This window comes from Cyanobium sp. NIVA-CYA 375 (assembly GCF_056108345.1).
Genome location: NZ_JBSYHW010000004.1, coordinates 51415 through 97297, shown reverse-complemented (window position 1 = coordinate 97297; position 45883 = coordinate 51415). Strand labels below are relative to the sequence as shown.

The window sequence follows — 45883 nt, the reverse complement described above, 5'->3', positions numbered from 1 at the left end:
TATTGATCACCTCCTAGTGAAGCGCTTGTGGTCGCCCGTGCCGACCATGTTTGAGGGTGGGCCAGTGCATCCCAGCCATTTCACCCATGTGGTTGATGTGCTGCAAGCACTCGACTCCACGCTGCTGCCTCCGGATCATCCTGATTGGCTCGACGTGTCCTTCCCGAGCAGGGTGTATCTGTCCCGATCTTCGCTGTCTGATTCGTCCAGGCGTGTGGAGGCAGAGCAGGATTTGGAGAATCTTCTCTCGCTGCATGGCTGGCATGTTCTTCACCCACAAAACCTGCCGCTCAAGGATCAGATCCGCTATCTCATCAATGCCCGCGATGTGGCTGGAACGCTCGGGTCAGCGCTACATACCCTGATGTACCTCGGTCGCTGCAATGACGTCTTAGTTAGCAAGCGTGTCACCATCCTCACCTCTCCAGTTCTGCGCTGCCTGGAAGCCACTTTCCGGGCCCAATTTGAAGCGCAGGCCATTCCCGTCCGGTTTCTCGAATGCATGCAGCCCTGCCCAGGCAAGGCTGGTGCTGCTTTGCGGCCTTGGGATAGTCAATATCGTTTTTCTCTTGACCTCCTCCGCATCGCGGCTGTCCTCACCTCTACCACTCCTCCGTTTCCGGCACCCGTGCTTGCGCAAGACCGTGCTGCAGAGAGCAAACCCTTCATTCCTCGCTCCTGCGATTCCGGTGAAGCCTTGCAGTTGATCAATGTCAACCGCATGCGCTTACTTTTGAGCCGCTAATGGTTAGACGGCCTTTACCAGCCCTTCAGTGCCCCCTGAATCCGCCCCATTGCCTCCATCACGTTTTCCCGGCTGTTGAAGGCCGAGAGGCGGAAGTAGCCCTCGCCGGCGGCGCCGAAGCCGCTGCCGGGGGTGCCCACCACGTGGGCCTGGCCCAGCAGCAGATCGAAGAAGCCCCAGGAATCCACGCCGGCGGGCGTTTTGATCCACACGTAGGGGGCCTGCTCACCGCCGTATACCGCCAGGCCGGCGGCGGTGAGTTCGCGGCTGATGATCGCGGCGTTTTCCATGTAGAAGGCAACCAGAGCCTGCACCTGGGCCTGGCCCTCGGCGGAATACACCGCTTCGGCGCCCCGCTGCACGATATAGCTCACCCCGTTGAACTTGGTGCACTGGCGCCGGTTCCACAGGCCCCAGAGCTCCACGCGCTCGCCATTGGCGGCGGTGCCCATCAAGCCCCGGGGCACCACGGTGAGGGCGCAGCGGGTGCCGGTGAAGCCGGCGTTCTTGGAAAAGGAGCGGAATTCGATCGCGCACTCGCGGGCGCCTTCAATTTCGTAGATCGAGTGGGGTAGCTCGGGGTCCTGGATGAAGGCCTCGTAGGCGGCATCGAACAGGATCAGGGCGCCGTTGGCGCGGGCGTAATCGACCCAGGCCTGCAGTTGCGCCTTGGTGGCCACAGCGCCGGTGGGGTTGTTCGGGAAGCAGAGGTAGATCAGATCCACCTTCTCGGTGGGGATCTCGGCGGTGAAACCGTTCTCGGCGTTGATGGGCAGGTAGGTGAGGCCGCCGTACTGGCCGCCGTCATCGGCGTCGCCGGTGCGCCCCGCCATCACGTTGCTGTCCACATACACCGGATACACCGGGTCGGTCACGGCGATGCGGTTGTCCGGCCCCAGGATGTCGAGGATGTTGGCGCTGTCGCACTTGCTGCCATCGGAGACGAAGATCTCCTCGGCGCTGATCTGGCAGCCGCGGGCCTGGAAATCGTGTTTCGCAATCGCCTCCCGCAGCCAGAGATACCCCTGCTCCGGGCCATAGCCGCGGAAGCCTTCTCGGCTGCCCATCTCATCGATGGCCGCCTTCATGGCGTTGCGGCAGGCTTCTGGCAGGGGCTCGGTCACATCACCGATGCCCAGACGGATGATCGGGGCTGTGGGGTTGGCCTCACTGAAGGCCTTCACCCGCCGGGCGATCTCCGGGAACAGGTAGCCAGCCTTGAGCTTGAGGTAGTTGCCGTTGACTTGGGCCATGGTGCGCGGGTTGGGCCGCCGCCGGGCCCGGTGAGTGATGGGGCGATTGTCCTATGCGGGTTGCTGGCCAGCCTCCAGGGGCGGTTGCACCCAGATGCCCGGGCGAATCTCGAAGCTCGTTTCCACCGGGGCGATCAGTGAGGCCTGCTCCGGTTGGAGCTGCTCCACCAGCTCATGGAAGCCGCGGGAGAGCTTCGGCGCCTTGGAGAGCTTGATTTCATAGACCCGCCGGCGCTGGCCCCGCTCCAGCACCAGGTCGAGTTCGGCGCCGTGGCCGGTGCGCAGGAAATGGGGACGCCAGCGGGGATGGGCGGCGATCAGCTGCTCGATCACGAAACCCTCCCAGCTCTCACCGGCCTGCGGGTGGGCCAGCAGATCGTCGTAGCTCTCGATGCCGAGCAGGTTGTGCAGCAGGCCGCTGTCGCGCAGGTAGAGCTTGGGCGAGCGCACCAGCCTCTTGCTCAGGTTGGCCTCCAGGGGCGGTAGACGCCGCAGCATGAAGGTGTGCTCCAGTGCCGCCAGCAGCTTCTGCAACCGGGCGCTGCTGAGATCAAGCAGGCCCGCTAGCCGGCTGGCATTGAGGGTTTGCCCCTGGAGGTGGGCCAGCAACCGCCACAGCCGCTCCATCAATGGCAGTGGCAGCCCGAGCTCCAGCGCGGCGATGTCGCGGCCCAGGAAGGTGCGGATGAAATCCTCGCGCCAGTCGATGCTGTCGTCGTCTGCACTAGCCAGCAGGCTCTCGGGGAAGCCGCCGCGCAGCCACAGCTGCTGCCAGCGAATGGCGGGGGCTATTTCGCTCAGCAGAAATGGGGTGAGCTCCACCTGGGCGATGCGGCCGGCCAGGCTTTCCTGGCTCTGGTGTAGCAGCGGGCCGGAGGCCGAGCCCAGCAGTAGGAACCGCCCGGGCCGGCGATCCCGGTCGATCTCGACGCGCAGCAGACTGAAAAATTCTGGCAGTAGCTGGATTTCGTCGAGGCACACCAGGTCGTGGCGGTGGGCCTCGAAGAACAGCTCCGGCTCCTGCAGGCGGGCGCGATCGCTCCGGTCCTGCAAGTCGAGCAATACGGCATCACCGCGCTCGGCCAGTAGTTGGCGCGCCAGCGTTGATTTGCCACACTGCCGGGGTCCCAGCAGCAGGGCCGCCGGCGCCCGGTTCAGGGCCTTGCCGAGCGCCAGCTGGGCCTGCCTGGGCAAATAACCGTGCATTTCTGCAGCATAGGTGTCAAATTGCACGGTTATTGCCGGTGTTGCGGGCATGCATACGATTGGGGTCTTGCCTGCCGCCGGCACCTGTGACCGTTGCCACCTCGGCTGATGCGCCGGTCGACTTTGACGCCCTGGTGGATCTGGGCATCAGCAAGCCCGCCCGCTACCTGGGCAATGAGCTGGGGGTGAAGCTGCGCGACTGGGAGGCCGACTGGCAGGCGGTAGGGGTGCGCTGGGCGCTCACCTACCCCGAGGTCTACGAGGTGGGGGCAAGCAACAGCGGCCACATCATTCTCTATTCAATTCTCAACGCCGTTCCCGGCCAGCTGTGCGACCGCAGCTACCTGCCGGCGCCGGATCTGGCCGCCCGCCTGCGCGAGCGCGGCGCGCCCCTGTTTGCGGTTGAGAGCCGGCGGCCCCTGGCCGCCTTCGACATCCTGGGCTTCTCGCTCAGCTACGAACTGGGCGGCACCAACATCCTCGAGATGCTGGAGCTGGCCGCCATCCCGATCCGGGCGGCCGATCGCGGCGACCTGCCCCTGGCTCACCCGGATGCGCCACCGCTGATTTTTGCCGGCGGCCCCACCGCCACCAGCAACCCGGAGCCCTTTGCCGCCTTCTTCGACTTCGTGGCCCTCGGCGATGGCGAGGAGCTGCTGCCGGAGATCGGCCTGGTGGTGGCCGAAGGCCGGGCCGCCGGCCTTAGCCGCCAGGCGCTGCTGAAGGATCTGGCCCAGGTGCCAGGGGTATATGTGCCCAGCCTCTATGGGCCCGGCGCCGATGGGGTGAGCATCGAGCCGCTCGAGCCAGGCGCCCCGGCCCGGATTCAGCGGCGTACCGCCACGCCCATGCCCCACTACGCCATGGGGTTGGTGCCCCATATCGAAACGGTGCATGACCGGCTCACGGTGGAAATTCGGCGCGGCTGCACCCGCGGTTGCCGCTTCTGTCAGCCGGGGATGCTGACTCGCCCTGCCCGCGATGTGGAGCCAGAAGCGGTCATTGAGGCCGTTGAGGAGGGCATGGGCCGCACCGGCTACAGCGATTTCTCGCTGCTGTCCCTGAGCTGCTCGGATTATCTGGCTCTGCCTGCGGTGGGGGTGGAGCTGCGCAACCGCCTGGCTGACAAAAATGTTTCGCTCACCCTGCCCAGCCAGCGGGTGGATCGTTTCGATCAAAACATCGCCCACATCCTGGGCGGTACTCGCAAGGCGGGCCTCACCTTTGCGCCGGAGGCCGGCAGCCAGCGCCTGCGCGACATCGTCAATAAGGGGCTCACCGATGCAGAGCTGCTGGCCGGCGTGCGTACGGCGATGGAGAACGGCTATCGCAAATTGAAGCTCTATTTCATGATCGGCCTGCCGGGGGAAACTGACTCCGACGTGCTCGGCATCGCCCATACCTGCCAGGCCTTGCAACGCCAGTGCTCCGATCTCGGCCGGCTGGAGCTCAACCTGACGATCAGTAATTTCACGCCCAAGCCCCACACGCCTTTCCAGTGGCACAGCGTCAGCACCGATGAATTTCGGCGGCGTCAGGAGCTGTTGCGCCGGGCCCTGCGCCAGCTGCGGGGCCTCAAAACTAATTTCAGCGATGTGCGCCTTTCCGCGGTGGAAGACTTTGTTGGCCGCGGCGACCGCCGCCTCTCAGCGGTGATTGAGGCGGCCTGGCGGGCTGGGGCGGGCTTGGATGCCTGGTTTGAGTCGGCCGAGCGCAGCTACGCCGCCTGGACCGGTGCGATCGAGGCGGCTGGTCTAGGCGGTCGCTACCGCCAGCTGGAGCTAGGCGCCTGGAGCGCGGTGGAGGCGATGGATGCTGCTGACCTGGAGACCTTTTGCGAACAGAGCCTGCCCTGGGACCACATCGATTCCGGCCTGGATAAGCGCTGGCTGGCTGAGGACCTGCAGCGAGCCCTGGCCGCCACTGTGGTGCCCGATTGCTCCTTTGACGGCTGCAGCAGCTGTGGCGTGTGTGGCCCGGAGCTTGGCCACAACGTGGTGATTCCGCCGCCTGCCATTCCGGCAGCCTTTCCCCAGCGGGCCCCTGCCAGCGACCGGGTCGACCGGCTCCGCATTGGCTTTGCCAAAACTGGCTCCCTGGCTTTGATTAGCCATCTAGACACCTTGCGGATGCTGGAGCGGGCCTTGCGCCGCTCCGGCTTGCCGGTGAGTTTCACCGGTGGCTTCCATCCTCTGCCTCGCCTGCAGCTAGCCCTGCCGCTGCCCTTAGGGGTAGAGGGCAGCGGTGAGTGGCTGGATTTGGAGTTCACCGAGCAGGTGGATCCAGGCCTAGTGCGCTCTCGGTTGCAGCCTGAGCTTCCTCCTGGCTTCCAGTTGCTCTCGGCTATTCGGGTTGAGGTGTTTGGCGTCAGCCTTTCCCAAGAGCTGGCTTCTGCCCATTGGCAGTTTGTTTTGCAGCCCCAAGCCGGGGCGCCGCCGACCCCGGAGCAGTGGCAGCAGGCCCGCGCCAGCTTGCTCGCCGCCGAGACGCTGATGTGGAACGACACAGATAAAAAGGGTCGCCCCCGCAGCCGCGATTGCCAGCCGTTTCTGCTCGATTTGCAATGGGCGGAGCCGCATTCGGATGGCTCCTTGCGGTGCACCCTATGGGCTGCGATCGATGCTGCTGGCCGCAGTCTCCGTCCTGAGCAGGTGCAGCACTGGCTCGCTGAACGGCTCGGTCAATCCCTTGCCCTGAGTGGCTTGCGGCGGAAGGCCTTGGTGCTGAAGCCGTGCTAATTTCCTATCAAGGCGAATAGCCGATTGGACTCGGTTTATTGATCGAGTTCCAGCGGTTGCCGGTAGCCAGGTTCGCTGGTTTAACCGCCCCAGGACACCTCTGTCCCAGTCTTCGCCCCACCGCTTTCAGGAAGCTCGATTCTTGAAAGCTGTTTCGCGGCACTCGATGCGCGAAAGATTCAGAACAGCATTTTTTGCAGCATTGCCGCCACAACGATCCGGATTTGCCGGCGTTCTGATCATTTTCTGGGCTTCCAATAGTCCAAGTTTTTTTGGCTTGTTGATGTTTGTCTGGCCTGGCCCCGTAGGGCTTGCACCAGGTTTCAGCCTTCAAGTCCGTCCATATCCATCGTTTTATCCCTGGCCGGGCCCGTCGGGCCCATCCCATTCCCCATGCCCCAGCAGATCGTCATAGCCGAGCAACTGCGAATCGCCGCAGTTCTCAACGACGAACGTGTTGATGAACTGGTTGTAGCCCAAGGCCGCTATCAGATCGGAGACGTCTATCTAGGCACCGTTGAAAATGTGTTGCCTGGCATCGATGCCGCTTTTGTAAATATCGGCGAAAGTGAAAAGAACGGCTTTATTCACGTCACCGATCTGGGCCCCCTGCGGCTGCGCAAGGGAGCTGCCGGCATCACCGAATTGCTGGAGCCGCGCCAGAAGGTGTTGGTGCAGGTGATGAAGGAGCCCACCGGTACCAAGGGCCCCCGCCTCACAGGCAACCTGGCCTTGCCGGGGCGGTTTTTGGTGCTGCAGCCCCACGGCCAGGGAGTAAACATCTCCCGCCGCATCAACGGTGAGAACGAGCGCAACCGGCTGCGGGCCCTCGGTGTGCTGATCAAGCCACCAGGCGCCGGCCTGCTGATCCGCACCGAGGCAGAAGCTGTTAGCGAAGAGCTTTTAATCGACGACCTTGAAGCTCTGCTGCGCCAGTGGGAGGGCATCCAAACCGCCGCCGAAACCGCCAGCCCGCCGGTGCTGCTCAACCGCGACGAAGACTTTGTGCATCGCGTCTTGCGCGATCTCTACAGCCCAGAGCTAGTGCGGGTGGTGGTTGATACCCCGGAAGCGGTTGCCCGGGCCAATGCCTTTCTGGGCTCTGATCACACCACGGTGCTGGTGGAAGCTCACACCGAATCGGCGGAGATTCTCGAGCACTTCAAGGTCAATGCCGCCATTCGCGATGCCTTGAAACCGAGAGTTGATCTGCCTTCCGGCGGCTACGTGATCATCGAGCCCACTGAGGCGCTCACTGTGATTGATGTCAACTCCGGCTCCTTCACCCGCTCGGCCAACTCCCGCGAGACGGTGCTCTGGACCAACTGCGAAGCGGCGGTGGAGATTGGCCGCCAGCTGAAGCTGCGCAACATCGGCGGCGTGGTGATCATCGATTTTATCGATATGGAGTCGCGCCGTGATCAGCTGCAGCTGCTAGAGCATTTCACCCAGGCGATTCGCGACGATGCCGCTCGTCCCCAGATAGCCCAGCTCACTGAGCTTGGCTTGGTGGAGCTCACCCGCAAGCGCCAGGGGCAGAACATCTATGAATTGTTTGGGCGCGCTTGCTCCAGCTGTGGTGGCTTGGGTCATGTGGCCGTGCTTCCAGGCACAGAGACGCTTCAGCCCTTGGCAACTCTTACTGGCCTGGTGCGCTCCGCCGCATCGGCTCGTGCTGAGGTACTGAGCCCCGGTATTCCCGAGGCCGCTACCGGCCGCCGCCGCCGAGGTGGTCGAGGCGGTCGTAACGGCAGCGAGTTCCTGGATGCGCCTGGCGCCCTGGCTGGCGATGGTCTGGAGATCGTCCCGATCGAGCTACCTCCCTCCGTCAGCAGCGCCAGCACGGAGCCGGCCCCCCGCCGCTTTGACCAGGAGCTGGTGGCTGTGGCGATGGATGCGGAACAGGAATTGGTGTTTGGTTGGATGGGCCTCAATCCCGCCCTGCTGCTTGAGCAGCCCCCCAGCAACGACAACGTTGTTGTTCGCGTGGTACGCCCCGGCATGGAGGCGGAAGAAGTGCTGGAGCAAGCCAGGCAGCAGCTTGCCGCTGCCGGTTCCCGTCGTCGCCGCGGACGGGGTGGTCGTGGTGGCAATGCGGTCGCGGCTGAAGGTCAGTACGGCAGTGGAGATATGCCAGCTTCACGCTTAGAGCCTGTGGCTATGCCTGCACCGGTGGAAATCACGCCCCTGCCAGAGCTGAGCGAGCCGGAAACCGTGGTCACGGTGTCGGTGCCGACCACTGCCAGCATTGCTCCGCCTGAGGTCGAGATTCCAGGCCGCCGCGGTCGTACCCGCAGTTCAGCGGCCCAAACCCCTGCTGCCAAAAACACAGCCTCCCAAGCCACAACCTCCCAAGCCGCCACCGCGGTGGCGGTCGCCGAGCCGGAGCTCGATGAGTCAGGCGAGCCGCGCCGTCGCCGCCGTCGCTCCTCGGCCTCCAGCTGAGTGGCTTCGCCGGAGCCGGATCCCTGGCAGGGACGGGATCCGGGCGAGTGCGCCGGCGTTGATGAGGTAGGTCGCGGCTGTCTTTTCGGCCCTGTTTTTGCCGCTGCTGTGGTGCTGCCGGCCACAGCCCTGGCGCCTTTGGCTGACCTGGGGCTCACCGACAGCAAAAAGCTCACTGCCCGGCGTCGGGCTGCCCTGGTACCCGTTATCCAGCGCCTGGCGGCTTCCTGGGCCCTCGGCCAGGCATCAGCAGCCGAAATCGACCGTGGCGGCATCCGGCTGGCAACCGAGCTGGCCATGGCCCGCGCCCTGCAGAAACTGTCGTGTTCGTTTGAGCTACTGCTGGTGGATGGGGTGCTGCCCCTGCGGGGCTGGCACGGCGACCAGTGCACAATCGTGCGCGGCGACAGCCACTGCCTGGCGATTGCGGCAGCCAGCGTGCTGGCCAAACAGGCCCGGGACGCCTTGATCACCGCCCTGGGGGAGCGCTATGCGGGCTATGGGCTGGAGCGTCACGCCGGTTATGGCACGGCCTTGCATCGTGCCGCCCTCCAAAACCTGGGCACAACGCCGCTGCATCGCCACAGTTTTCTGGGGCGGCTGGAGCTCAGTGTTCCGAGCACCAGAGGCGATAGTCGCTGAGTAGCTGCTGCCCCACCCGGCCCTTGATGCCGAGCAGAATCCCTGTCAGCAAGGAGCGGCCGGTTGCCTCCAGCACCCTGGCTGGAATTAGTTTCAATAGTGATGGCTGGCTGACCGCCACGGCCAAGCTGGCTTCCCCTTCCAGTCCGGTGGCGCCCGCCGCCAACCAGGACCCCAGGGTGAGCTGGAAATCATCGACAAGCCCCAACCCCTCCAGTTCACACTCGGTGGCTTCGAGCACCAGCCGGCCAGGCGTCAAGTGGGTGCGCAGATCCACCACAGGCTGAATTTGAAGTTGAAATACCTGTAGATGGGTTACTGCGTAGCGGTAGCGCCCTGGGCCGAGGGGCTCTAGCTGGTTGGGGTCCAGCAGGGCTTTGACGACCCGATCATGATCGTTCAGGTAGGAGGCCAGCCGTTCGGGCTGGTCGCTTACATCAAGTTGCAGTTGCTGACTGGCGCGGAAGGCCAGGGGCATGGCCTGCGAGCCGGCGAGTCATGATCCTATCTGTCACCCCCCGATGGCCTGTCCTCGGTTCCGCAAACGATGCGTTTTGCCTTTCTCGGGCCAGCCGGCACCTACGGCGAGCAGGCAACCCGGCAACTGGCCGAGTTGGAAGGTGTCGCCTGCCCTGAATTGGTGCCTCAGCTAGGCATTCGTGCCGTGGTTCAGGCCCTAGCCCAGGGCAGCTGTGATGCTGCAGTGGTGCCTGTGGAGAATTCAGTGGAGGGGGGGGTGACGGCTTGTTTGGACGCTCTTTGGGAGCATCCGGATCTCAGCGTCGCCCGGGCCCTGGTGCTGCCGATCCGCCATGCCCTGCTTGGCAGCGGCCCAATTACAGGGGTGAGTGAGGTGCTCTCCCACCCCCAGGCCCTGGCCCAGTGCAGCCAGTGGCTGTCTGAGCATCTGCCCCAGGCCCTGCAGCTGCCTACAAGTTCCACCGCCGAAGCCGCCCGCATGGTGGCGGGCAGTCGCTTCCGGGCGGCGATCGCCTCCCAGCAGGCCGGCTCGGAGCATGGCCTGCTGGAGCTGGCCTACCCGATCAATGATGTGGCGGGCAACTGCACCCGCTTCCTGTTGCTGCGGCGGGGACCCCGCTCATCGCAGGGTCCGATGGCGAGCCTTGCCTTCTCCTTGCACTCCAACCAGCCAGGGGCCCTGCTCGAAGCCCTGGGCTGCTTTGCCCAGCGCGGGCTCAACATGGGCCGAATCGAGTCGCGCCCATCAAAGCGGGAGATGGGTGAGTACATCTTTTTTGTTGACTTGGAGCTTCCCGACGGATCTGCCCCTCTAGAGGCAGCTCTGGCGGAGCTAGCGCCCCTTTGCGAGCACCTAGCCCTATTTGGGGCTTACCCGATCACAAATCTCGCTTAGGCGTCATTTAGGCCTGGCTGGGCTTGCGGCCACGAAAGACGCCAAATTGCATCAGTCCGGTGGCGAAGGCCCAACGCATCAGCAGGATCGTGGGGGTTTCGCGCAGGCCTTGCAAAACTGCGGCGGGACCGAGGCCCAGGATGGCGCCGGGCCGGCGTACCCCCTCAAAGATCGATTCGATCCAGGAGGGCAGGGTGGCGCTGGTCCAGTCGCCGGTTTCGATGCTGATGCCGCCGGATTGGTCGCTTGATTCGAGGTGCTTTTGCAGCCCGCTGATACTGGCGAATTCAGGGTGGGCCCACTGTTCAAGCAACTGACGCATCACCCAGCGCTCGCGCCGGTCCATGGCGCCTTCGGCCGGATCGCGCCGGTTCCAGTCAGCTACAGCGAGCAGGCCGCCTGGTTTGAGCACCCGCAACAACTCATCGGCGTAGCGCTGCTTGTCGGGCATATGGGGACAGGCCTCCACACTCCAGACGGCGTCAACGCTGGCGTCGGCAATTTCCAGGGCAAGGGCGTCCATCACCGCAAAGCGGCAGCTGAAGCCGGCTGGAGTTAGGGCTGTGGCCCGATCGATCTGGGCCGGGCTGATGCTGATACCCAAGACGTTCAGTCCGTAGTCCCTCGCCAGGATGCGGGCGCTGCCGCCAATGCCACAGCCCACATCCAACACGGTGGAGCCGGGGGGCAGTTTGTCTAGGCCGCTCCAGCGGGCCAGCTCATGGACGAAGGTCTCCTTGGCAACTCGGAAGTCCTGGTGGCGCGACCTGCCGTTTCCGCTCTGGCGGTAGTAGCCGAGGTGGATATGGTCCCCCCAGAGCCGCTCCAGCAGCTGGTCATTGGTCCAGCGGTCGTAGGCGTCCGCCACGCTTGCTGAGGATTCATAACGCCGGCGCCGTTTCAGCCAGAGGCGCGCTGATAAGGCGACGGCAAGGCAGCCAAGGGCCCCGGCCCCGATGGTGGCGGCCAGGGGCCAACTCAGGACGGTCATGGCAGGGGTTATTGGGGCTGGAAGGTGTCTTTGAGCACGGTGCGAGCCGCCAACTGCCTCCTGGTCTGGTCCAGCAGTTCATATTCCTGGCGTAGGCGCTCGCTGGTGTCAGTGATCTCCAGCAGGGCCTGCTGGTGGTCGGCCACGGGCCCACCTAGGTGGGCTCCGATCCAGAACGACAGCTCCCGGGGCAGGTCGGGTAGGTCGTTGGGCAGGCTGGCCGGTTTGCCAATCAGCTTGCCGGTGAGTTCCACCACATCCCGCAGGGCTTGGCCGACATCGCCCGCCAACGCAGCCAGCTCCGCATGGCTCGTCTCGGGTTCATCTTCAATCCAGCTCACCATTCCGACCCGAAAGGGCGCCTCGCGCACGATGTCGAGTACGCGAAAACGCTGTTGCCCCATGGTCACGATGTTGCTGTGGTCGTCGTCCTGGGTTTGACAGTGCAGGATTTCGGCACAGCAGCCCACATTGGCCATGGTCTGGTTTGTTGGGTCCCAACGCACAATTCCGAAGCGCTGGTCACCGGCCATCACGGTGCGCAGCAGCATCCGGTAACGGGGTTCAAAAATATGTAGAGGTAGTACTTCCTGGGGGAAGAGCACCACGTCGGGCAAGGGAAACAGCGGCAGCTCCCTTACGGCCAGCTCGCCCATGGCTTGAAAAGGAGGTGCACCATTATCCTAGAAAAAATACCCCTGCCTCGCGTTGGCGTGACAGGGGTCGGCAGACAGGATTGCTTGTAATTGTGCTCAGAGCTTGACTTCAATATCAACGCCGCTGGGCAGGTCAAGCTTCATTAGGGCGTCGATCGTCTTTGCCGAAGGGCTGTAGATATCGATGATGCGCCGATGGGTGCGGGTTTCGAAGTGCTCGCGGGAGTCTTTGTCGACGTGGGGCGAGCGCAGCACGCAGTAGATTTTGCGCTTGGTAGGCAATGGAATGGGGCCGATCGCCGTGGCGGCGGTGTGGTCGGCAGTTTCGATGATTTTTTCGCAGGAGAGATCAAGCATCCGGCGATCAAACGCCTTGAGGCGAATGCGGATCTTCTGCTGGGCAATGGCGGTGGACATGTCGGATCAGGCGTCAGGAAGCTCCTGGGCGAAACGCCCTGGTGGCTGGTGGAGCTGGATTGTCGAGGAGCGGCAGGTGGGGTGGAGAGCCAGGAGGTCCCACCCCAAAAACCTACCTCAGGATCAGGCGATGATCTTGGAGACCACGCCAGCACCGATGGTGCGGCCACCTTCGCGAATAGCGAAGCGCATGCCCTGCTCAATGGCCACGGGGCAGATGAGCTCGCCGGTCATCTTGATGCGGTCGCCGGGCATCACCATTTCGACGTTGGCACCGTCGTCAGAGGTGAAGGCGGTGATCTGGCCAGTTACGTCCGTTGTACGGATGTAGAACTGGGGGCGATAGCCAGCAAAGAAGGGGGTGTGGCGGCCGCCTTCTTCCTTCTTGAGCACATACACCTCACCTTCAAATTTGGTGTGGGGCTTGATGGAGTTGGGCTTCACCAGCACCATGCCGCGTTCGATGTCCTCTTTCTGGATACCGCGCAGCAGTAGTCCACAGTTGTCGCCAGCCAAGCCCTCTTCGAGCAGCTTGCGGAACATTTCCACCCCGGTGACAGTGGTCTCGCGGGTATCGCGGATGCCGACGATCTGGACGGTTTCGCCAACCTTGACCTTGCCGCGTTCGATACGGCCAGTTGCCACGGTGCCACGACCGGTGATCGAGAAAACGTCCTCGATTGCCATCAGGAAGGGCTTGTCGACTTCGCGCTCGGGCTCGGGAATCGACTCGTCGACGGCGTCCATTAGGTCGAGAATCTTGTCAACCCACTCATTGGCACCGCGCTCGGCCTTGTTGCCAGCTTGGATAAATTCGAGGGCCTTCAGGGCTGAACCTGCCACCACGGGGATGTCATCGCCAGGGAAGTCGTAGCTGCTGAGCAGCTCGCGCATTTCCAGTTCGACGAGCTCGAGGATTTCCTCGTCGTCGACCATGTCCTTCTTGTTGAGGAACACCACTAGGGCGGGAACACCCACCTGCTTGGCAAGGAGAATGTGTTCCTTGGTCTGGGCCATCGGCCCGTCGGTCGCTGCTACTACCAGGATCGCGCCGTCCATCTGGGCGGCACCGGTGATCATGTTCTTGACGTAGTCAGCGTGGCCGGGGCAGTCCACGTGAGCGTAGTGACGCTTGACGGTCTCGTACTCGACGTGCGCCGTGTTGATAGTGATGCCCCGCTCTTTCTCCTCAGGAGCACCATCGATTTCGTCGTAGGCCTGGGCCTTGGCCATGCCCTGGGACGCCAACACGTTGGTGATGGCAGCCGTGAGGGTGGTTTTGCCGTGGTCAACGTGGCCGATGGTGCCAATGTTGACGTGGGGTTTGTTCCTTTCGAACTTCTCGCGTGCCATGAGTAGAAAGAATCGGGGGGTTAGTGGGTAGAGGAGAGATCAGGAATTGCCCTGATTCTTGGAGATGATGGCCTCAGCCACATTGCGAGGAACTTCCTCGTAATGGCTGAACTCCATCGAGAAAATACCCCGACCCTGGGTCATGGATCGGAGCTGGGTGGCGTAGCCGAACATTTCGGCCAGGGGCACTTTTGTTTGGACCTTGGACTGACCTTTGTCAATGGACTGCCCTTCGACCTGGCCTCGACGGGATGAAAGGTCGCCGATGACCGACCCAAGGTAATCCTCGGGGATCTCGACTTCCACCTTCATCATTGGCTCAAGGAGTACGGGATTGCACTTCTTGACTGCGTCTTTGAAGGCCATGGATCCGGCGATTTTAAACGCCATTTCCGAGGAGTCAACGTCGTGGTACGAACCATCAACCATAGTTGCCCTGACGTCGATCATGGGGAAACCAGCAATCACACCGGATTGGCAGGTCTCCTTCATGCCAGCTTCTGCGGGACCGATGTACTCCTTGGGAACGATGCCACCAATAATTTTATTGACGAATTCGAATCCTGTGCCTGGCTCGCCTGGCTCCATTTCGATCACTACGTGGCCGTATTGACCTTTGCCACCAGTCTGACGAGCATATTTTCCTTCCCCCTTGGAGCTGGTGCGAATGGTTTCGCGATAGGACACCTGCGGAGCGCCGATATTTGCTTGAACATTAAATTCACGCAGCATCCGATCCACCAAGATTTCAAGGTGGAGTTCTCCCATGCCAGCAATAACTGTCTGGCTGGTTTCTGGATCGGTGGAGACCCGGAAAGTGGGGTCTTCTTCTGAAAGTGACTGAAGAGCTTTGGAAAGCTTCTCCATATCACCCTTGGTTTTCGGCTCGACAGCCACCGAGATCACTGGCTCCGGGATGAAGAGCGATTCGAGGATGATCGGGTCAGATTCGAGGCAAAGTGTGTCTCCAGTGGTGGTGTCTTTAAGGCCCAAGACTGCACCAAGATCACCTGCACGGAGCTCGTCCACCTCTTCGCGGTCAATAGCCTTGAGCAGGATCAAGCGGGAAATGCGCTCCTTCTTGTCCTTGGTGGAGTTGAGTACGTAGCTGCCTTTGTTCAGCACCCCGGAATAGATGCGCACAAAAGTGAGCTTGCCGTAGGGGTCAGCCATCACTTTGAAGGCCAGGGCGCTAAATGGGGCGCTGTCGTCACAGGGGCGGTTTGACTCGCTGCCATCTGGCATGAGGCCAGTGATGGGAGGTAGATCAACTGGTGCTGGTAGGTAGTCGACCACCGCGTCTAGCACCAGCTGGACGCCCTTATTTTTAAAGGCTGAGCCACAAACAATTGGCACTAAGCCATGATGAATGGTGGCCTGGCGGATGCCTTTGATCAACTGCTCTTCGGTGAGCTCGCCATTTTCCAGGAAGGGATCGATTAAGTCTTCGACGGACTCAGCGACCGTTTCCATCAACTTGAGGCGCCACTTTTTAGCCTCTTCAACCATGTTTTCAGGAATTTCACTTTCAATGATGTCGGTGCCGAGATCATTGGTGTAAATAATCGCCTTGTTGTGTACAAGGTCGATGATTCCTTTTAGTTCGCCCTCGGCTCCGATCGGCAGCTGGATCGGGGCGGCATTGGCTTTGAGTCGATCCTTGATTTGCTCGTAGACCTTGAGGAAGTCGGCACCGGTCCGGTCCATCTTGTTGACGAACACGATCCGGGGCACGTTGTAGCGGTCAGCCTGACGCCAAACGGTTTCTGACTGGGGCTGAACGCCACCAACGGCGCAGAAGACAGCGACCACTCCGTCCAGGACCCGCATCGAACGCTCCACCTCAATGGTGAAGTCGACGTGCCCGGGGGTGTCGATGATGTTGATGCGGTTGTCTTTCCAAGTGGTGGAAATGGCAGCTGCGGTGATTGTGATACCACGCTCCCGCTCCTGCTCCATCCAGTCGGTGACCGCTGCACCGTCGTGCACCTCGCCCATCTTGTGGACAACGCCTGAATAGAACAGAATCCGTTCAGTCGTCGTGGTTTTGCCCGCATCGATGTGGGCGGCAATACCAATATTTCTTACGCGTTCCAGTGGAAAGGCGCGGGCCACGGGGGAGGTCTCCGAAAGGTCAACAAAACGTGGGCGTCACTCTACAGACCGGGTCTGTAGAGGCTGAAGTCGCCCTGGGCTTCAGCAGTTTCAGGCAGGCTCAGTAGCGGTAGTGGGCGAAAGCCTTGTTGGCTTCAGCCATCTTGTGGGTCTCTTCCCGTTTGCGAACCGCGCTACCGGCTTCATTGGCTGCATCCATCAGCTCACCAGCCAATTTCTGAGCCATGCTGCGGCCGTTGCGGGCGCGGGAGAAATTCACCAGCCAGCGCAGGGCCATGGCGGTACCGCGCTCCTGGCGAACTTCCATCGGCACCTGGTAAGTGGCACCGCCAACCCGGCGGGCACGAACCTCAACCAACGGGGTTGCATTGCGTACAGCTGTCTCAAACAGCTCCAGGGGATCAGTACCGGTGCGGTCGTTGATCAAGGAGAAGGCATCCGAAAGGATGCGCTGTGCCGTTGACTTTTTGCCGTGCTTCATGAGCCGGGCCACGATCATGGAGGCCAGGCGGCTGTTGAACTGGGGGTCGGGAAGCACTGGGCGCTTCTCGGCGGCATTGCGGCGAGACATGGTCGACCGGAGCGGGGAGAACTAGGGGAAGGGAATAGAGCGGGCATCGGTGACGCCCTTTGCTGAAGTTGCTGGTCAGCGACTGATCACGCTGATCAAAGCAAGCTCAGCTTTTGGGAGTCTTGGCGCCGTACTTGGAGCGTGACTGCCGACGATCCTTGACGCCTGCAGTGTCCAAGGTGCCGCGGATGATGTGGTAGCGAACGCCAGGCAGATCCTTGACACGACCACCCCGGATCAGAACCACAGAGTGCTCCTGAAGGTTGTGCCCAATGCCGGGGATGTAGGCGGTCACCTCGAAACCGGAGGTGAGGCGCACCCGAGCCACCTTGCGTAGGGCCGAATTCGGCTTCTTGGGGGTTGAGGTGTACACGCGTGTGCAAACCCCACGGCGCTCGGGACAAGCGCGCAGGGCGGGCGACTTGGTCTTCCGAGAAAGACTCTGGCGCTCAGTACGGATTAGCTGCTGAATGGTGGGCATCGAGGGCCGGGGTCTGGTCGGAGAATATTGGTCGGACGTCCGACCGATTTCGACAATCCATCACCTTACTGGGTCGCCTGGCGACCGCCTCCTGAGTGACTGAATGCAGTGCCGCAGGCGCAACTCACCATGCCTTCACCCGGACGAACCAGAAAGCCACCGCCGCTGATGTCACCCCGGTAGTCGAGGTTCAGGCGGCTCAAGAGGTTTAGCTGTTCGGCTGGCGCGTAGAGGGTGATGCCGTCGGCTCTTGCAATAGGCGTGCCTGCTAGGTGGCCGGGACGCAACCGAATGGCCCAGCGCTCACAGCGGCCATCCACCAAATCCAGATGCATCATCCCGGGGGTGCCTGCAACGGCGGCCTGCCGCCCCAGCTCGGCGGCGGCGGCGGCGGTCAGACGCAAACTGTGGCCCTTAGCCATGGGCATGAGGGGCTGCATATCTCTACTTATTTTGGCAGCCGTCTCACGGCACCAGACCAATGCCGTTGTGAATGGATCCTGCCACACCCCGACCGCTCACCTGTAGGGATCCCCCCAGCACCAGCCCCGTGGAGCTACCCCCATCAAGATTCAAGGCGTCTTGAAGCCCCAGCTGTTGCAAGAGCATGGCGGCTTCCCCCAGCGTGGGACCGCTGTCCTGGATCCCTTCCATGGTGATCAGCCACACCTGGCGGTCGTCTCTGGCGAGCACGGTGCGGGGTGCCCCTTGGCTGAGAAAGGCGGCGCTGAAGTTTTCGACTGCGCCGTTGAGCACGATTCGGCCAGCTTGCAACAGCAACGGTCCACCGCCGATCACGTTTGCTGCGGTGCCTAAGTTGCTGCTTGAGCGGCTTTCGATCTGGAGCTGGTCGCCTGAGACCCAGGGTAAGCTCGCTCCACCCCGCCCTACCAGCAGCAGGTCATCGCCCCGTAGCGGCACGCCCGCCTCCAGTTCGGCGGTGCCAAGCTGCTGCCGCACCAGGCCACCCTGAATTAATAGGCCAGTTTCAGAGCCACTCAGGGCTCGGTAGCTGGGTCCCCAGTCGGCGGTGTAGCTGCTTATGCCTCGCTGCACATAACCACTGTTGACAACAAGGACCGGCAGTCGATGTGCGCCTGGGCCCACCACCCATTGCGAAAGCTGCAGCCGGCCAAAGTTGGGCAGGCTGCTTTCGTCCCAGGCAGCCACGCCCCGATTCAAAATTGGCCCAGACAGCCAACGGCCGTTTTGTTTTAGAGCCCCTAGGGGCAGACGCCGCACTCGGTTGAAGTAACCACCATTGATGGCTACCCAGGCTCGTTGCTGATTAGCGAGTTGCACCAGGGAACTGAGTCCTTCCATGGCTCCAGGCCTCGCCAGGGGCCGTAGCTGCAGCGAGGCACTGCGTGGATCAACGCGGATCGCGTTGATGCGCACCCCCTGGCGCACTAAGCGATCCCACTGCAATTCATTGCCAAGCAGGGCCTGCAGGCGTGGATCAATCGGGGCTGGACTGTCAGTGCGGGTGGAGGTCCCCTTGTCCGGCCACTCGATCACCACCCGGTTGGGTTCGCCCAGGCTGAATACCCGGTTCAATTTGGCTGCGGAGGGTTTGAGCCTCAGCCCGGCTCTGTCCTGCTGGGCCTGGAGGCCCAAGCTCCCCAGCAGGGTCTTTTGGTCGCTGCGGCTGAGCAGGTCGACCACGAGTCCGCCGTCATCTTTAGTAATGGCCGCCGGTCCGTTCACATCGAGCACGATGCGCTTCACAGGGCCAGGGTTTGAGCTGCGCACCTGGAGCAGCTGAGGCTTGGCAAGCTCCAGGCTGAGCAGGCTGCCCTCCTGGCGTATGCCCACGCCGATCCTGCTAAACAGGCCGCTCACGTCTACCGCCACCTCGTCTTCAAGGCTGCGTTGGGCGCTGGCGGGCACCTTGAGTTCCTGGCCAAACCACTCCAGCTCCAGAGCGCCATCGCTGCGGCCGCGGCTGGTGACCCCGAGCTGGTTCTCAAGCACCTCCAAGGGAATCCACAGTTGTTGGGGCGTGTCGCCCAAGCCATCCACCCACAGCCAGCGGGCGCTCTGGAGCCGGCCATTGATGCCGATCCTGCTGCCCAGGCCCTGGCGCTCTGGTGCTGCGGCGTCACCGATTGGGGGCGGCGGCGGCGGTGGCGGCCTCAGGGGGATGGCCTGGCTGACCGCTGGTAGACACAAAACCAGGAGCCAGGGGACTAAGGACGCAGTAGAGGCCATGGGCCAGTCCGTCCGATAGCTACGAAAGCTAGCCCTCTTTAAAGGATGGGGTGCCCTGGTTTTGGGATATGCATCCCTAGGATCAGCCACTCTGCTGCCGCTAACACCTACGGGTGTTCTGCGGCGCTGCCCTGACAGATCAACTGCCGGACCGTCTCGGGTTATGCCTCATTCCTCTCGCCCTGTTTGGCCCCATTGCGACAGCGCCGCTCCAGCGGCTGTGGCTGGTGAGAAGGACGCCTGTGGCGTGGGCTTTCTGGCCAACCTTCAGGGCGAAGCCAGCCACTGGGTGCTGCAGCAGGCCCTGCGCGGCCTCGATTGCATGGAGCACCGCGGTGGTTGTGGCGGCGATGGTGATTCCGGTGATGGGGCCGGTGTGCTCTGCGGCATCCCCTGGAGTTTTTTGGAACAGGTGTGGCCCGAGGCGGCGGCAGCCAAAGGATCGGCTCGTGGGCTGGGCATGGTTTTCTTGCCAGCCGATGCCGCAAAGCGCGAGCAGGCCAAGCTTTTTTGTGATGATGAGGCCGCCAAGCTGGGGCTGAGCAGCCAGGGTTGGCGAGAAGTACCTCTGGATGCAACTGTGCTCGGCCCCTTGGCCCGCCAGACCGCGCCGGCCATCGAGCAGTGGCTTATCGCCGGCGATCAAGCCGGTGATGACCTTGAAGCCCTTCTGTTCAGACTGCGCCGGCGTTGCGGCGATCGGGCCCGCGCCGTTTGGGGGCCAGGACCTGCTGATCTCTACTTCGCTTCCCTGAGTAGCCGCACTGTTGTCTACAAAGGAATGGTGCGCTCAGCGGTGCTGTCCGCTTTTTATGGCGACCTGCGCGATCCACGCTTTGCCGTGAGCTTCGCGGTTTACCACCGCCGCTTCAGCACCAACACCCTGCCCCGCTGGCCCCTGGCCCAGCCCATGCGGCTGCTCGGCCACAACGGCGAGATCAATACTTTGTTGGGCAACATCAACTGGGCAAGGGCTTCGGAAGCCAATCTCGATGCGGTGTGGGGGGAGGCGGCTGCAGAACTGAAGCCAGTGGTGAACCCCGCCTTCAGCGATTCTGCCAACCTCGACGCCACCCTTGAACTGCTGGTACGCAGCGGCAGGCCGATCACCGAGAGCTTGCTCACCCTGGTGCCAGAAGCTTTCCGCGACCAGCCCGAGCTGGCAGATAAGCCCGATATCCAGTCTTTTTACGAGTATTCCGCCTGCACCCAGGAGCCCTGGGATGGTCCGGCCCTGCTGGTGTTCGCCGATGGTCGCTGCGTGGGAGCGACCCTCGATCGCAACGGCCTGCGCCCAGCCCGCTACTGCATTACCAGCGATGGTTTCGTGGTGATGGGCTCAGAAACCGGGGTGGTCGAGCTTGAGGAGAGCCGCATCATCGAAAAGGGTCGCCTCGGCCCTGGCCAGATGCTGGCAGTGGATCTGGAGCAGGGCCGCCTGTTGCGCAATTGGGAGGTGAAGGCCGAGGTGGCCGCCCGCCATCCCTACGGTGACTGGTTGGCGCAGCACCGCCGCAATCTCGCTCCCCAGCCCTGGTCCCAGGAGCGTCAGCTGGGGAATCTGGAGCTGCTCCAAAAGCAAACAGCCTTCGGCTTCACTGCCGAGGATTTCGATCTGGTGATCGAAGACATGGCTGGTGCGGCCAAGGAGCCCACTTATTGCATGGGTGACGACATTCCCCTGGCAGTGCTATCAGGCAAACCCCATCTTCTTTACGACTACTTCAAGCAGCGTTTCGCCCAAGTCACCAACCCGCCGATCGACCCCCTGCGCGAAAAGCTGGTGATGAGCCTGGAGATGCATCTGGGTAAGCGGGGCTCGCCGCTGTGCCCCGAAGCTGCCTCGGCAGCAGTGTTGCATTTGGCAAGTCCGATCCTCAACGAGGCGGAGCTTGTAGAGGTTGGCCGGCAGGGCCTGCCCACAACGACCCTTTCCACGCTGATGCTTGTTACCGACGGTCCTGGAGGCCTCGAGGTTGCGGTGCAGCGCCTGCGCAGCGCAGCCGAGGCGGCCGTGCGTGCTGGCAGTCAGATCCTGGTGCTGAGCGATCGGGGCGGCGAGGCTGGTGGGATCAATGCCACTACGGCCACCATCCCACCGCTGCTGGCTGTGGGCGCGGTGCATCACCACCTGCTCAACTTGGGCCTGCGGCTGCAGGCTTCCCTGGTAGTGGAAACGGCCCAGTGCTGGAGTACCCATCACCTGGCCTGCCTGATCGGTTACGGCGCCAGTGCCGTTTGCCCTTGGCTCACCTGGGAAACAAGCCGCCACTGGCTGGCCCACCCCCGGGTGCAGAAGCTGATTGAAACCGGCAAGCTGCCGGCGCTCAGCCCTGACCAGGTGCAGGCAAATGTGCGCAAGGCCCTTGAAGACGGCCTGCGCAAGATCCTCTCCAAGATCGGCATTTCACTGCTGGCGAGTTATCACGGCGCCCAGATCTTTGAGGCAATTGGCCTTGGTGCCGATCTGATCCAGTTGGCCTTCAGCGGCACCACCAGCCGGGTGGCGGGCCTCAGTTTGGGTGAGCTGGCCAGCGAAACCCTCAGCTTCCATGCCAAGGCGTTTCCTGAGCTCAACCGGACCAAGCTCGAGTTCATGGGCTTCGTGCAATACCGCACTGGCGGCGAGTTTCACCTCAACAGCCCAGAGATGGCTAAAGCCCTGCATGCCGCCGTCAAGGCGGGCCCCGGCTACGACCACTTCTCCACCTACAAAACCTTGCTGGAGAACCGGCCGGTAACGGCCCTGCGGGACCTGCTGGAGCTCAAACCCGCTCCCGCCCCGCTGCCGATCGAGCAGGTGGAGAGCGTGGAGAGCATCTGCAGCCGCTTTTGTACTGGTGGCATGAGCCTGGGGGCCCTCTCCCGCGAGGCCCACGAAGTGCTGGCCATCGCCATGAACCGTATCGGCGGCAAGAGCAACAGCGGTGAGGGCGGCGAGGATCCGGCCCGCTTCGGGCTGCTCACCGATGTGGACGGCGGCGGTCATTCGCCGACCCTGCCCAGTCTCAATGGCCTGCGCAACGGAGATACCGCCTGCTCCGCCATCAAGCAGATCGCCTCAGGGCGTTTCGGTGTTACGCCCGAATATCTGCGCAGTGGCCGTCAGCTGGAGATCAAGGTGGCCCAGGGGGCCAAGCCGGGCGAGGGCGGACAGCTGCCCGGCCCCAAGGTGGATCCTTACATCGCCTGGCTGCGCAACAGCAAGGCCGGTGTGGCGCTGATTTCGCCGCCTCCCCATCACGACATCTATTCAATTGAGGATCTGGCCCAGCTAATCCACGATCTGCACCAGGTGCATCCCGCCGCCAAGGTGAGCGTGAAGCTGGTGGCCGAGATCGGCATCGGCACGATCGCCGCGGGGGTGGCCAAGGCCAACGCCGATGTGATTCAGATCTCCGGCCACGACGGCGGCACGGGCGCTTCACCGCTGAGTTCGATCAAACATGCCGGCAGTCCCTGGGAGCTAGGCCTCACCGAGGTGCACCGGTCGCTGCTAGAGAACGGTCTGCGAGATCGGGTGCTGCTGCGGGCCGATGGCGGCCTCAAAACCGGCTGGGACGTGATCATCGCTGCCTTGCTGGGCGCCGAGGAATACGGCTTCGGCTCGGTGGCGATGATCGCCGAGGGCTGCATCATGGCCCGCGTCTGCCACACCAACAATTGCCCGGTGGGGGTGGCCACCCAGAAGGAAAACCTTCGCAAGCGCTTCCCCGGCGTGCCCGAGCACGTGGTGAATTTCTTCCTGTTCGTGGCCGAGGAGGTGCGTCAGCTGCTGAGCGTGCTTGGCGTGGCCCGCCTCGAAGAGCTGATCGGCCGCAGTGAATTGCTGCAGCCCCGGGCCGTGGCTCTCGCCAAAACCAGCGCCCTTGATCTCTCCTGCCTGATTGACCCGATCCCCGCTGCTGCTGATCGCAGCTGGCTTCAGCACGACGCCCAGGCCCATGGCAATGGACAAATCCTGGAAGATCAGCTGCTGGCCGATGCCGAGGTGATGGCGGCTATCGAGGGCCACGGCCGCGTGGCCCGCACCCTGACGATCGTCAACACAGATCGCAGCGTGGGCGCCCGCCTCTCCGGTGAGATTGCGGCGCGCCACGGCAACACCGGCTTCCAGGGCCAACTGGATCTCACCTACCTAGGGGCAGCTGGTCAGAGCTTCGGGGCCTTCGTGCTTCAGGGCATGAACGTGCGCCTAGTGGGAGAAGCCAACGACTATGTGGGCAAGGGCCTCAATGGTGGACGCCTCAGCGTGGTGCCCCCCGCCGGCGTCAACGACCCTGGCAACCAGGTGATCCTGGGCAACACCTGTCTCTATGGCGCCACAGGTGGAGAGCTGTTTGCCCTAGGCCGCGCCGGTGAGCGCTTTGGCGTGCGCAATAGCGGGGCCAAAACCGTGGTGGAGGGCGCCGGCGATCACTGCTGCGAATACATGACCGGTGGCGTGGTAGTGGTGCTGGGCAGCACCGGCCGCAACGTGGCCGCCGGTATGACCGGTGGTGTGGCCTTCATCCTCGATGAGAGTGGTGGCCTGGCTGAGCGGGTTAACCCTGAGATCGTGGCCATTTGTGAGCTCACTACTCCTGAGCAGGAAGTCCTGCTCAAGCCCTTGCTGCAGGCCCACGTCGAAGCCACCGGCAGCGCCAAGGCAGCTGAGATCTTGGCGGATTGGCCCACCTGGAAGGGACGCTTCAAACTACTGGTGCCCCCCAGCGAGAAGGCCAGCGTGGGTCTGGCGGAACGGCAGGCCGTGGCGGCCTAGCGCGGATACTCCCGCATCAGCCGCTGCACCTCGCCGGCGTGGTAGCTGCTGCGGGTGAGCGGGCTGCTCACCACCTGCAGGAAGCCGAGCTCCTGCTCACCGTGCTGCTTGAAAGCCGCAAATTGTTCCGGGGTCACGAAGCGATCCACCGGCAGGTGCTTTGGGCCTGGGGAGAGGTACTGGCCGATAGTGACGATGTCCACCTGGTGGCTGCGTAGATCGGCCATTACCTCTTTCACCTCAACGTCGCTCTCACCCAGGCCAGTCATCAGGCCGGATTTGGTGTAGGTGCGCGGCCAGCCGCTACGCACCCGCTGCAGCAGCTCCAGGGAGCGCTCGTAGAGGCCCTGGGGGCGGGCCTTTTTATAGAGCCTGGGCACCGTTTCGATGTTGTGATTGAGCACTTCAGGGGCGCCTTCCATTACGGCGGCCAGGGCGTCCCAGTTGCCGCAGAAATCGGGGATCAGTAGCTCGATCGTGGTGAGCGCTGATAGCTTTCTGACCTGCTCAATGCAGGCGACAAACTGGCTGGCGCCCCCATCGGCCAGGTCGTCGCGGTTGACCGAGGTGATCACCACGTGGCTCAGGCCCAGGCGCGCCACCGCTTCGCCCAGTCGCTCAGGTTCGCTGGGGTCGAGCTCCCGCACGCTTTTGTCGAAGTCGATGTCGCAGTAGGGGCAGGCCCGGGTGCAGCCAGGCCCCATGATCAAAAAGGTGGCCGTGCCGCCGGCAAAGCACTCGCCGATATTGGGGCAGCTGGCCTCCTGGCAGACGGTGTTGAGCTTGAGATCCTGCAGCAGGTCTGCCACCTCACCGATGCGCTCCCGCTGGGGGGCCTTGACGCGCAGCCAGTCGGGTTTGAGCAAGGCGCCAGTAGGGCCCCGGGGGGCCAGAAGAAGGGCTAAGTCCAACTTTAGGAAGCCAGCGGCAGGCCAAGGCCTACAGCCGAGTTGATCCCCTAAACTCGGCTCATCGGGATGTGGCGCAGCTTGGTAGCGCACTTCGTTCGGGACGAAGGGGCCGCAGGTTCGAATCCTGTCATCCCGATTTTTTTCACCTGAGCTCGGCTCCTGGGTAACCCCTGGGGGTCACCATGCGACCGTCTTTGGCATAGCTGGTGCTGTTGCCAATCAGCACTAGGGTCAGCATGTCCACTTGCTCCACCGGTAACGCGCCCAGGCTGTGCAGGCTGACGGCCTCATCGGCTCGCCCCAGTTGGCGGGCCAGGGCCACCGGTGTGGAGGCCGGCCGGCCCTCCAGCAGCAGCTCCCTGGCTCGGGCCAGTTGCCAGTCGCGCCCCAAGGAGCGGGGGTTGTAGAGGGCTACTACAAAGTCCCCCGCAGCCGCTGCTTGCAGCCGCTTTTCGATCACTTCCCAAGGGGTTAGTCGGTCGCTGAGGCTGATGGTGCAGAAATCGTGCATCAAGGGAGCTCCGGCCCTGGCGGCGGCGAGTTGCAGGGCCGAGATGCCCGGATGCACGCTGAAGCTGGGCCGGCCATCGGCTGGGCTGGCCAGCCACAGCTCTAGGGCTAGGCCGGCCATGGCGTAGATGCCGCTGTCGCCAGAAGAGACCAGGGCCACATTCAGCCCCTGGCTCGCTAGCTCCAGGGCCAGGGCGCAGCGGGCCCGCTCCTCGGTGAGTTGGCCGTTCCAGCGCAGCTGATCAGGTCGCCGCAGCGGTTCAAGCAGGTCGAGGTAGAGGCCGTAGCCCACCCACACCGTGGCTTCCGCCAGGGCGCGGCGCGCATCCGCAGTGAGCAGCTCCAGGCTGCCCGGCCCACTGCCCACCAGGTGCAGCTGGCCCCGCTCGGGCGCCCATTGACTCTCGGCCAGAGCCACCGCCAGGGTGGCTGCCCCGTGCTCGCCTGGGTTGGCATGCTCGATGCGCTTGGTTTGCAGTAATTGGGCTGCTGGGCCAGCTGCTAGCAGGGCTGCGGCCTCGGCCACGCTGGCGGTGCCCATTTCCTGGGCCACGGCCGCCGATGGGGTGGGCACCGGCACTGCTGCTAGGGATTCGGCCCCAAACCAGCGCACTGGCCAGCCTCGTTTAGCTGCTAAAGCAAGTAGGGCAGGTTCATCGGCCTTGCGGTCGATGCTCGCTAAACCAGCTACGGATTCAGGTGCCAGTTGCTGGTCGCCCAGGGTCTGTTCCAGCAAGCGCTCCAGCAGGCTCAGGCTGGTGCTGCGTTCACAGCCCATACCAAGCCACAGGCTCGGCGGATGCCAGCGGCAGCCAGCGCCGGTGTGGATATCTACGACCAGATCTGCCTCTGGGTTCTCGCCAGATCCACTGCCAGTGTCACCAGCGCGCTCTCTTAGGCAGGTGGCGGCCTCTAGCTCTAGCCAGCGGCGGCTGCCGTGGTGAGCTTCCAGTCGCAGCGGTTGATCCAGATGGGCTGCCTTACGCATCAGGGCGCTCCAATCGCCCTTTCCCCGCTGCCAACCCCAGTCTTTGCCGAAGCTGTCGAGGCTCAGTAAGCCTGCTGCAGCCGTTGCCCCGGTGAGCACGGCCTGGCCGCCTAGGCAGGCGGCAATCTGGTGGCTCAGTCGCTCGGCCCCGGCCGCGTGCCCCCCTAGCAGGGGAATGGCGAACCGACCCTGGGGATCCACCACCACCACGGCGGGATCGCTCGCTTTATTACCGAGCAGCGGCGCAATCAGCCTGGTCACCAGGCCACAGGCACCAACGATTACAAAGCCGCTGGCCGTTGACCACTGCTCAACTAAGCAGGCCCCTGCGGCGGGCTGGTCATTAGGCCCCACCCGGGCGTCGATCAGGCCGGCCTGAAGGAGCCCTGCCAGCACCGGGGTGCTGGCAGGGCTGAAGCCCAGGCCCCAGCGGCGGGCGCGCGGCGCGTCCTGCTCGGGGCGGTTGTTTGGTGAAGTCACGTTTCTAGCTTCTGACGCAGCCCGGCCAGGGGGCCCGGCGGCTTGGGCTTGAGCAGGGAACCATCTGGATTCAGCTGGCTGCGGGCCGATCCCCCCAGGTTGGTGGAGACGCTGAGCCGATCGGTGGGGGCCGCAGTAGGGGGGGTCTCTGCTTCTGGGGCATCTTGCTGCGCAGGTTCGGCTGACTCAGCTTCAACAGCGGGCTCCAGCTCAGGCAGTTGTTCTTGTACAGGCAGGGGTTCTGGTTCCGGCGAAGCCTCCGGTTCAAGTGGGGATTGGGGTTCGCTGGCCGGCGGCGGATTGATTTCTATTGCTGCTACTTGTGCCTCTGGTTCTGTTCCTGGAGCCGCAGGCGTTGCAGGCTCCTCTCCCAGCAGCTGGGCTAACTCGCTGGCATCCAGACGCCCCCGCTGCCAACTGGGCGTGGGCGAGGAACTATTAATTGTCACCTCGCTCACCAAGGTGTTGAAGGGGGGGTTGAGGGGGGCGCCGCGGCCATCAACCAGCTCCATCAGCACGCTGTTGCTGCCGCTGTGCCAGCCCTTGAGCCACAGAGGCGAGTTCTGATCTACCAAAAAACTGTCCCCGTTGATCGTCACCCGCAGGCGCCAGCTGCCGTCGTTGTCGCGCAGGCCCTGGAGGGGAGCGTCTATTAACAGCCAGTCGAGCAGCACCGGTTCACGACCGGTCAGATCTGCTGGGCTTACGCCGATCAACTGGGGCGTGCCGAGCTGGGGAGTTGCCAGGGGATTGGCGGCCACCCGGTTCACCCTCACCTGGTCCCAGGCTCCCGGGCTTTTCACCACTTCACCCCAGGGTTTGGCCGCGTAGGCGGTCAGGCGGTGGCTGCCTGGACCCAGGGGCGGCAGTTCGGCTTCTAGGCGGGTTGGGTCTTGCCCAGAGCGTGAGGCGGTTAGGCGTTGGGGAGGTAGGTCATCTACTTGCACCACCAGGTGGGGCCCCAGCCCGAGGGGTCCCGCATCAACTAAAGGCCAATCACGAACCTGCATTTGCAACTTGATCGGGCCACTAGGCAGCTCACTGCCATCCCGCGGCACTTGGATCGATACCTGGGGCTGGCGTTCGGCCAGGGCCGCTTGAACTTGTTGTACGGCGGCAGGTGGCGCGACTTCCTGCAAGCGGCCACTGGGCGCTTGAGGGGGAAGAGGCGCTGGGTCTGGACCGCTGCTGCGGCTGGCCGCTGCGCGATTGCAGCCAGCTGGCAGCAGTAACACCGCCGCTAGCAGGATTGTCAGCAGTCGCTGCCGCCATCTGACGGGGCGACATGGGATAGCTGGATGGGTTGCGCTGCCTGCGCCCACGCTGGGTTGCTCAGCCGATAGTTGTCGCATTCTGCTGGCTGGTGCCACCCAGGGAAAACAGCTGTGGGAGATAGCCGTTTTTGACTGCCTCTAAGTAATAAAAAACCGCCTGCAAGATGGCTGAAGTTGATGATTCTTTCTGTTCTGTAAAGCCCTGTGCTGGCCTGGGAAACGCCGGGATTGAACCTTTGTAACTGCAAGCCAAAACCTCTTGTAAACGACCCCTATACTTCGGCCAGCGGTCCCCTATTTGGGGCCCAAAGCTCCAGCTGTGGCAAGAGGTTTCGCGTTTTCGCGGCCCCCTTCCCGGTTGGTGCCCATGACTGCCCGGAGGCTTCGGCCGCCGGCCGTTCATGGGGCCCAACGGCAGTCCCTCCGGTCTGCTGCAGGGGTGGACCCACCACCTCGATCCCGTCCCTCGAGGAACGTCTCGATGACCATCAGCCCACCAGAGCGTGGGGAAAAGGCGAAGGCCATGGTCGACCGGAACCCAGTTCCGGCCACCTTCGAACTGTTCGGCAAGCCCGGCCATTTCGATCGCAGCCTTGCCAAAGGTCCCAAAACCACCACATGGGTTTGGAACCTCCACGCCAATGCTCACGATTTCGACAGTCACACGAGTGATCTAGAAGAGGTCTCTCGCAAGATCTTTTCGGCCCACTTCGGCCATTTGGCCGTCATCTTCATCTGGCTAAGTGGCGCCTTCTTCCACGGAGCGCGCTTCTCCAACTACACCGGTTGGTTGACAGACCCCCTGCACGTCAAGCCTTCGGCGCAGGTGGTGTGGCCCATTTTCGGCCAGGAAATTCTCAATGGAGACATGGGTGCCGGCTTCCACGGCATTCAGATCACCTCCGGCCTTTTCCATGTATGGAGGGCTTGGGGAATCACCAATGAAACCCAGCTGATGGCCTTGGCCATCGGTGCGTTGGTGATGGCCGGCTTGATGCTCAATGCCGGTGTCTTCCATTACCACAAGGCAGCTCCAAAGCTCGAGTGGTTCCAGAACGTTGAGTCGATGCTCAACCACCATCTGGCTGGCCTGCTCGGCCTGGGATCCCTCTCTTGGACAGGACACCTGTTGCATGTGTCCCTGCCTACCTCTGCGCTGATGGAGGCCATCGACGCCGGCCAGCCGCTGGCGCTCAATGGCAAGATCATTGCCACTTATGCCGACATTCCCCTGCCCCACGAGTTCCTGAATCAGGACTTGATCGCCCAGATATTCCCCGGTTTCGGGGCTGGCGTCTCAGCCTTCTTCACGGGTAACTGGGCTGCTTACAGCGATTTCCTCACCTTTAAAGGTGGATTGAATCCTGTGACCGGCAGCCTCTGGATGACCGACATCGCGCATCACCACTTGGCGATCGCGGTGCTGTTCATTGTGGCCGGCCATATGTATCGCACCAACTGGGGCATCGGTCACAGCATTAAGGAGATTCTCCAGGGCCAGAAGGGAGATCCCCTGCTGTTTCCCGCTCCCAATGGTCATGACGGACTCTTCGAGTTCATGACCACCAGCTGGCACGCCCAATTGGCTGTGAACCTGGCGATGCTCGGCTCTCTGAGCATCATCGTGGCCCAGCATATGTATGCGATGCCTCCCTATCCCTACATCGGGATTGATTACCCCACCCAGCTGTCGATATTCACCCATCACATGTGGATCGGTGGTTTCTTGGTTGTTGGTGCTGGTGCGCATGCCGCTATCGCGATGATTCGCGATTACGACCCTGCCAAGCACGTCGATAACGTGCTGGATCGTGTGCTCAAGGCCCGTGATGCCCTGATCAGCCACCTCAACTGGGTGTGCATCTGGCTCGGCTTCCATAGTTTTGGCCTTTATATCCACAACGACACGATGCGTGCCTTGGGGCGTCCCCAAGACATGTTCAGCGATTCCGCCATTGCCCTCAAGCCTGTCTTCGCGCAGTGGATTCAGGGTCTGCACGCTGCTGCTGCTGGTAGCACCGCGCCCAACGCCCTTGCGGGTGTGAGCGAAGTGTTCAACGGCGCTGTTGTTGCAGTTGGTGGCAAGGTGGCGATCGGACCGATCCCCCTAGGAACGGCCGACTTCATGGTTCACCACATCCATGCCTTCACGATCCACGTAACCGTGCTGATCCTGCTGAAGGGTGTGTTGTATGCCCGCAGCTCCCGCCTAGTTCCTGACAAGGCGAATCTGGGCTTCCGCTTCCCCTGCGACGGCCCTGGCCGTGGCGGTACCTGCCAGGTGTCGGCTTGGGACCATGTGTTCCTTGGCCTGTTCTGGATGTACAACTCCCTGTCGATTGTCATTTTCCACTTCTCCTGGAAGATGCAGAGCGACGTGTGGGGCACCGTCAACGCTGATGGCAGCGTCCAGCACATCACCAACGGCAACTTCGCCCAGAGCGCCATCACCATCAACGGCTGGTTGCGCGACTTCCTCTGGGCCCAGGCAGCCCAGGTGATCAACAGCTACGGCTCCAGTTCCAGTGCCTATGGCCTGATGTTCCTGGGTGCCCACTTCATCTGGGCCTTCAGCCTGATGTTCCTGTTCAGTGGCCGCGGCTATTGGCAGGAGCTGATTGAGTCCATCGTTTGGGCTCACAACAAGCTGAGGGTTGCTCCGGCTATCCAGCCGCGGGCTCTCTCGATCACCCAGGGTCGTGCTGTCGGTGTCGCTCACTATTTGTTGGGCGGTATTGCAACAACCTGGGCATTTTTCCTGGCCCGCATCGTCGCGGTCGGCTGACCTTTTCTGACCTCTCCCAATGGCAACGAAATTTCCTTCGTTCAGCCAGGGTCTGGCACAGGACCCGACAACCCGCCGGATTTGGTACGGCATTGCCACGGCTCACGATTTCGAGAGCCACGACGGCATGACCGAGGAGCGGCTTTACCAAAAGCTGTTCTCAACCCACTTCGGTCACCTGGCCATCATTGGCCTCTGGGTTTCGGGCAACCTGTTCCATATCGCCTGGCAGGGCAACTTTGAGCAGTGGGTCGCCGATCCTCTGCATGTCCGTCCCATCGCTCATGCGATCTGGGATCCCCACTTCGGCCAAGGGGCAATCGCCGCCTTCACTCAGGCTGGCGCTTCCTCCCCTGTAAACATTGCTTATTCGGGTCTGTACCACTGGTGGTACACGATCGGTATGACCACCAACGCTGAGCTTTATCAGGGTTCCATCTTCATGATGATCCTGTCGGCTTGGGCCCTGTTTGCAGGCTGGCTCCACCTTCAGCCCAAGTTTCGGCCATCCTTGGCCTGGTTCAAGAATGCTGAATCCCGCCTAAACCACCACCTGGCGGTTCTGTTTGGCTTTAGTTCCATCGCTTGGACCGGTCACCTGGTTCACGTGGCTATCCCTGAGGCCCGTGGTCAGCATGTTGGGTGGGACAACTTCCTCTCCGTGCTGCCTCACCCCGCTGGTTTGGCTCCGTTCTTCACCGGCAACTGGGGCGTTTACGCCCAAAATCCAGACACCGTTTATCAGCAGTTCGGAACTGCTGAGGGTTCTGGCACCGCGATCCTCACCTTCCTGGGTGGCTTCCACCCCCAAACGGAAGCCCTGTGGCTCACGGACATCGCCCACCACCATCTAGCGATCGGTTGCATCTTTGTGATCGCTGGCCACATGTACCGGACCAACTTCGGTATCGGCCACTCGATTCGCGAGATTCTGGATGCCCACAACCCGCCCAAAGGCACTCCTGGTGACCTCGGGGCTGGCCACAAGGGTCTCTACGACACGATCAACAATTCGCTCCACTTCCAGCTCGCTCTGGCGTTGGCGTCTTTGGGTGTGGTAACCAGTCTGGTGGCTCAGCACATGTATGCGATGCCGTCCTATGCGTTTATCGCTAAGGACTACACAACGCAGGCAGCGCTTTATACCCACCACCAGTACATCGCCATCTTCCTGATGTGCGGTGCTTTCGCTCACGGTGCGATCTTCTTAATCCGTGACTACGACCCGGAAGCCAACAAGGACAACGTGTTGGCCCGTGTGCTTGAGCACAAGGAAGCCATCATCAGCCACCTGAGCTGGGTCTCCCTGTTCCTCGGATTCCACACCCTTGGTCTCTACGTTCATAACGACGTGGTGGTGGCCTTTGGTACTCCTGAGAAGCAGATCTTGGTGGAGCCCGTCTTTGCCCAATTCGTCCAGGCCGCTTCCGGCAAGGCGATGTACGGCATGGATGTGCTGCTTTCTAATTCAGCTTCAGCGGCTAGTACCGCTAGTGCTGTTTATCTGCCTGGTTGGATAGATGCAATCAACGGCGGCAATGATCTGTTCCTGCAGATTGGTCCTGGTGACTTCCTTGTTCACCACGCTATTGCCCTCGGACTGCACACCACGACTCTGATCCTGGTGAAAGGTGCCCTTGATGCTCGGGGTTCCAAGCTGATGCCCGATAAAAAGGACTTCGGCTATTCGTTCCCCTGCGACGGCCCTGGCCGTGGTGGTACCTGCGACATTAGTGCCTGGGACTCTTTCTATCTGAGTGTCTTCTGGGCTTTGAATACCGTTGGTTGGGTTACCTTCTACTGGCATTGGAAGCACCTCGCCATTTGGCAGGGCAACGTGGCTCAGTTCAACGAATCCAGCACCTATTTAATGGGCTGGTTCCGCGACTACCTTTGGCTCAACTCCTCTCAGCTGATCAACGGTTACAACCCGTTTGGCAGCAACAACCTGGCCGTCTGGTCCTGGATGTTCCTGTTCGGTCACCTGGTTTGGGCCACCGGTTTCATGTTCCTGATCTCCTGGCGCGGCTACTGGCAGGAACTGATTGAGACCATCGTCTGGGCGCATCAGCGCACCCCGCTCGCCAACCTCGTTGGCTGGCGCGATAAGCCTGTCGCTCTTTCGATCGTCCAGGCTCGTGTGGTGGGTCTTGCTCACTTCACGATCGGCTACATACTCACGTATGCAGCCTTCCTGATTGCTTCTACCTCGGGCAAGTTCGGCTAACCGCGGCCTGCTTGTTCCCTCGAGGGACGAATTAACCCCGGCGCAGGCTGGGGTTTTTTGTTGGCTGCCGGCTACGTGGAGACTTTTTGGTAGCTGTGCTGCACAAGCGTTTGGTCTGTGCACTGAGGCTCATCGTCTTCTGTGTATTGGGCTCGTTCGCCGCTGCGGTTATTCGCCGTTGCGCTGCCCCTTCAGTCACTTTTGATCGTGGCGTATCCAATACAAGTTCAATAAAAAAGCCCCGCCTAGGCGGGGCTTTTAGGGGTCTCAGTGTCGCTCGAGATTCAGTTGACGCTCCAAACGCCGCCAGCGATGTTGACAAGCGGTGAAACGATCGCTGTGCCAGCCAGGAACCAGGCAAAGGCGGCGCCACCGCAGCCACCCAGCCAGAAACCACTGGCAAATTCTGCCCAGCCAGCCTTGGTGAACAGGTCTGCGGGAGGGTTGTCGATGGTGGCGTCAGCCGGCTGGATGTTGGGTCCGTTGCCAGCGGTGCCGTAGATCGAGAGACATACGGTCAAGATCGATACCAGCCCAATGCTGGCGAGTAATCCAGCGGTGCTGGCGTACTCGGTGAGCCGCAGGGGCCCACAGACTGCGAAGGGTCCGTAGAGAAAGAAGCCGTGGGCCATGCCCACTTCCAAACCACGACGGTTTGGGGATAGGGAAGGGCGGTAGGCGGGCAGGGCATTTATGAAGGCCCTGCTGAAATAGCTGCTGTTGACGGGGGTTGCCAGATTGCCGACGCAGGGGTCGGCCACGGGGGTCACGGTCATGGTGGCGGGGATAGGCGGTGAGGCTGAGCGACGGCTTGGGTCGGGCTCAGTCGCGGGCTTCGATCACGTTGAAAAGCAGGGCCATGGCTACGGCTGGGCCAAGGATTCCAACAAGTGGGACTAACACCGAGGGCAACCAAGCGGCAGCAAATACTCCAGTCATGGCGCGGGCCAATAGCAACCATCAATACTGTACGGAGGCCACTCGATGCAGCCTTAGGGGCTGGCTAGGGCGACATAAAAATTCAATCCCAGCACCTCTTAACTTCCTTCATGTGTCGCTTCCCCGCAAGGTGGCGCGCACCCGATAGATAGGCCGCCCCTGGCTTTCGTGGTACGTGCGCATCTGCAGTTCGGCCAGCAGGCCAAAGCAGAAGAGCTGCACCCCGGTGAGAAAACTCAGTAGGGCCATCATCAGCAGGGGGCGATCGCCGATGTCGGCACCAAGCAGTAGTTTTTCGCCCAGCAGCCAGAGTCCGATCAGCAGGCCTGCGCCCATGGCGGCCAGGCCGCCGAAGCCGAAGACATGCATCGGCCTGGTTACAAAGCGTTTCATGAACCAGACCGTCAGCAGGTCCATCAGCACGCGAAAAGTGCGGTCGAGCCCGTACTTGCTCTCCCCAAAACGACGGGGATGGTGGTTCACCTTCACCTCGCTGATCCGGGCACCTTCGATGAAGGCCAGGGCAGGTAGGAAGCGGTGTAGTTCGCCGTAGAGGTTGAGGTCACTCACTACCTCGCGCCGATAAGCCTTGAGGGAGCAGCCGTAGTCGTGGAGGCGCACCCCAGTGACCTGGGTGATCAGGCTGTTGGCGATGCGGCTGGGCAGCAGCCGTTGCATGGCCGCATCCTGGCGCTGGTGACGCCAGCCGCTTACAAGGTCGAAGCCTTGCTCGAGCTCGGCCAGGAGTAGGGGGATATCGGCTGGGTCGTTCTGCAGATCGCCATCGAGGGTCACGATCACCGCCCCGCCGCTGGCGTCAAAACCGGCCGCCATGGCCGCCGTCTGGCCGTAGTTGCGGCGCAGCAGCACGGCCACCAGCTCCGGAACCGTGGCGGCCAGCTGGCTGAGCAGCTTCGCTGTGCCGTCCTTGGACCCGTCGTCTACCAGCACCAACTCAAAGGCCAGCTGCAGCGGTCGCAGTGCCGCCAGCAACTGCTCCACCAACTGGGGCAGGCTCTCCTCCTCGTTGTAGAGGGGCACCACGATGGAAAGGTCGGGCTGTCCTATCCCCGTTTGCTGCATTTCCTTACTCGCCCTGGCGTTGACCCTAGGTGGGTAGGGGACTGCCGTCATGGCTGTGCATGACCCGCCCCGCTCCCCGCAGTTCCAGCCTGTAGTGGCGCGCCACCGGATCGGGGTTGTGGGGCGCTAGGTCGTCGAGGCCAATGCCGTTGCGGCCGTGGGCGACGCCGGAGCTATGTAGATAGTGGCCGCCACCTAGGTGCAGTCCCACGTGGCTGCAGCGCTGGGGTGTGCCAAAAAAGATCAGGTCGCCTGGCTCCAGCAACTGCACCTGGCTCGGTTGCACCGCCACCGGCTGACAGAAACGCTCCTGCAGGTAGGCATCGCGCGGAATCCAGATGCCGGCGCTGGCATAGGCCCGCTGCACTAGCCCAGAGCAGTCGTAGTTGGGGCCCAAGCTGCCGCCCCATAGGTAGGTGTTGGCTAGGCGCTGGGCTGCCTGAGCGAAGCTCAGCACCTGCTCCAGCCTGCGGGCAATGCTGCAGCGCTGCAGGAGTTGGGGCTGGGGCGGGGAGCAGGCCACTGCTCGCCCCAGCAGGGCATTGGGCTCAAGCCAGCCTGGGTAGCCATCGTCGAGCAGTCGTACCCGCAGGCGCATTCCTGGCCCTGAAGCTGCAGGGCTGGTCAGGATTTTCAGGTGGCGGCTCGGCCAGGCCTGGCTGGCTAGCCCCTCACCGCGGGCCTGGCTGTAGAGGTCGACGCTGCCAGTGAGCTGCCAGTTCGTGCCGGCGAGGAGCCATTCCGGCGCGGCTGGGGTGCCGGCAGCCAGCCGGGCTGGGTTGATTGTGTCCACTGTCAGCACAGCTAATCTCGCCAATACGTTGGCCGGCGGTGATGGCTTTTTACAGCCCCGAACCAGCCATGGCTCAGATCCTGGCCGATCTGGTGCGGGCTTTAGAGCTGGAGGGGCGGCCTGGTTTGGCCCAGCACCTTTCCATTACCTGGCTCCGCTACGACCAGCCCTTGCTTGGCCGAGCAGCCGATCTCGATCCCGATCAGTTCTGGGCCCAGCCGGCGCAGGGGGCTAGCTGGGCTGGGGATCGGCCCCGCTACCCAGCCAGCGTGGTGAAGCTGGTGTACATGGTGGCGGCTGAGGCCTGGCGTCAGGCTGATTTGCTTGCGGATACGCCCGAGCTGCGGCGTGCTCTCTCAGACATGATTCGCGACTCCAGCAACGACGCCACCTCTTTAGTAGTGGATTTGCTGAGTGGCACCACCAGCGGCCCCTCTCTGCCCCCCGAGCGCATGGCCCACTGGGTGGAGCAGCGTCAGCTTGTGAATCGTTGGCTGAGCGAGCTTGGCTGGCCGGAGCTGCAGGGCTGCAATGCTTGCCAGAAAACCTGGGGAGAAGGGCCCTACGGACGAGAGCGGGACTTTTACGGCACCGAGCTTGAAAACCGCAATCGCCTCAGCACTGACGCGGTAGCCCGTCTTTTGCAGGCCGTGCTGGCGTCGGCCCTGGTGTCGCCACCAGCCTGTGCCCGTATGGCTTGCTTGCTGGCTCGCAGCCTGGATCCGGCACTGAGGCTTGCGGATCCAGAAAACCAGGTGGATGGCTTCATTGGTGAGGGTTTGCCTCTGGGCTCTCGCCTCTGGAGCAAGGCGGGCTGGATGAGCCAGGCCCGGCACGATGCTGCCTACGTGGAGCTGCCAGCTGAGGGCTCAATGCCAAAAGCGGGGCCCTTCCTGCTGGTGATTTTTTCCGAAGGCCAGGCCTGCGCTAAGGATCCCAAACTCCTACCCGAAATAGCTAGCCGGCTGGCCGCAGCCAGCCTTCAGTAAGCATCGGGGCTTAACAACGGAGAGGGAGGGATTCGAACCCTCGACAAGAGTTGCCTCCTGTAACTCCTTAGCAGGGAGCCGCTTTCAACCACTCAGCCACCTCTCCAGGGGCTCGATGACTTTATCAGTGAGCCCTATCGCCTGGGCCCTCCCAGGCGGCCTGGGCGGCGGTGAGTCGCGGCAGGCGGTGCTTAAAGCCGCAGAGGATTTCCCAGGGGATGGTCTGGCAGCGATCGCTCCAGTCGGTGGGGGTGATTTGTTCGCTTCCCTCCTGGCCCAGCAGGGTCACCACCGACCCCACCTCCAGTCCCGGGCAGTCGGTGGCATCGAGCACCAGTTGGTCCATGGTGATGGCTCCCACTTGGGGCAGACGTTGGCCTGCAAACAGCACTTCCAGCTGGTTTGAGAGCTGGCGGGGCACGCCATCGGCGTAGCCAATGCCAACAACGGCCAGACGGCTGGGGCGGCTGGTGCGGAAGCGATGGCCGTAGCTAACCCCCACCCCGCTGCCCACCTCCCGAATCAGGCTGACGCGGGCGTGCAGGGTCATCGCTCCCTGTAGCGGTGCCCCAGAGGAGAGGTGAGGCGCCGGGCTGTGGCCGTATAGCGCCAGGCCGACGCGCACCAGGTCGTAGTGCAGTCCTGGGCTGCGCAGGGTGCCAGCCGAGTTGGCTAGGTGGCGGATACCAGCCTGCAGGCGCTGGTCATGAAGGGCCTGCAGCACCGTCTCGAATAGCCGCTGCTGTTGATCGGTGAGCCCGTCATCGGCGTCTGCTGACGCATCGGCACTGGCGAGGTGCGAATAGAGGCCGGCCAATTGCACGGCTTCCAGTTCCGTGATCGCGGCCACGAGTCTGGGGCCCTCCTGCCAATCGGCCCCTAGCCGAGCCATGCCAGTGTCGAGTTTGAGCTGCAGGGCCATCGGGCGGCCGTGGCCGCTGGCGAGGTTTTGGCAGAGCAGGGCTTCGCGCATGCCGCTGATGGTGGGCATGAGCTGCCAGTGCAGACAGCTGCGCAGCTCCTCTACCTGGGTGAGGTTGCCGAGCACCAGGATTGGCGCTTCGATGCCGGCCCTGCGCAGCTCGATGCCTTCGGACAGGGTGGCGACACCGCACTGACTGGCTCCACCAGCGAGGGCGGCCCGGGCCACGGGGATCGATCCATGGCCATAGCCGTCGGCCTTGACCACAGCCATCAGTTCAGTGTCGGCGCCTATGCAGCGTTTAAGGCTGCGGGCGTTGGCACTGATGGCGGCGGTGTTCACCTCTACCCAGGCCCGTTGCCGAGCCAGGGTCGGCTCATGGGCCGGGGCACTCCAGCTGGTCTCGGTCGCCTGGGTCACGGATAACAGCGAAGAATGCCACTAGCATGCCGCCTATCACGGGTGCTGGCATGGGCCACGTTCTCGTTCTAAACGCGTCCTACGAGCCCCTCAACATCACCACCTGGCGTCGTGCGGTGGTGATGGTGCTGAAGGGGAAGGCGGAGGGTCTTGAGCATGACCCGGCCCGCAGGATTCGCCAGGACACCCTGCTACCCACAGTGATACGCCTGCGTCATTTCGTGCGGGTGCCCTACAAGCCGTTGCCCCTGACCCGCCGCAACCTGTTTCACCGCGATGGCCATCGCTGCCAGTACTGCGGGGCTAGCGCTGAACAGCTCTCTGTCGACCATGTGGTGCCCCGCAGCCGCGGTGGTCTTGACACCTGGGAAAACGTCACCACAGCCTGTCTGCCCTGCAATGTCCGCAAGGGCAACCGCACCCCGCGGGAGGCGGCCATGCCCCTGCTGCGCCCACCCCATCGCCCTTTGAGCGGTTTCAGCTTTGAAGCCAGTCGCCAGATCTCCGCTGGTCAGCATGGCGAGTGGGCCAAATATGTGATTGGGTCCTGAGAACCCTCAGCTGGCTACCTGTTGGGCCAGCTCCTCGAGCTGGCGGCTCTGATCGGCGGCGATTGAGGCACTGATCAGGTCGTGGAGCTGGCCGTTGAGCACCGGCTCAAGCGCGAAATTGCGGCCTAGGCGGTGGTCGGTGGTGCGGTTGTCCTTGAAGTTGTAGGTGCGGATTTTCTCGCTGCGGTCGCCGCTGCCTACCTGGGCCAGCCTGGTGGAGCGCTCCTGGGCGTTGGCTTCTGCCAGCTGGCGCTCATAGAGCTTGGCCCGCAGGATTTCCATGGCGCGCTCGCGGTTCTGCAGCTGGGAGCGCTGCTGGGTGCAGAACACCCGAATGCCGGTGGGCTTGTGCAGCAGGTCTACGGCCGTTTCCACTTTGTTGACGTTTTGGCCGCCGGCGCCACCGGAGCGGGCGGTACTGATTTCGATGTCGCCGGGTTCGATCTGGACCTCCACGGGATCGGCCTCCGGCATCACGGCGACCGTGGCGGTTGAGGTGTGCACCCGGCCCTGGGACTCGGTGGCCGGCACCCGTTGCACCCGATGCACGCCAGCCTCGAACTTCAGCTGGCTGAAAACCCCTTCGCCTTTGATGGCGAGGATTAGTTCTTTGTAGCCCCCGAGCTCGGCTTCAGAGGCGCTCACCGGTTCTACCCGCCAGCCCACCCCTTGGGCATAGCGCTCATACATGCGGGCTAGATCGCCGGCCCAGATAGCCGCTTCATCGCCACCGGCGCCGGCGCGGATCTCCAACATCACGCTGCGCTCATCGCGGGGGTCTCGGGGCAGCAGGGCCACCGTGAGCTTGTCGAGCAGGCTGGCCGTGGCTTCGGCCAGGGTTGCCAGCTCCTCGGTTACCAGTTCCTCCATGGCGAGGTCGCCCCGATGTTCTTTCAGCAGGGCGCGAGCTTCGCGCTCTTCCTGCTGCAGTTTCTGCAGGCTCAGGTGGTCCTGCACCAAGGGCTCCAGGCGAGCTCTCTCGCGGGCGATGGCCTGCATCTGGCTGGGATTAGCCGCCACGGCTGGATCTGCCAGCTGGCGTTCCAGGGTCTCGAAGGTGCGGCGGGCCGTCTCCAGGCGCTCATGCAGCAGGGAAGGATCCATCAGCGAGGTAGGTGGAGCCCGCATGGGCACCAGACAACACAAAGCCGGGTGCCCGTAAGCACCCGGCTGGGGGGTTCAACCAGGTCTGCAGAGATCAGGCTTCGGCCACAGCGGGGGCCTCGGTCTCACCTTGGCTTGCAGCTTCGGCCGAAGCCTCAACCTGGGGCTCCTGCTTGGCAGCGGCGTTGGAGAGTGAATCGGCTCCACCCATGCCGTACTTGCGCATGAAGCGGTCTACTCGGCCCTCGGTGTCGAGGATCTTTTGGGTGCCGGTATAGAAGGGGTGGTTGCCACTCCACACATCAACGTGGAGTTCGGGGGAGGTGGAGCCGGTGGTCATAACCACCTCTCCGTTGCAAATCACCTTGGCATCGGGATACCAGGTGGGATGAATTTCGGCCTTGGGCATGACGGGAAAGGGGCTGATGGCGGGGAGAAGAAATCAGCGCTTGGAGAACTGAGGGGCCTTACGGGCTTTCTTCAGGCCGTACTTGCGACGCTCCTTGGCGCGAGGGTCGCGGCTGAGGTGGCCTTCGGTTTTAAGGGGCTTGCGGTTGTCCGGGGACAAATCACATAGGGCACGAGCAGCACCCTGCTTAATGGCGTCGGCTTGGCCGGTAAGCCCACCACCACGCACATTCACCAGCAGGTCATAGTCAGTTCCCAAACCGAGAGTCTGCAGAGGAGCTTTGACCGCTGCGAGATAAACGGGGTTGTAGTTGAGGTAATTGTCGCCAGGGCGACCATTGATGGTTACGGTGCCGGTCCCGGGAACCACACGCACTCGGGCAACTGCCGTCTTCCGACGACCCGTACCCCAGAAGACGACTTTGTTAGTACTCATTGGGCGGCAGTGGCGGGATCGAGGGCTAGGGCTTGGGGTTGTTGGGCAGCGTGGGGATGCTCAGTACCCTTGTAAACCTTCAGCTTGCGGAACAGCTGACGGCCCAGGGCGTTGTGGGGAAGCATGCCTTTGATGGCTTTCTCCACGATCCGCTCAGGAATCCGGGCTTGCAGGTGGGCGAAGGTCTCGGTCTTCATGCCACCGGGCCGGCCGGAGTGGCGGCGGTAAATCTTCTGGGTCGACTTGTTACCACTCACCTTCACCTTGTCGGCGTTGATGACGATGACGAAGTCGCCGGTGTCGAGGTGGGGGGTGTAGCAGGGCTTGTTCTTGCCGCGCAGCACTTGGGCCACTTCGCTCGCCAGGCGACCGAGGGTCTGATTCTCTGCGTCCACCAGATACCACTGGCGGTCGAGGGAATCAATGGAGGGCAGGGGGGTCTTGTTCATTTCGCCTGATCAGGCACCGGCAGGCCGGAAGTGGGGCAGGACAGCTGGTCGTTGGAAACCCAACGCCCGGATTCAGTGACCTTACCTCCTGGTCGGCGCGCCCCCAGGAGGTAGCTGCGCTGAACTGACGAAAGGCTGGGCTGAACCAGGCTGGAGATCCGGAGAATCGGAAATCTCGAGCTGATACCGCGGTTGGCAATCATACCAGGCGGCTTGGGGGAATATTGGTTTTGGGTAGCCCACCCGCAGCAGGCAGAGGCCCTGAGGTGGTGCTGCCTCTTTCACTTCTAGGCGCTGGCACTCGCGCCAGCGGCGCTCGAAGTCGGTGCCGCTGAGTCGCCCCTCGCCAACCGCCACGAGTTGGCTCAGCACCAGACGCACCATGCCGTAAAGAAAACCGCTGGCTTGCAACTCGACGCTGATCAGGTCACCCTGGCGCTCCATACGCACCTCCTGAAGGGTGGTGCGGCCGTGGGCGCGGCGGCTGCCGGCTCGTTGAAAGGCAGAAAAGTCGTGTTCGCCGAGCATGGCCTCCAGGGCCTGGCCCATGGCTTGTTCATCGAGCCGGCGCTGATAGCGGTGCCAGCTCCAGGGGGCCAGGAACAGGTTTGGGGTGCGGGCGTTGTAGATCGTGTAGCGATAACGCCGGTAACTAGCGCTGAAGCGGGCGTGCCAGCTGGGCTCAACCTCAACAGCCGCCCGGATGCGGATCGTGGCCGGTAGCCGACCATTAAGGGCCTTGGCCCAGCGCTCCGGCGGAATTGGCCCAGCGGCTTCGAAGTGTGCCACCTGGGCGGCAGCATGCACGCCCGTATCGGTGCGGCCAGCAGCCATGGTGCGATTGGGTCCCTGGGGGTCAAGCCCAGCTATCGCTTGCTCCAGGGTCTGCTGCACGCTGTGGGCATTGCGTTGCCGCTGCCAGCCGCAGTAGGCGGAGCCGTCGTATTGCAGGCAAAGAGCGATGCGGCGCAGGGCGGGGGCGGGGGTCAGCACGGGCACCATGCAGCCATTAAAAAACCGCGGTGGGCTTACGCCACCGCGGCAGTTTGGGATCTCTCCAGACGGGGAGAGGTTTAGACCAGTTCGATAATGGCCATCTCGGCGTTATCGCCGCGGCGGGGAACGGTGCGGATGATGCGGGTGTAGCCACCTTGGCGCTCGCCATAGCGGTCTTGAGCTTTGTCAAACAGGGCATGAACCAACTGCTTGTCATAGATGTAGCCGATGGCGCGGCGACGGGCAGACAGGCTGCCGTCCTTGGCCAGGCTGATCATGCGCTCAGCTTCATCGCGCAAAGCCTTGGCACGGGCTTTGGTGGTGGTAACCCGACCTTCGCGGATCAGCTGGGTGGTGAGACCCCGCAGCATGGCTTTGCGTTGGTCGGCAGGACGTCCCAACATGGGGACTCGGCACTGGTGTCTCATTGGGCTGAATCAGGTGAGAAGGCTGTTCGGTAAAGGGGCCGCCGATCAGGCGCTAGTGCGGCTCTGGGGCAGGGTGATGCCGATGCGCTCCAGCGCTTCGATCACCTCGTCGGCTGATTTGGAGCCGAAGTTTTTGATCTCCAGCAGATCTTCATAGCTGAAGCCCATCAGGTCGGACACGGAGTTGACCTGGGCACGCTTCAGGCAGTTGTAGGCCCGCACGGAGAGGTTGAGTTCTTCGAGGGGAATTTGGGCCTCGGCGGAGGGCTCGGGTTCAAGGCCGGGCTCTTCCACCAGGGTCAAGCTGGCCAGGGGCTGGAACAGACCGATCAGCTGGTTGGCTGATTGGGCCATGGCGTCGTCTGGTGTGACGCTGCCATTGGTTTCGATCTCCAGGCGCAGTCTTTCGCGAGCGGATCCACCTTCGCCAACGGCGGTTTCATCCACCGTGTAATTGACCCGGCGCACGGGCTTGAACACGGCATCGATCTGCAGCAGGTCGATGGCGCTGGTGTCTTCGCTGTGGCGATTGACGGGCCGGTAGCCCACACCACGCTCCACATGTACCTCCATTTCGAGGCTGTGGCCTTCAGCCACGGTCGCGATCAGGCGATCTGAATCAATTACCTGCACCTGGGATGAGAACTGCAGATCCGCGGCGGTAACCGTCGCGGGGCCGTTCACCACTAGGCGGCCGATCTCAAGCTCGCGGTTGCGACTGCTAACGGAGATCTGCTTGCAGTTGAGCAGAATGTCGAGGACGTCTTCACGAACCCCGGGCACGGTGGCGTACTCGTGGTTGACTCCGGAAATGCGTACTGCGGTAATGGCACTGCCTTCCAGGCTGCCGATCAGGACGCGGCGCAGGGCATTGCCAAGCGTGGTGGCCTGGCCGCGATCGAGCGGGCCGATCAGGAAGGTGCCGGTCTGGGATCGGTCTTCGGCGACTTGATGCTCAATGCGATCGATTTGGTAATGCAACACGTTCTGAAGGGTCGAAAGGTTGGAAAAAGCCCAGGGGGCAGGAACGAAACGACGACTCAGACGCGACGGCGCTTGGAGCGACGGCAACCGTTGTGGGGCAGGGGAGTCACGTCGCGGATCAGGGTGATTTCAAGGCCGGCCACCTGCAGGGCTCGGATTGCGGTTTCGCGGCCTGAACCAGGACCCCTTACCAGGACTTCGATCTGGCGCATGCCCTGCTCGAGGGCGCGTCGGGCGGCTGCTTCAGCTGCGGTTTGGGCGGCAAAGGGTGTGCCTTTACGGGCTCCTTTGAAGCCGCTGGCGCCGGCCGAACTCCAAGAGATCACCTCTCCGGCCGTGTCAGTGATCGACACGATCGTGTTGTTGAAGGTGCTCTGAATGTGAGCAACGCCGTTGGGGACATTGCGCTTCGTTTTCTTGGCGCCGGATTTTTTGGCTGGCTTTGCCATGGCGGAAAGGCCTGCTGGTGCAGGAGGTGATCAGGGGAACGTCGGTGGGCACCCTGGTGACGCCGGTCGCTTGCGCAGTTGGCGGCAGGGTGGGAGCAGGTGAAGGAAGGCGGGGCCTTACTTCTTCTTGCCGGCCACGGTTTTGCGAGCACCACGACGGGTGCGCGCATTGGTGCGTGTGCGCTGGCCACGCACGGGCAGACCCATGCGATGGCGGCGACCGCGAACGCAGCCGATGTCTTGGAGGCGCTTGAGGGCCATGCCCTCTTGACGGCGAAGGTCACCTTCGAGGGTGAAGGTTTCGGCCGCACCGCGCAACTTCTGGACGTCGGCGTCGCTGAGGTCTTTTACCCGGATGTCTGGGCTGACACCGGATTTGGCCAGAATCTTCTGGGCACGGGTAAGACCGATGCCATACACGTAGGTGAGGGCAATCTCGACGCGCTTTTCGCGTGGGATATCAACGCCGGCAATCCGAGCCACGTAGGAATTCGATGAGGGGGCAAGGGGCTCCGCCTGAGCGGAGCGGGGAAACGATGCACAGCTGGCCCCCAAGGGGGCGGGCCAAGGCTGGTCAGCCTTGGCGCTGTTTGTGCTTGGGGTTGGTGCAAATCACCATTACCCGGCCGTGGCGACGAATCACCCGACATTTGTCGCACATTCTCTTGACCGAGGCACGCACCTTCATGGGAGTTGTGCTCTCCTAATTTGCAAACCGACAACCTATCACACGGGTCAACACCGGATCGCCATTCAGCTAAGTAGGGCGGCGATCCGTTCAGCGATTGCATCGACGCTGCCATTGGCCTCAATGGCCTGGATCAACCCCAGCTCTTGGTAATGGCGAATCAGCGGTTCGGTCTGTTCCCGGTAGACCTCTAGCCGGTGGCGAATCACGCTTTCGTTGTCGTCAGAGCGGCCCCGGCTCAGGAGCCTTTGGATCAGAACGGCGTCGTCGAGCTCCATCAGCACCACCAGTTCGATCGGTTGCTGCAGTTCATCGAGCAACAGCCCCAGAGCCTCGGCCTGGGCAAGGTTGCGGGGGAAGCCATCCAGTAACCAGCCGCCGCCGCTGCTGGCGGCCAGTGCTTCCAGCCGGCCACGCACGATCGCCAGCACCAGCTCATCGCTCACCAGCTCACCACGGGCCATCACGGCCTCGGCTTCCTTGCCAAGATCGCTGCCAGAAGCAACCTCCGCCCTCAGCAGGTCCCCCGTAGAGAGGTGCAGCAGCTGGCGATCGGCGGCCAGTTGCTGGGCTTGGGTGCCCTTGCCGGCGCCGGGAGGGCCAAGGAAGAGGAGACGTTGCTTCATGGCTGAACTTGCGAGTTGGAGGAAGGGGCTACCGCGAGGCTGGCTGGGGAGGGGCTGGTGGTCACTGGCGCACCATGCCCTCGTAGCGCTGGGATATCACGTAGGTCTGCACCTGTTTGGCCGTGTCGATCGCAACGCCCACCAGAATCAGCAGGGAAGTGGCCCCCAGCCCCTGGAAGGTGCGCACCTGGGTGGCCCCTTCCACGGCCGAGGGGATGATTGCCACGGCGCCGAGGAACACACCACCCAGCAGGGTGAGTCGGTTTTGCACGCCGCTGAGGTAGCTGGCAGTAGCTGAGCCGGGGCGCACGCCGGGGATGGCCACGCCGCTGCGCTTGAGATTGGTGGCGATGTCCACCGGGTTGACGGTGAGAGAGGCGTAGAAGAAGCCGAAGCCGCAGATCAAGCCGAAGAACACCAGGGCGTAGAGCCAGGGGGTGCTGCTGTTGGGATTTAGGTAGCCCGCCAACTTGATCAGCAAA

General features: G+C 62.7%; 42 protein-coding genes and 2 tRNA genes (1 of these 44 cut by a window edge). 11 read left to right on the top strand and 33 right to left on the bottom strand.

Translation table 11 applies throughout. The features are described 5' to 3' along the window. A partial coding sequence (locus tag AC01FP_RS02485) for a glycosyltransferase family 61 protein (RefSeq protein ID WP_474477738.1) occupies nt 1-745 on the top strand: 745 nt, incomplete at its 5' end. A gap of 14 nt (nt 746-759) precedes the next feature. Here AC01FP_RS02485 and AC01FP_RS02480 read toward each other — a convergent pair. After that, nucleotides 760-1998 (bottom strand): LL-diaminopimelate aminotransferase, encoded by a 1239-nt coding sequence (locus tag AC01FP_RS02480; protein ID WP_474477735.1) that lies wholly within the window; start codon nt 1996-1998, stop codon nt 760-762. A gap of 51 nt (nt 1999-2049) precedes the next feature. Then, nucleotides 2050-3255 carry an ATP-binding protein gene (locus AC01FP_RS02475; protein WP_474477732.1) on the bottom strand — a complete coding sequence of 402 codons (1206 nt, stop codon included), beginning with the start codon at nt 3253-3255 and terminating at the stop codon, nt 2050-2052. A gap of 35 nt (nt 3256-3290) precedes the next feature. On the opposite strand from AC01FP_RS02475, the gene AC01FP_RS02470 reads away from it, so the two are divergent. The 3 genes from AC01FP_RS02470 (at nt 3291) to AC01FP_RS02460 (ending at nt 9029) form a co-directional block, all read left to right on the top strand. Next, a complete protein-coding gene (locus AC01FP_RS02470) occupies nt 3291-5942 on the top strand; it encodes a TIGR03960 family B12-binding radical SAM protein (RefSeq protein ID WP_474477729.1) in 2652 nt (883 codons plus the stop codon). A gap of 393 nt (nt 5943-6335) precedes the next feature. Continuing rightward, entirely contained in the window at nt 6336-8387 is a 2052-nt protein-coding gene (locus tag AC01FP_RS02465) for an Rne/Rng family ribonuclease (protein ID WP_474477726.1), read from the top strand. Then, on the top strand, nt 8388-9029 hold the full coding sequence (locus AC01FP_RS02460; RefSeq protein ID WP_474477724.1) for a ribonuclease HII: 642 nt from the start codon (nt 8388-8390) through the stop codon (nt 9027-9029). On the opposite strand, the gene AC01FP_RS02455 is transcribed toward AC01FP_RS02460, so the two are convergent. After that, entirely contained in the window at nt 8995-9507 is a 513-nt protein-coding gene (locus tag AC01FP_RS02455; RefSeq protein WP_474477721.1) for a DUF1997 domain-containing protein, read from the bottom strand. The two genes, AC01FP_RS02460 and AC01FP_RS02455, sit on opposite strands and share 35 nt — an antisense overlap. A gap of 69 nt (nt 9508-9576) precedes the next feature. On the opposite strand from AC01FP_RS02455, the gene pheA reads away from it, so the two are divergent. Beyond that, the gene (pheA, locus tag AC01FP_RS02450; RefSeq protein ID WP_474477718.1) at nt 9577-10404 is read left to right on the top strand and encodes a prephenate dehydratase; all 828 of its coding nucleotides are present in this window, start codon (nt 9577-9579) and stop codon (nt 10402-10404) included. A gap of 7 nt (nt 10405-10411) precedes the next feature. Here the strand turns inward: pheA and AC01FP_RS02445 are convergent, their stop codons facing one another. The 9 genes from AC01FP_RS02445 to AC01FP_RS02405 form a co-directional block, all read right to left on the bottom strand. After that, on the bottom strand, nt 10412-11395 hold the full coding sequence (locus AC01FP_RS02445) for a methyltransferase domain-containing protein (protein ID WP_474477715.1): 984 nt from the start codon (nt 11393-11395) through the stop codon (nt 10412-10414). Nucleotides 11396-11403: 8 nt separating this feature from the next. After that, entirely contained in the window at nt 11404-12051 is a 648-nt protein-coding gene (locus AC01FP_RS02440; RefSeq protein WP_474477712.1) for an LON peptidase substrate-binding domain-containing protein, read from the bottom strand. A 96-nt stretch (nt 12052-12147) separates the two neighbouring features. Then, complete coding sequence (gene rpsJ / locus AC01FP_RS02435) at nt 12148-12468, bottom strand: 30S ribosomal protein S10 (protein WP_006910513.1); 321 nt, start codon at nt 12466-12468, stop codon at nt 12148-12150. A 123-nt stretch (nt 12469-12591) separates the two neighbouring features. Then, complete coding sequence (tuf, locus tag AC01FP_RS02430) at nt 12592-13821, bottom strand: elongation factor Tu (RefSeq protein WP_322764240.1); 1230 nt, start codon at nt 13819-13821, stop codon at nt 12592-12594. A gap of 39 nt (nt 13822-13860) precedes the next feature. Further along, the gene (gene fusA / locus AC01FP_RS02425) at nt 13861-15936 is read right to left on the bottom strand and encodes an elongation factor G (protein ID WP_474477708.1); all 2076 of its coding nucleotides are present in this window, start codon (nt 15934-15936) and stop codon (nt 13861-13863) included. A gap of 100 nt (nt 15937-16036) precedes the next feature. Then, complete coding sequence (gene rpsG, locus AC01FP_RS02420) at nt 16037-16507, bottom strand: 30S ribosomal protein S7 (protein ID WP_106632418.1); 471 nt, start codon at nt 16505-16507, stop codon at nt 16037-16039. A 106-nt stretch (nt 16508-16613) separates the two neighbouring features. After that, nucleotides 16614-16988: a 30S ribosomal protein S12 gene (rpsL, locus tag AC01FP_RS02415; protein ID WP_106632417.1), complete on the bottom strand. Its 375-nt coding sequence runs from the start codon at nt 16986-16988 to the stop codon at nt 16614-16616. 65 nt (nt 16989-17053) lie between these two features. Next, nucleotides 17054-17410 (bottom strand): AIR synthase, encoded by a 357-nt coding sequence (locus AC01FP_RS02410; RefSeq protein WP_474477705.1) that lies wholly within the window; start codon nt 17408-17410, stop codon nt 17054-17056. Nucleotides 17411-17453: 43 nt separating this feature from the next. Further along, entirely contained in the window at nt 17454-19199 is a 1746-nt protein-coding gene (locus AC01FP_RS02405; protein ID WP_474477702.1) for a phosphodiester glycosidase family protein, read from the bottom strand. 163 nt (nt 19200-19362) lie between these two features. On the opposite strand from AC01FP_RS02405, the gene AC01FP_RS02400 reads away from it, so the two are divergent. Next, nucleotides 19363-23961, top strand: a complete 4599-nt coding sequence (locus AC01FP_RS02400; protein WP_474477699.1) for a glutamate synthase-related protein — start codon at nt 19363-19365, stop codon at nt 23959-23961. Here the strand turns inward: AC01FP_RS02400 and lipA are convergent. Then, the gene (lipA, locus tag AC01FP_RS02395; protein ID WP_474477697.1) at nt 23958-24827 is read right to left on the bottom strand and encodes a lipoyl synthase; all 870 of its coding nucleotides are present in this window, start codon (nt 24825-24827) and stop codon (nt 23958-23960) included. The genes AC01FP_RS02400 and lipA overlap by 4 nt on opposite strands. Before the next feature lie 107 nt (nt 24828-24934). On the opposite strand from lipA, the gene AC01FP_RS02390 reads away from it, so the two are divergent. After that, nucleotides 24935-25008: transfer RNA gene (locus AC01FP_RS02390), tRNA-Pro, on the top strand. Between the two features lie 6 nt (nt 25009-25014). Here AC01FP_RS02390 and cobJ read toward each other — a convergent pair. Both cobJ and AC01FP_RS02380 read right to left on the bottom strand, forming a co-directional pair. Beyond that, complete coding sequence (gene cobJ, locus AC01FP_RS02385) at nt 25015-26850, bottom strand: precorrin-3B C(17)-methyltransferase (protein ID WP_474477694.1); 1836 nt, start codon at nt 26848-26850, stop codon at nt 25015-25017. Further along, a complete protein-coding gene (locus AC01FP_RS02380) occupies nt 26847-27989 on the bottom strand; it encodes a hypothetical protein (protein WP_474477691.1) in 1143 nt (380 codons plus the stop codon). The genes cobJ and AC01FP_RS02380 overlap by 4 nt, the downstream gene beginning before the upstream one ends. 616 nt (nt 27990-28605) lie before the next feature. Here AC01FP_RS02380 and psaA point away from each other — a divergent pair. Next, nucleotides 28606-30909, top strand: coding sequence for a photosystem I core protein PsaA (gene psaA, locus AC01FP_RS02375; protein ID WP_474477688.1), 2304 nt, complete (start codon nt 28606-28608; stop codon nt 30907-30909). A 19-nt stretch (nt 30910-30928) separates the two neighbouring features. Further along, the gene (psaB, locus tag AC01FP_RS02370; RefSeq protein ID WP_474477685.1) at nt 30929-33136 is read left to right on the top strand and encodes a photosystem I core protein PsaB; all 2208 of its coding nucleotides are present in this window, start codon (nt 30929-30931) and stop codon (nt 33134-33136) included. 284 nt (nt 33137-33420) lie between these two features. On the opposite strand, the gene AC01FP_RS02365 is transcribed toward psaB, so the two are convergent. From AC01FP_RS02365 to AC01FP_RS02350, 4 genes are all read right to left on the bottom strand, one after another. After that, a complete protein-coding gene (locus tag AC01FP_RS02365; RefSeq protein ID WP_474477683.1) occupies nt 33421-33912 on the bottom strand; it encodes a photosystem I reaction center subunit XI in 492 nt (163 codons plus the stop codon). A gap of 46 nt (nt 33913-33958) precedes the next feature. Next, the gene (locus tag AC01FP_RS02360) at nt 33959-34075 is read right to left on the bottom strand and encodes a photosystem I reaction center subunit VIII (protein ID WP_474477759.1); all 117 of its coding nucleotides are present in this window, start codon (nt 34073-34075) and stop codon (nt 33959-33961) included. Nucleotides 34076-34183: 108 nt separating this feature from the next. Then, complete coding sequence (locus AC01FP_RS02355) at nt 34184-35158, bottom strand: glycosyltransferase family 2 protein (protein ID WP_474477756.1); 975 nt, start codon at nt 35156-35158, stop codon at nt 34184-34186. A 25-nt stretch (nt 35159-35183) separates the two neighbouring features. Beyond that, nucleotides 35184-35951, bottom strand: coding sequence for a C40 family peptidase (locus AC01FP_RS02350; RefSeq protein ID WP_474477680.1), 768 nt, complete (start codon nt 35949-35951; stop codon nt 35184-35186). 41 nt (nt 35952-35992) lie between these two features. On the opposite strand from AC01FP_RS02350, the gene AC01FP_RS02345 reads away from it, so the two are divergent. Beyond that, a complete protein-coding gene (locus tag AC01FP_RS02345) occupies nt 35993-36940 on the top strand; it encodes a serine hydrolase (protein WP_474477676.1) in 948 nt (315 codons plus the stop codon). A gap of 17 nt (nt 36941-36957) precedes the next feature. Here AC01FP_RS02345 and AC01FP_RS02340 read toward each other — a convergent pair. Both AC01FP_RS02340 and alr read right to left on the bottom strand, forming a co-directional pair. Next, a tRNA-Ser gene (locus tag AC01FP_RS02340) sits at nt 36958-37046 on the bottom strand. 18 nt (nt 37047-37064) lie between these two features. Further along, nucleotides 37065-38282, bottom strand: a complete 1218-nt coding sequence (gene alr, locus AC01FP_RS02335) for an alanine racemase (protein ID WP_474477673.1) — start codon at nt 38280-38282, stop codon at nt 37065-37067. Nucleotides 38283-38332: 50 nt separating this feature from the next. Here alr and AC01FP_RS02330 point away from each other — a divergent pair, with 50 nt between their 5' ends. Continuing rightward, complete coding sequence (locus tag AC01FP_RS02330; RefSeq protein WP_474477670.1) at nt 38333-38833, top strand: HNH endonuclease; 501 nt, start codon at nt 38333-38335, stop codon at nt 38831-38833. A 6-nt stretch (nt 38834-38839) separates the two neighbouring features. Here the strand turns inward: AC01FP_RS02330 and prfA are convergent, their stop codons facing one another. The 12 genes from prfA to secY all read right to left on the bottom strand — a co-directional run. Beyond that, a complete protein-coding gene (prfA, locus tag AC01FP_RS02325; protein ID WP_474477753.1) occupies nt 38840-39937 on the bottom strand; it encodes a peptide chain release factor 1 in 1098 nt (365 codons plus the stop codon). A 94-nt stretch (nt 39938-40031) separates the two neighbouring features. After that, nucleotides 40032-40346: a 50S ribosomal protein L31 gene (rpmE, locus tag AC01FP_RS02320; protein WP_474477666.1), complete on the bottom strand. Its 315-nt coding sequence runs from the start codon at nt 40344-40346 to the stop codon at nt 40032-40034. Between the two features lie 33 nt (nt 40347-40379). Then, nucleotides 40380-40781, bottom strand: a complete 402-nt coding sequence (gene rpsI, locus AC01FP_RS02315; protein ID WP_474477663.1) for a 30S ribosomal protein S9 — start codon at nt 40779-40781, stop codon at nt 40380-40382. Then, nucleotides 40778-41230 carry a 50S ribosomal protein L13 gene (gene rplM, locus AC01FP_RS02310; protein ID WP_106632402.1) on the bottom strand — a complete coding sequence of 151 codons (453 nt, stop codon included), beginning with the start codon at nt 41228-41230 and terminating at the stop codon, nt 40778-40780. Before rplM ends, rpsI begins: the two co-directional genes overlap by 4 nt. An 81-nt stretch (nt 41231-41311) precedes the next feature. Next, nucleotides 41312-42232 carry a tRNA pseudouridine(38-40) synthase TruA gene (gene truA / locus AC01FP_RS02305; protein ID WP_474477660.1) on the bottom strand — a complete coding sequence of 307 codons (921 nt, stop codon included), beginning with the start codon at nt 42230-42232 and terminating at the stop codon, nt 41312-41314. Nucleotides 42233-42303: 71 nt separating this feature from the next. Then, nucleotides 42304-42654 carry a 50S ribosomal protein L17 gene (gene rplQ, locus AC01FP_RS02300; protein WP_106632400.1) on the bottom strand — a complete coding sequence of 117 codons (351 nt, stop codon included), beginning with the start codon at nt 42652-42654 and terminating at the stop codon, nt 42304-42306. 45 nt (nt 42655-42699) lie between these two features. Beyond that, nucleotides 42700-43638 carry a DNA-directed RNA polymerase subunit alpha gene (locus AC01FP_RS02295; RefSeq protein WP_474477657.1) on the bottom strand — a complete coding sequence of 313 codons (939 nt, stop codon included), beginning with the start codon at nt 43636-43638 and terminating at the stop codon, nt 42700-42702. Nucleotides 43639-43694: 56 nt separating this feature from the next. After that, nucleotides 43695-44087 (bottom strand): 30S ribosomal protein S11, encoded by a 393-nt coding sequence (gene rpsK, locus AC01FP_RS02290; RefSeq protein ID WP_010311626.1) that lies wholly within the window; start codon nt 44085-44087, stop codon nt 43695-43697. Nucleotides 44088-44204: 117 nt separating this feature from the next. Then, entirely contained in the window at nt 44205-44570 is a 366-nt protein-coding gene (gene rpsM / locus AC01FP_RS02285; RefSeq protein WP_106632398.1) for a 30S ribosomal protein S13, read from the bottom strand. A 91-nt stretch (nt 44571-44661) separates the two neighbouring features. Next, on the bottom strand, nt 44662-44775 hold the full coding sequence (gene rpmJ, locus AC01FP_RS02280; protein WP_048018126.1) for a 50S ribosomal protein L36: 114 nt from the start codon (nt 44773-44775) through the stop codon (nt 44662-44664). 65 nt (nt 44776-44840) lie between these two features. Further along, nucleotides 44841-45401: an adenylate kinase gene (locus AC01FP_RS02275; RefSeq protein WP_474477653.1), complete on the bottom strand. Its 561-nt coding sequence runs from the start codon at nt 45399-45401 to the stop codon at nt 44841-44843. Between the two features lie 61 nt (nt 45402-45462). Beyond that, nucleotides 45463-45883 carry the 3' end of a preprotein translocase subunit SecY gene (gene secY, locus AC01FP_RS02270; protein ID WP_474477650.1) on the bottom strand. It continues 899 nt past the right edge of the window, so only the last 421 of its 1320 coding nucleotides appear in the window; the start codon falls outside the window, past its right edge; its stop codon occupies nt 45463-45465.

Coding starts and splice junctions, on each gene's coding strand:
- AC01FP_RS02480 (WP_474477735.1), bottom strand. CDS start 1,998: ATGGCCCAAGTCAACGGCAACTACCTCAAGCTCAAGGCTGGCTACCTG.
- AC01FP_RS02475 (WP_474477732.1), bottom strand. CDS start 3,255: ATGCCCGCAACACCGGCAATAACCGTGCAATTTGACACCTATGCTGCA.
- AC01FP_RS02465 (WP_474477726.1), top strand. CDS start 6,336: ATGCCCCAGCAGATCGTCATAGCCGAGCAACTGCGAATCGCCGCAGTT.
- AC01FP_RS02455 (WP_474477721.1), bottom strand. CDS start 9,507: ATGCCCCTGGCCTTCCGCGCCAGTCAGCAACTGCAACTTGATGTAAGC.
- pheA (WP_474477718.1), top strand. CDS start 9,577: ATGCGTTTTGCCTTTCTCGGGCCAGCCGGCACCTACGGCGAGCAGGCA.
- AC01FP_RS02445 (WP_474477715.1), bottom strand. CDS start 11,395: ATGACCGTCCTGAGTTGGCCCCTGGCCGCCACCATCGGGGCCGGGGCC.
- AC01FP_RS02440 (WP_474477712.1), bottom strand. CDS start 12,051: ATGGGCGAGCTGGCCGTAAGGGAGCTGCCGCTGTTTCCCTTGCCCGAC.
- rpsJ (WP_006910513.1), bottom strand. CDS start 12,468: ATGTCCACCGCCATTGCCCAGCAGAAGATCCGCATTCGCCTCAAGGCG.
- tuf (WP_322764240.1), bottom strand. CDS start 13,821: ATGGCACGCGAGAAGTTCGAAAGGAACAAACCCCACGTCAACATTGGC.
- rpsG (WP_106632418.1), bottom strand. CDS start 16,507: ATGTCTCGCCGCAATGCCGCCGAGAAGCGCCCAGTGCTTCCCGACCCC.
- rpsL (WP_106632417.1), bottom strand. CDS start 16,988: ATGCCCACCATTCAGCAGCTAATCCGTACTGAGCGCCAGAGTCTTTCT.
- AC01FP_RS02410 (WP_474477705.1), bottom strand. CDS start 17,410: ATGGCTAAGGGCCACAGTTTGCGTCTGACCGCCGCCGCCGCCGCCGAG.
- AC01FP_RS02405 (WP_474477702.1), bottom strand. CDS start 19,199: ATGGCCTCTACTGCGTCCTTAGTCCCCTGGCTCCTGGTTTTGTGTCTA.
- AC01FP_RS02400 (WP_474477699.1), top strand. CDS start 19,363: ATGCCTCATTCCTCTCGCCCTGTTTGGCCCCATTGCGACAGCGCCGCT.
- psaA (WP_474477688.1), top strand. CDS start 28,606: ATGACCATCAGCCCACCAGAGCGTGGGGAAAAGGCGAAGGCCATGGTC.
- psaB (WP_474477685.1), top strand. CDS start 30,929: ATGGCAACGAAATTTCCTTCGTTCAGCCAGGGTCTGGCACAGGACCCG.
- AC01FP_RS02365 (WP_474477683.1), bottom strand. CDS start 33,912: ATGACCGTGACCCCCGTGGCCGACCCCTGCGTCGGCAATCTGGCAACC.
- AC01FP_RS02360 (WP_474477759.1), bottom strand. CDS start 34,075: ATGACTGGAGTATTTGCTGCCGCTTGGTTGCCCTCGGTGTTAGTCCCA.
- AC01FP_RS02355 (WP_474477756.1), bottom strand. CDS start 35,158: ATGCAGCAAACGGGGATAGGACAGCCCGACCTTTCCATCGTGGTGCCC.
- AC01FP_RS02345 (WP_474477676.1), top strand. CDS start 35,993: ATGGCTTTTTACAGCCCCGAACCAGCCATGGCTCAGATCCTGGCCGAT.
- AC01FP_RS02330 (WP_474477670.1), top strand. CDS start 38,333: ATGGGCCACGTTCTCGTTCTAAACGCGTCCTACGAGCCCCTCAACATC.
- prfA (WP_474477753.1), bottom strand. CDS start 39,937: ATGGATCCTTCCCTGCTGCATGAGCGCCTGGAGACGGCCCGCCGCACC.
- rpmE (WP_474477666.1), bottom strand. CDS start 40,346: ATGCCCAAGGCCGAAATTCATCCCACCTGGTATCCCGATGCCAAGGTG.
- rpsI (WP_474477663.1), bottom strand. CDS start 40,781: ATGAGTACTAACAAAGTCGTCTTCTGGGGTACGGGTCGTCGGAAGACG.
- rplM (WP_106632402.1), bottom strand. CDS start 41,230: ATGAACAAGACCCCCCTGCCCTCCATTGATTCCCTCGACCGCCAGTGG.
- truA (WP_474477660.1), bottom strand. CDS start 42,232: ATGGTGCCCGTGCTGACCCCCGCCCCCGCCCTGCGCCGCATCGCTCTT.
- rplQ (WP_106632400.1), bottom strand. CDS start 42,654: ATGAGACACCAGTGCCGAGTCCCCATGTTGGGACGTCCTGCCGACCAA.
- rpsK (WP_010311626.1), bottom strand. CDS start 44,087: ATGGCAAAGCCAGCCAAAAAATCCGGCGCCAAGAAAACGAAGCGCAAT.
- rpmJ (WP_048018126.1), bottom strand. CDS start 44,775: ATGAAGGTGCGTGCCTCGGTCAAGAGAATGTGCGACAAATGTCGGGTG.
- AC01FP_RS02275 (WP_474477653.1), bottom strand. CDS start 45,401: ATGAAGCAACGTCTCCTCTTCCTTGGCCCTCCCGGCGCCGGCAAGGGC.